Source organism: Aminobacter sp. GW821-FHT11F06, from assembly GCF_058808215.1.
In genome coordinates, this window is sequence record NZ_JBXARL010000002.1 from 226,357 (window position 1) to 280,894 (window position 54,538).

Here is a 54,538-nt window from a genome sequence, read left to right on the forward strand (position 1 = left end):
GGGTGCCAAGATCGAGCTTTGGGACAACCTCATGGCGTTGTTCAAGAAAAAACCAACGCCGGCGGAATAGCCGGACGGCTGAGACAAAAGGGAAAAGGCCTCGGAAACGGGGCCTTTTTCTTTTCACCACAGCTATGGGCGCTGAAACTTCTGCGGCGGCGGCCGCGTAACTTTGCGATGCCTCTCAAGCATCAGCCTGTGGGGCGGCGGCTGACCTCCCCGGTCAGAATTGAACCGTCTCGGCAAAGGCCGGGGTCCTGCATCCCGTGCGGGACCCCGGTTTGACATGCCGATCTGCGACGTCTTTTGAAAGACTTGGCCCCCACAATGCTCGGTCGAGCCCGATGTCATCGCGGCAGATCGCGCTATAGTCGTTTCATACGCATTAGGATGGACGACACGCCATGCAAGGACCGAACCCAGACATCAAGCACCCGATGCCGATGCACAAGCGCGTCGGTTTCCTCAAGCCACTCGTCGATGCCGAAAACATCGAGATCGGCGACTTCACCTATTATGACGACCCCGAGGGTCCGGACCTGTTTCAGCAGAAATGCGTGCTGCATCACTATCCCTTCATCGGCGACAAGCTGATCATCGGAAAGTTCTGTGCCATTGCCGAAGGCGCGCGCTTCATCATGAACGGTGCCAACCATGCCATGTCGGGCTTTTCGACCTATCCGTTCAACATTTTCGGCCATGGCTGGGACGAAGGCTTCGACGTCGCCACCTGGCACAAGGAGGTGCGCGGCGACACTGTGCTCGGCAATGATGTGTGGATCGGCATGGAAGCGGTGATCCTTCCAGGGGTCCGGATCGGCCATGGCGCCATCATTGCTGCGAAATCGGTTGTCAGCAGGCACGTACCGCCTTATGCGATCGTAGCCGGCAATCCTTCCGTCGTGGTCAAGAAGCGTTTCGACGACAAGACCATCGAACGGCTCCTGACGATTGCATGGTGGGATTGGCCGGTGGACAAGATCGGCCGCAACCTCAATGCCATTCGCGGCTCGGATATTTCTCTGCTGGAGGCAGCGGCTTGAACGATCAGATAACACCCACAGCGGCGGTCACTGCCGAGCTGTTCCTACGCCCGTGGATCTTCATCCGCGGCGTACCCTCAATGAAATTCCTGCCGCCCGAAGGGCCGCCAGAGATCGCCTTCGCCGGCCGTTCCAATGTCGGCAAGTCGTCGCTGATCAACTCGCTGGTTCGCCATGGCGGGCTGGCACGCACCTCGAACACGCCGGGGCGCACCCAGGAGCTCAACTATTTCGTGCCCGACGGCTATTCCGGCCAGGCCGGCGACATGCCGCCGATGGCACTGGTCGACATGCCGGGCTACGGCTACGCCAAAGCGCCCAAGGAACAGGTCGACGCCTGGACCAAGCTGGTGTTCGATTATCTGCGCGGCCGGGTGACGCTCAAGCGCGTCTACCTGCTGATCGATTCACGCCACGGCATCAAGAAAAACGACGAGGAGGTCCTGACCCTGCTCGACAAGGCCGCGATCTCCTATCAGATCGTCCTGACCAAGACCGACAAGATCAAGGCAGCCGGCGTGCAGCCGCTGATCGAAGACACGCTTTTGAAGATCAAGAAGCGCGCCGCTGCTTTCCCGACCGTGCTGGCAACCTCGTCGGAGAAGAACGAAGGCATCGAAGAGCTGCGCGAGGCGATCGCTTTGGTGGTCAACGGCGGTTAGGTTGTCGCTGGCTTGAAAGCCAGCGCCAGACCGTTGATGCAATGGCGCTTGCCGGTCGGCGGCGGGCCATCGTCGAAAATGTGCCCAAGATGGCCGCCACAGCGGCGGCAATGCACTTCTGTGCGGGTCATCAGCAGCGAGCTGTCCACCTTGGTGCCGACAGCATTGGGCAATGCTTCCCAGAAGCTCGGCCAGCCGGTGTGCGAATCGAACTTGGTGTCCGACGCGTAGAGGCCGAGATCGCAGCCGGCGCAGTAAAAGGTACCCTTGCGGTGTTCGTCGAGCAGCGCGCTCGATCCCGGCGGCTCGGTGTCTTCCTTGCGCAGGACGGCGAACGCGGCGGGCGAAAGAATGGCGCGCCACTGCGCGTCCGTCTTGGTGACCTCGAAGTTTTCGGCCAACGCCGGGGCTGATATGGTCAGCCGCCTGGAGAGCACCAAACCGGCAAGAACGGCGATCGCTGCACTGCCCAACAGAAATGAACGGCGGTCCATGGCATGTCTCCTATCCGACCATAGGCCGGTGTCGCATCACTGCAAAATCAACAGGCCTTGAGTGAAACGGACTGCGCCCCGCAAAGGCCGGAGGCCGTCGCGGAGCGCTGCCGATCGCGCGAACCTCAGGGAGCGACAGTGCGCGCAATCGCCCTGCCCCTCAGGCTTACATCTTGGGCAGCAGCACCTTGTCGATGACATGGATGACGCCATTCGACTGGGCGACATCGGCGACGGTGACATTGGCGACGGTGCCGTTTTCGTCTGTTACGGTGACCTTGCCGCCAGCGTCCTTCAGGGTCAGCGCGCAACCGCCTGCCGTCTCGACCTTGTGGGCGCCGCCATCGGCCTTGACCATCTTGGCGACGTCAGCTGCCATAGCCTTGGCAGCAACGACATGGCAGGTCAGGATCTTGGCCAGCTTGTCCTTGTTTTCTGGCTTCAGCAGCATTTCGACCGTGCCTTTGGGCAAGGCGGCAAAGGCTTCGTTGGTCGGTGCAAAGACAGTGAACGGCCCCTTGCCCTCAAGCGTCTTGACGAGCCCTGCTGCCTTGACCGCCGCGACGAGCGTGGTGTGGTCCTTCGAATTGACCGCATTCTCGACGATGTTCTTGTTGGCATACATCGCCGCACCGCCAACCATCGGATTTTCGGCATAAGCGAAGGTTGAGAGAGCGGAAAAAGCACCGGCGAGCAAAGCGAGAGAGATCTTGCGCATATCGTAACTCCTTGGGTTGTTTCCCGAGACGGAAAGGCACAAGCAGCTACGGATACCGGCACAAATAGTTTCACGATTTCATGAAAATATACTTATCAAACCCAACAACAATATGACGAAACCTTGCAGATACGAACGACGCATCGATAAAGTTTCGGTCATTTTTGGATTTAGGCGAAATTTTTGAGATCAAATTTCGCGAAGATCGCCGGCGGCGACCACAGGGCCAGTCGGCAGTCCGGTCGGTGAGCCGCCCGCAGGCTCAAGGCTGACGGCAAGCACGGCGCCGGCCGCAAGCTTGTCGCGCATCTCTTGCTTGACCGGCATCTTCATGGTGGTGCCGGCTGGGATGACGCCCATAGACACAGGTTGGGCGTTGCCCTCGATCATCCAGAGTTCGAAGTCCTTGCCCGAACCGCGTTCGCCCGCGACATGCGACAGGCCGATCTCGCCGGCGGCCGCGTCATACATGACCATGTACTTCACGTCGCTGCCGTCGGCGGCAAGCGAGGCCACCATGAACTCCTGCGGCGCCTGGGCGGGCGGATTGATGTAGGGAACGACGACATAAAGAGCGAGCGCTGCCACAGCGGCAGCGGCCAAGCCGCGCCAGAAGGCGAGGCTCGACCATGGGTTCATCCTCGATTGTGCCGCCGCATCGCGCAGCAGGCGGTGGTCGATGCCGCGCTTGACCGATACCGGTGCTTCTGCCTCAGCGTATGCGTCCGCCAGCGGGGCAAAATGCACCTCCCACCGGTCGACCATGCGCGCGAAGACCGGCTCCGCCGCCATGCGGGCGCTCACCTCGCGCCGCTCGTCGGCCGAAAGCACGCCCAGAACGTATTCGGCGGCGAGAATGTCGTCACCTCCAGGTTCCGGTCCGTTGTCTTCCGCCAGTGTCATCTTTCGAGGCATTCTCTGAGTTTCAGCAGGCTGCGGCGCAGCCATGTACGCATCGTGTTGAGCGGCACGCCGTGGCGCTCCGCGAGTTCGGCATAACTTTCGCCCTTGAGATAGGCACCGCGAACCGCGGCCGCCCGATCCTTCTCCAGTTCCTCGAGGCAATGATTGATGCGCCCGGCTTCGTCGCCGGCCACAGCAGCCGCCTCCGGCCCCGGTGCGGGATCGGCAATCTCAAGCGCCTCGTCGATGGCGAGGGGTGCCTGACGCCGTGCCCGGATACGGTCGATCGCATGATTGCGCGCGATTGCCACAAGCCACGAAATGGGGCTGAGATCAGAGGCTGCAAACCGATCCGCCTTCGTCCAGATCTTGACGAAGACCTCCTGCAGCGCTTCCTCGGCATCCGCCCTGTCATGCAATACACGCAGGCAGACGCCGAAAAGTTTCGAGCTCGTCTGCCGGTAGAGCAGATCGAAGGCCGCGCGGTCCTTCATCGAGGTCCGCACAATCAGCGTGGTGATGTCCTGCGGCGTCATCGTCGCCACGTTACGTTGCGAAAGGCGAATTGCAACTGCTGTTTAAATCGCGCTTGCCGCCTGGTACCGGCTTCCGTGGGATGAGTCACGGCGCCGCAGCCGCGCCAAGACCATCGAACCATTTGCCCCCTGCCCGGTTTCCAGCTAAGACCGCGCCGACCTTTTCCAGCTATCCGGGACCATGCCGATGACGACGAACGTCGCCGCCACCGCCGAAATGCAGGCCGCCCTGCTCTCTGCGGCCTTGCCCTTCATGCAGCGCTACGAAAACAAGACGGTGGTGGTGAAATATGGCGGCCACGCCATGGGCGACATCGCGCTCGGCCGCGCCTTTGCCCGCGACATCGCGCTTCTCAAGCAGTCGGGCGTCAACCCGATCGTCGTGCACGGCGGCGGGCCGCAGATCGGCGCCATGCTGGCCAGGATGGGCATCGAGTCGAAATTCGAAGGTGGCCTGCGCGTCACCGACCAGAAGACTGTCGAGATCGTCGAGATGGTGCTGGCCGGCTCGATCAACAAGGAGATCGTCGCCCTCATCAACGCCGAAGGCGAATGGGCGATCGGCCTGTGTGGCAAGGACGGCAACATGGTCTTCGCCGAAAAGGCCAAGAAGACAATGGTCGACCCCGACAGCAATATCGAAAAGGTGATCGATCTCGGCTTCGTCGGTGAACCCGTCGAAGTCGACCGTACGCTGCTCGACCTGCTTGCGCGTTCCGAGATGATCCCGGTCATCGCGCCAGTGGCGCCAGGCCGCGACGGCCACACCTACAACATCAACGCCGACACCTTCGCCGGTGCGATTGCCGGCGCGCTCGGCGCCTCGCGGCTGCTATTCCTCACAGACGTTCCCGGCGTGCTCGACAAGGACAAGAAGCTGATCGACGAGCTGACGGTCGCCGAAGCCAGGGCGCTGATCAAGGACGGCACCATTTCCGGCGGCATGATCCCCAAGGTCGAGACCTGCATCGAGGCGATCGAGCGCGGCGTCGAAGGCGTGGTCATCCTCAACGGCAAGACACCGCATTCGGTGCTGCTCGAACTGTTCACCGAACATGGTGCTGGCACGCTGATCGTTCCGTAAAAGGGAGAAGCCGGAATGCCCGTCATCTTTGTGACAAATCGTCGGCGCGAGATTGCCAATGCCTGGAATGAACACTTCGGTGAAAGCGACTAAGGTCTGGTTCGACGAGGACAGCATGTGGCTCGATCTGTCCGATGGCCGGACATTGAGCGTGCCGCTCGCGTGGTTTCCACGTCTGCTACGCGCCTCTGCGGAGCAACGTGAACGCGTAGCGATCAGTTCGCGCGGGCTTCATTGGGAAGACATCGACGAAGACATTTCAATCGAAGGCCTGCTCGCCGGGCGCCCAGACCAAACACGGCCCAAACCTAAGAACGAAGCAGCCTGAGGTCGAGAGACCGACCGCTACCCCCGCAAATGCCCAAGCGGCACGTGCCCTGGGCCTTTGATGTTCTGCAGCACCAGTTGGGTGTGCACGTCGCGCACGCCTGACAGCCGCATCAGCCGGTGCATGACGAAGGCGTTGAGATCGTCGACGCTGGGTACCATGACGTGCAGCAGGAAGTCGTAGTCGCCGGTCATCGTCCAGCACGCCGATACCTCGTCCATGCGCTGCACGGCGGCGATGAACTTTTCCGGCGAATCGTCGCTGTGGCTGACTAGCCTGACCTGGACAAAGACCTCAACCATCAACCCTACAGCGCGGCGGCCGATGCGTGCCGAAAACCCCTTAATGACGCCGGCCTCCTGAAGCGCTTCGAAGCGTCTGGCGCAAGGCGTGTTGGACAGGCCGATCTCGTGGGCGATCTCGGAAACCGGCTTGCGCCCGTCGCGCTGAAGGATCTCAAGCATCTTGATCTCAAACTCATCGAACTGAGGCATTTTTCCTCTCCGCACTGCTGTTCAAGGTGAACATACCTCAAAGCTGGCGTATGTACGCGAACAAAAGTGAATTCCGCTCCATGCGCAACGCTATGATTCCTCATCGAAAGCCTGTTTCTGGGGAGGATCAGACCATGGGCATCAGCGTTCAGGATTATGCACGGGAATGTGCGGCCCAAGGGCTGCGTGGCGACTACACTGTCTGCCGCCCGGATTTTACCGTCGAGCAGAAATACCACTACAGCGCAGCCGAACAGGACGTGTGGCGCACGCTGTGTGACCGCCAGACCAAGCTGACGAAGCGGCTGGCGCACCGCTCCTATCTCGATGGCATGTCCGCCCTCGATCTCGTCGACAAGATTCCTGATTTCCACGAAGTCAGCGAGAAGCTGCGCAAGCTCAGCGGCTGGGAGATCGTGGCGGTGCCCGGCCTGATCCCGGCGCAGCCATTCTTCGACCATCTGGCCAACCGCCGCTTCCCCGTCACCAACTGGCTGCGCACGCGCGACGAGCTCGACTACATCGTCGAGCCCGACATGTTCCATGATTTCTTCGGCCATGTGCCGGTGCTGAGCCAGCCGGTTTTCGGCGACTTCATGCAGATGTATGGCGAAAAGGCCGGCGATCTCATCGCGCTTGGCGGCGACGAGATGATCACCCGGCTCTACTGGTACACGGCCGAATACGGCCTGATGCAGGAGTCCGGCCAGCCGCTCAAGGCATTCGGCGCGGGGCTGATGTCGTCCTTCACCGAGCTGCAGTTCGCGGTCGAGAGCGCTGACGCCCATCAGGTGCCGTTCGACATCGAGACGGTGATGCGCACGACCTACGAGATCGACAAGTTCCAGCGCGCCTATTTCGTGCTGCCGTCGTTCGACGTGCTCAGAGACGCGTTCCAGAAAACCGATCTGGCCGGCATCATCAAGCGCTGGAAGGGCGAGCCGCCACGCGATCCGGCGACAATCTAGTTTCTTGGGCTAACCAACGGCGAGCAGCACCAGGATACCGCCGACGATCAGCACGCAACCGGCGATCTCAAGCCGGTTGATGCGCTCGCGGAAGAAGAACACCGACGACGCGAAGGTGAACAGCATCTCGATCTGGGCGAGCGACTTGACGATCGCCGCCTGCTGCAGCGTCATCGCCATGAACCAGCCAAAAGAGGCCGAGGCCCCTACGAGGCCGGTGAACAATGCTGGCCGCCAGGCCTTGGCGATGCGGGGCAGTTCGTCGCGTTCCTGCCACAGAATCCAGACCAGCATCAGCACCGTCTGGAAGACGATGACCACGGCGAGGGTAACAGCCGCCTGCATCATGAAATTCGGCCCGCCAAGCGCCAATGACGCGGCGCGGTAGGCCACCGCCGAGATGCCGAAGCAGGTGCCCGAGGCGAGCCCGATCAGCGCATTGCGGCTGAGCACCGAGGTGACCAGCGTGCGCGCGTTGAGAGCGGTGTGCGCGACCGAAATCAGCATCACGCCGAACACGCTGATGGCGATGGCGGCTATCGCGCCCGCTGTCGCCCGTTCGCCAAGGAAAAGCAGGCCGAAAAGTGCCGCTTGCGCTGGCTCGGTGCGCGAATAGGCGGTGCCGACGGCGAAGTTGCGGAACGAAAACAGATGGATCAGCAGGAACGTCGCGGCGATCTGGGCGATGCCACCGAGCACGGCCCAGGCGAAGAAGGTCGCGTTGAGCGACGGCAGGCCATAGCCGACAACAAAATGCAGCACGCCGACGAAGGCAAGCGCGAATGGAACACCGAAACCGAAGCGCACGAAGGTGGCACCAGTGGTGCCCATCACGCCCTTGAGGTGCTTTTGCACCACCGACCGCAGATTCTGCAGGAAGGCGGCTGCGATGGTGATGGGTATCCACAATGTCATGATGGTTCAGTGTCAGCTGGGAACGACCGGAGCGGCCGCACTTGCGCGTCTACAGCATCGCCTTGAAAATCGGAATCGATTTTCGGCAAAGGGTTCAAAAGCACAGCGCGTCTGATTGGACGCGCCGTGCTCAAGGCTACAGTTCACATTTCCACGGGAAGCGGCGAGGCCTGCCGGTTGTCGACGCTTTGGCCCCGGCTGCCATGCGGTGCCGCCGGCTTCAGGAAATACACCATCGCTGCGACGAGCGCGAATGCCGCGATCTCGTAGATGAGTGCGTAATCCATGCCGGCGACAAAAGCGGCGTGCGAAAGCTCGCCCGCCCGCAGGCGCCCGTCCAGGGTCGAAAAAAAGATCTGCCCTGTGATGGCAATGCCAAGGGCGGCGCCGATCTGCTGGAAGGATTGCACAGCCCCCGACCCCGAGCCGGCATCGCGCGGCGGCACAGTCGACAGAACGGTCTGGAACAGCGAGGAGATGGCTATGCCCATGCCGAAGCCGCAAATCAGCAACGGCAAGACAAAGTGCCAATGATCGACGGCATCGCCGATGCCAGTGACGACGAAACGCAGCGACACCATGCCGATGCCCATGACCAGCGCACCGCCAACGATCCGCCGATGCGGCCAGCGGCTGCCCAGCCGCCCCGAAATAAGCGAAGCGATCAGCACGCCGATGGGAAACGGCACCGTGGTCAGGCCGGACTGCAATGGCGTCAGCCCGAAGCCGGTCTGCAGGAAGACGGCCAGGATCAAGAAGAAGCCCGCGACGCCTGAAAAGAACGTCATGACCATCGCCGACCCAAGCAGGAAATTGCCGTTGGTCATCAGGGCGACCGGCAGCAACTGGCTCTGCGCCCGCTTCTCCCTTGCCTTTTGATGCAGGAAGAAGCTGACCATCGCGACGACGGAGAGGCCGATCATCGCAAAGGTCCACAGCGGCCAGCCATAGGCATGCCCCTCGATAAGGGGAAACACCAGCAGGAAAACCGCGGCGCTGGCGATCAGGATGCCGACCGGGTCCTGCGTCAACTCGGGCCGGCCAGGCATATCGGGAATGAGCGCTCGGCCGGCAATCACGGCCAGAATGCCAACCGGGATGTTGACCAGGAAAATCGGCCGCCAGTCGAGGCCAAACAGGTCCGCACTGATCAGCATGCCCCCGGCAAGGGGGCCAGCGACCGAGGCAAGGCCCGCCGTCAAACCAAACAGGGAGAAGGCGAAACCGCGCTCCTGCGGCGGAAAGATCACCTGGGTGATCGCCAGGACCTGCGGCATCATCATAGCGCCTGCCAATCCTTGCAGCACGCGCGCGACGATCAATGTCGTCATGGTCGGCGCAAGCCCGCACAACGCCGAAAACACCGTGAAACTCGCAACGCCGATCAAAAACAGGCGCTTGCGGCCGACCACGTCGCCGAGCCTGCCAAACGGCAGCAGGCCGAGCGCGAAGGCCAGGACATAGGCTGCCACGACCCATTCGATCTGGCTGCTTGTCGCACCGAGTCCAGACTGGAGGCGCGGCAGCGCAACGTTGACGATTGTCACGTCGATCAGGTTCATGAACCCGGCCAGCAGCAGGATCGCCATCGCAATCCAACGCTTTGGATTGGCCTCCTCGGGCGTTGACGGCGAGCTATGGGAAAAAGTCATTTCCAATTCCTTTGACTTCGGAAGCCGACCCGGGATCGCCGCCCCAGCGCGTCCACGAGGCCAGCCAAACGATCAATGCTGCCGTTTGCCTTTAAGATTGCATCAATGCGATGCAGACAAATGTCGTTCCGCACGGCCCGATTTCGACAGGCCTGGCAAAATGTTTCACCAGTCAGGCGGCATCACCCGAGGCAACACATTCGATTTAGAGCGAATCGTTCAGCTTTCTAACCCCGAACCTACATTTCGCGCAGACACGATCGAAGTGAACAGCGATTTTCGTGCAGGAACTGCGTCGTGGACCGCCGCACCGGCGATCGCATAGCAAGGAGACGGCGGCAAATGCCACCGTCCAGAACAAGCGATGTTACAGATTCGAGCGCCGTTACGCCGCTTCGGAAATGCCGGTGTCGAAAATGGCGCGGTTGCGACCACGGCGCTTGGCCTCATAGAGGCGCTTGTCGGCGGCGCGCATCAGTTCCGAAACATTGGCTTCCGACGCGCAGTTGGTGCCGCCAATGCTGACGGTCAGAGGCACCGCGCGCTCGTCATTGGGCTGGAAGCGCAGCCGCTCCACTTCGCTGCGGATACGCTCGGCCACAAGCTTGGCCTCCTCCTCCGAAGCGCCAACCAGGTAAGCGCCGAACTCCTCGCCGCCGATGCGGCCGAGAATGTCGCCGCTGCGCACGCCACGCGTGATCGCCGCAGCGATCTGCAGCAAGGCCTGGTCGCCGGTCAGGTGGCCGAAGCTGTCGTTGATCTGCTTGAAATGGTCGGCGTCGATGATCAGCAGCGCGCCGCGATCGTTCTTGCGCCTGGAGCCGTCGAGCGCGGCAAAGAAATTCTCGCGGTTGAGCATGCCGGTCATCTCGTCGCGGCTGGCCTTTTCCGAAAGACGGCGATGGGCAGCCGCCAGCTGGGCGTGGGCCCGCGTCAGATCGGCATAAGCCAGCTTCAACTTTTCACGCTGCCAGAAGGTGTGAAAAGAAAAAGGGAAGGCAATCAAGACAGGACATAGCACCGGCAATAGGTAGGCGGCGGTGTCGATCGTGCCGCCCAGGAGCGGAATGATCGCCAACACAAGTGCCATCGTGATCACTATGGACAAAAGTGTGACGAAACCGGATTTGAGAAAGACACTTTTCATTTCAACTCCCTGCCGGCAGTTGGAATGCCAGCATCATCTGAAGGTCATCTTTCACCGGTAGTTAAAATTTGACCAACCCCGCCGAATTTGGCCATTGTCCAGTGGCATGCTGGCCTCATGCGGCGGCTTCCAAAATTCTCGAACCGTGCCATAAGGGCGTCATGACCGATATTCCCGATCCCGCCCGCTTCGATCACGTCACCGACTGGGTCTTCGACCTCGACAACACGCTGTATCCGCACCATTCGAACCTGTTTTCGCAGATCGATGTGAAGATGACCGGCTATGTCGCGGAGCTTCTGACGCTGTCACGCGAAGACGCGCGCAAGCTGCAGAAAGAGCTTTATCTGGAATACGGCACGACGCTGAACGGGCTGATGCATCGCCACAACATCAACCCGGATGACTTTCTCGAGCATGTGCACGACATCGACTATTCCTGGCTGGTGCCGGATCCGGTCCTGGGCGCTGCCATCCGACAGCTGCCGGGCCGCAAGTTCATCTTCACCAATGGCAATCGCAGCCATGCCGAGCGCACCGCACGCCAGCTCGGCATCCTCGATCACTTCTCCGACATCTTCGATATCGTTGCCGCTGGCCTGACGCCCAAGCCGGCGCGCCAGCCCTATGAGACGTTTGCCGCCCTGCACAAGGTGACGGGTGCCAATGCTGTGATGTTCGAGGATCTTGCCCGCAACCTTTCGGTGCCGAAGGCACTCGGCATGACCACTGTGCTGATCGTGCCGCGCAACTTCGAGCCGACCTTCTCGGAGATCTGGGAAAGCGACCCGACCCACGAAGACGACGTCGACTTCGTCACCGACGATCTCGCCACCTTCCTCACCACACTTGTCGAGGCCAACGCCGCTTGAGTCGTTTCACCTCCGTTGAGGCACGGATCGATGCGGCTGCCCATGCCGTGCTCGACCGCCTGCCCGCAGGTGGTATTTACGGTGCGCTGGTCGAGTTCCTGGTGTTCGGGCTGAAACAGGCCTGGGCCTGCCTGTTCGGCGGCGCCATGCTGGCGCTGATCATGGCAACCAAGCTGTGGTGGCCGCAAGATGCCGGGCTCGCGCGCTACGACTTCCTGTTCCTCTCGGCCGTCGCCATCCAACTGGCGATGCTGGCGCTCAGGCTGGAAAAGCCCTCCGAAGCCAAGGTCATCCTGATCTTTCACGTCGTCGGCACCGCGATGGAAATATTCAAGACCTCGGCCGGATCGTGGATCTATCCAGAGGAAAACTTCTTCCGCATTGCCGGCGTGCCGCTGTTTTCGGGCTTCATGTATGCGGCGGTCGGTTCTTACCTTGCCCGGGTCAGCCGCATCTTCGACATGCGCTACACGCACTACCCACCGCTATGGGCGACGGGTCTTCTGTGTGCGGCGATCTACGTCAATTTTTTCGCCCATCATTTCACTGTCGACATCCGCTACGGGCTGTTTGCGGCCACAGCGCTGCTCTACCTCAGAACCGTGGTGCACTACCGCGTCTTCCGCTTTCGCCATCGCATGCCACTGCTGCTCGGTTTCCTGCTGGTGGCGCTGTTCATCTGGCTTGCCGAAAACATCGGCACCTGGTCGCGCGCCTGGATCTATCCCGGCCAGCATGACGGCTGGACGCCGGTTTCCATCCAGAAACTCGGCGCATGGTATCTGCTGATGATCATTTCCTTCGTGCTGGTAACGCTGGTCCACCGGCCACGGCCGATGGACAGCAAAGCCAGCTCAAAGGCTGTAGAACTTGCTGATGATGTCCCAGGCCTCGTCGGCGGTGTCGACAAAGTCGATGATGTCCTGGTCACCCGGCGAGATCGTGCCCTGGTCGGCGAGGAAGTCGAGGTCGATCGCCCGCTTCCAGAATGACTTGCCAAACAGGATCACCGGCACGCGCTCCATGCGCCCTGTCTGGATCAGCGTCAGCGTCTCGAAAAACTCGTCCATCGTGCCGAAGCCGCCGGGAAACACGGCGACAGCCTTGGCGCGCATGACGAAGTGCATCTTGCGGATGGCGAAGTAGTGGAAGTTGAAGCACAGCTCAGGCGTCACATAGGGGTTGGGCGCCTGCTCGTGCGGCAACACGATGTTGAGCCCGATCGAGGGCGCGCCGACATCGTCGGCACCGCGGTTGCCAGCCTCCATCACGCCCGGACCACCGCCGGTGACCACGACGAATTCACGGTAGTAGGACGCTGCCGAATGCTGCGAGCACAGGCGGGCAAACTTGCGCGCTTCGTCGTAATAGCGGCTGTTGCCCTCGAGGTTCTTGCGCTGCGTCTCGTTCTTGGCAGCCCACGCCTCGCCGCCGGGCTCGGGAATGCGCGCGCCGCCAAACAGGATGACCGTCGAGCGGATGCCGCGCTCGGCCAGCACCATCTCGGTCTTGAGCAGTTCGAGCTGCAACCGGACGGGGCGCAGGTCGCGCTGGGTCATGAAGTCCGAGTCGTTCCAGGCAAGCCTGTAGGTCGCAGCGCGCGTCTGCGGCGTGTCGGGCACGCTCTTTGAACGCTCCAGGTCCTCGTCGGAGTGCGGCAGCGGCGTCCAGCCAGCCTTTTCCATAGGATTCATTTTCTGCTCGACCCCAAATTACCGTTGACCGCGACATTACGCGGCGCCACCGCGATTGACCCCTTCATAAGGCTGAAATAGGGTCCGCGCGATTTTATGCCAGCTTAGAAGCCTTAAGCTTAACGGCTCGTAACGGAGATGTTTATGTCGAAGCCCGATCTCGCCAGCCTCGAAAAGACCATCGACAAGGCGTTCGAGGAACGCGACGGCATCTCGACGTCGACCCGCGGCGAAGTCCGCGAAGCCATCGAGGCGGCGCTCGACCTGCTGGACAAAGGCACGGCGCGTGTCGCCGAGCGTCAGGACGACGGCAAATGGCAGGTCAATCAGTGGCTCAAAAAGGCTGTCCTGCTGTCCTTCCGCCTCAACCCGATGGAGCTGATTTCCGGTGCGCCGGGCGGTGCTTCATGGTGGGACAAGGTGCCGTCCAAGTTCGACGGCTGGGGCGCCATGGACTATGAGAAGGCCGGTTTCCGCGCCGTGCCTTCGGCGATCGTGCGCAAGTCGGCCTATGTCGCCCCGGGCGTGGTTTTGATGCCGTCCTTCGTCAATGTCGGCGCCTATGTCGATTCGGGCACCATGGTCGACACCTGGGCCTCGGTCGGCTCCTGCGCCCAGATCGGCAAGAACGTTCACCTGTCCGGCGGCGTCGGCATCGGCGGCGTGCTTGAGCCGATGCAGGCCGGCCCGACGATCATCGAAGACAACTGCTTCATCGGCGCGCGTTCGGAAGTCGTCGAGGGCTGCATCGTCCGCGAGGGCTCGGTGCTCGGCATGGGCGTGTTCATCGGCCAGTCGACCAAGATCGTCGACCGCGCCACCGGCGAAGTTTTCTACGGCGAAGTTCCGGCCAATTCGGTGGTTGTCGCGGGCTCCTTGCCAGGCAAGCCGTTGCCCAATGGCGAGCCTGGCCCGAACCTCTACTGTGCCGTCATCGTCAAGCGTGTCGATGCCAAGACCCGATCCAAGACCTCGATCAACGAACTGCTCAGAGACTGATCTTTCGGCAGAATTTCTCTTGGGCATTTGAACAGATCGCTCGAATGCCCGGCCAAAACAGAACGGACCAGACCCACTTGCCTGACAAATCCCAGCTTTTCTGGTTGTTCTTCCGATTTTCGGGCCGCGTGAATCGCGCGGTCTATTTGCTCGGTTTCCTGTTCATGCTGGTGGCGATGTCATTCCCGCTCTACCAGTTCATGCGCGTTCACCCCGAAAGCGGGGCCGCGCAAATCTGGTCGATGCTGTTCGGCCTGACCTTCCTGGTGTTTTTGTGGGCTCATATCGCCTTCAGCGTCAAACGCCTGCATGACATCGACAAGCCCGGCCTTTATGCGGTCGCCTTGTTCATCCCGGTGATCTCGATCTTTGCCTTCATCGCGCTGTGCTTTTTCCCAGGCACGCCAGGCCCGAATCAGTTTGGATACGAGACCAACGCGCCGCGATAGCGGCTGACAGCCAACTATTCGAAGCCCGAACGGTTGGCTGTGACGTCAAAATCCGCAGCGATGCTTTACTGAGCCTGGAATCGGCGTGCGCTGGAACAACCGAACGTCGTGACAGGACCGGGCGATTCGATTATCGCTGTGGCCATGAAGCTGCCCACAGATCCCGCCGAGAACCTTGCCGCCCTCATCCGTTGCCCGTCGGTCACGCCCGCCGAAGGCGGCGCTCTCACCGCGCTGGAAGCCATGCTGAAGCCGTTGGGTTTCGCGGTCGACCGCCCGACCTTCTCCGAGGACGGCACGCCCGACATCGAAAATCTCTATGCCCGCCGCTCGGGCAATGGGCCGCATCTGATGTTCGCCGGCCATACCGACGTGGTGCCGGTAGGCGACGAGGTGGCGTGGACACATCCGCCCTTTTCGGCGGCAATCGCCAATGGCGAGATGTATGGGCGCGGTGCTGTCGACATGAAGGGCGGCATCGCCTGCTTCATTGCCGCAGTCGCCCGCCACGTCGAGGCGCATGGCGGACCCAAGGGATCGGTTTCGCTGCTGATCACCGGCGACGAGGAAGGCCCCTCGGTCAACGGCACGGTCAAGCTGCTCGAATGGGCCGCGTCGCGCGGTGAAAAGTGGGATGCCTCGCTGGTCGGCGAGCCAACCAATCCCGACGCGCTCGGCGACATGATCAAGATCGGCCGGCGCGGTTCGCTGTCGGCCACGATCACCGTCAATGGCCGCCAGGGCCACGTCGCCTATCCGCATCTGGCCGACAATCCGGTGCGCGGACTGATGACACTGGTCGATGCGCTGCTCAACCCGGTCTTCGACAAGGGCACCAAGGATTTCCAGCCGTCCAATCTCGAAGTCACCACATTCGATGTCGGCAATGCCGCGACCAACGTCATTGCGGCCAAGGCGACGGCGACCTTCAACATCCGCTACAACGATACCTGGACCGACGAGACGTTGCAGGCGGAGATCCACAACCGCCTGGACAAGGCGAGCGGGCGGAAGAAATACCGGGCGGGGCGCAAGGAGCCTATCGAGTACGAACTCGTCTGGCGCGACCGGCCAAGTCATGTCTTCCTGACCCGCAACGACAAGCTGATCGACGCGCTGGCAGGCTCCATCAAGACGGTCACCGGCCGCCAGCCGAAGCTTTCGACCACCGGCGGCACATCAGATGCGCGCTTCATCAAGGACTATTGTCCGGTCGTCGAATTCGGGCTGGTGGGCAAGACCATGCACATGGTCGACGAGCGCGTGCCGCTTGCCGAACTGGAAATGCTGACACAGGTCTACCAGCAGTTCCTCGCAGACTGGTTCGGGTGACGAAGAGCCCTCATGTTGGCTACCAATGACATCGAGCAATATCTGTCGGGTGCCTGGCGGCTGATGCTGGGCAAGGCCGATGGCCTGCGCCAGCTCGATCTCAGCGCCGACGGCTTTTGGAATTCGTTCTTCGCCATCGCGATCGCCGCACCGGCGCTGATCGTCGGCTGGGTCGGGGTATCAGACGAGGTCGCGCTACATACAGTCACATTCGCCGGACGCTTCGGCATCGTCGTGCGGCTGGCGCTGGTCGACCTCGGCGCCTGGATATTGCCGCTGATCGCCTTTGCGCTGGTGGCCCCGCGCGCCGGCGTAGGCGACCGCTTCGTCCACTATGTGGTTGCCAGCAACTGGGCGTCCGCGATCATCGCCTGGCTGATGTTGCCGACGGCACTTTCGCGCATGCTGTTTCCCGCGGCGCAGAGCTTCACGACACTGCTGTCGCTGGCGCTGTTTACCCTGTCGATGGTGTTCACCTGGCGCATGACCAATGCCACGATCGGCAAAGGCGCCGCCGTCGGATCGGCGGTCTTTACCGCCATGTTCATGATGTCGCTGCTGGTACTGTTTTCGCTGCAGGCGATGTTCGGGATTTACGTGCCTCAGTAGTCCACACCAGACAGGTAGAGCCCGTCGGGCGGCGCCACCTGGCCGCAGGCAGCGCGATTGCGCGCATCGAGTGCTGCCTTGAGGTCGTCAGCGCTCCAGCCGCCCTCCCCGACCCGCTTCAGGCTGCCGACCATCGAGCGAACCTGGTTGTGCAGGAAAGAGCGCGCCGAGGTCTGGACCTCGATCATCTCGCCCGTTCGCGTCACGTCGAGCCGGTCGAGCGTCCGCAGCGGGCTGTTGGCCTGGCACTGGGTCGAGCGGAAGGTGGTGAAATCGTGCCGGCCGAGCAGAAGCTTGGCGGCCTCGGCCATCGCCTCATGGTCGAGGCGCTTGGGCACCCACCAGACCTTGCCGCGCTCAAGGGCAGCGGGCGCCCGGCGGTTGAGGATACGGTAGATGTAGTGCCGCCCTGTGGCCGAGAAACGCGCGTCGAAATCGTCCGGCACCTGTTGTGCCGCAAGCACCGCCACGGTTTCGCCGGCGGCCTGCAGATGCGCGTTGACGGCATCGCGCACCTTGTCATTGGCCCACGCCTTGGTGAGATCGGCGTGAGCCACCTGGGCCGTCGCATGCACGCCAGCGTCGGTGCGGCCTGCACCGCGCAACGAGATCTCGTCGCCACTGAATTTGAAGATGGCCTGCTCGATGGCCGCCTGCACCGTGTGCAGGCCGGCTTGCCGCTGCCAACCGGCATAGGCGCGACCGTCATACTCGATATCCAGGCGATAGCGCGGCATGTGCTACTCCGGCCGCTTTACGCGGCCAGAGCCGTACCGAAGGCCGAAGCGTAGACCAGCTTGCCGGTCTCGGGCGCGTCACCCCAAGCAAGCGCTTGCAGGGCGTCGCACTGATAGTCGCTTTCAAACTTCGCGGCACGCTCGTGTGTGTAGCCGAAGCGGCCGTAATAAGCCGGATCGCCAAGCACCACGGCCAGCGTCTCGCCGGCATCCTTGAGCCGGATATGGGCCTCGCGGATCAGCGCACCACCGATGCCGGTACCATGGAAATCAGGCTCGACCGCCAGCGGTGCAAGTGCCACCGCCGCAACGGTGCTGCCGCCATTCTGGACGTAGAGGCGCGAAAACAGGATGTGGCCAACCACGTCGCCATCTTCCTCGGCGACCAGTTCGACGATCACATCGCCTTCGGCAACCAGCGCATCGACCAGACCGGCTTCGGCATGCTGGCCGAAGGCATGCTCTTCAACGAGGCGGATCGCCTCACGGTCGCGCGGCGTTGCCGCCCGAATCGACATCATGCTCATGACAACTTCATTCCTTTTTCGATCTTGGCACCGCGCAGGAATTCATCCGCGGTGACGGGTTTTCCTCCCGCCCTTTGTACCTCGACCAAGCCAACGGCACCTTCGCCGCAGGCAATCTCCAACCGGTCGCTGAGAACCGTTCCCGGTTCTCCTTGTCCAGCGACACGTTGCGAGCGCAAAACTTTGAGGCGCTCGGTTCGTCCGCCGATTTCGCACCAGGCGCCGGGAAACGGCGACAGGCCACGGATATTGTTGTCGACCGCCGTCGCCGGCAAGGTCCAATCGATCCGCGTCTCCGCTTTATCGATTTTTTTGGCGTAGGTCACGCCTTCGCTGGCCTGGGGCACTGTTTCCAGCCTGCCCGCTTCGAGTTCCGCTAAGGCCTCTACCATGAGCGAGGCACCCATCGCCATCAGACGATCGTGCAACTCGCCAGCTGTCATGTCGGGTCCAATCGCGACTTTTTCAAGTCGCGCCACCGGCCCGGTGTCCAATCCTTCTTCCATCCGCATGACCATCATGCCGGTTTCTGAATCACCTGCCATGATGGCGCGCTGGATGGGAGCTGCCCCGCGCCAGCGTGGCAGAAGCGAGGCATGACCGTTGTAGCAGCCGAGACGGGTGCCTTCGAGAATGGCCTTGGGAAGCAGCAACCCGTATGCGACGACAACAGCGACATCGGCCTTGAGGGCGGCAAACGCGGCCTGCTCGGTTTCGCCTTTCAGCGACAGCGGCGTGCGCACTTCGATGCCCAGCCGCTCAGCCTCGCGCTGCACCGGTGATGGCGTCAGCTCCAACCCACGGCGGCCAGCGGCGCGCGGCGGCTGGCTATAGACCGCAACGACCTCATGGCCGGCCTCGGCTATTGCACGCAGCGTTGGCACGGAAAAGTCCGGCGTGCCCATGAAGATGACGCGAAGTGGCATCTATGTCCTTGTTTTGGAATGGGCAGACGCAGCGTCCGCGCTTTGAACTGCACGCCGTTCGACCAACAGCCCTAGCTCGATCAGCCTGATGGCCTCGTGTTCGATGTCCCGACCATTAAGGCGAGCTAGCTCTTCGATTTTTCGAAGCAGGTCGTCGTCAACATTTTCAATCAACAGGTCATCCATCGCGGGCGTCTCTCTTTCGCGTGAAACGGAAGCCCGGATTGATCGCTACCCCACCATGCGGCTCGGCGGGCGGTCCTTGGCGAGCTTCTTGAACTTCTTCATCACCATGTCGCGCTTGAGCTTGGAGATGTAGTCGATGAACAGCACGCCGTTCAGATGGTCGATCTCGTGCTGCAGGCAGGTGGCGAGCAGGCCGTCGGCGTCGACTTCCTGGAGCTTGCCGTTTTCGTCGAGATACTTCACCCGCACCGTCGCCGGGCGCTCGACCTCGGCGTAGTAATCGGGGATCGACAGGCAGCCTTCTTCGTAGACAGCGCGATCATCGCCGCTCATCACGATCTCCGGATTGATGACGATGCGCGGCGCTGGCTCCTCGCCTTCCTTGGCCAGATCGATCACCAGCATCCGGATCGGCTCGCCGACCTGGATCGCGGCCAGGCCTATGCCCGGCGCATCGTACATGGTGTCGAGCATGTCGCGCGCGAACTTGCGCACGCCATCGTCGATACGTTCGACCGGCTTGGAATGCTCGCGCAGGAGCGGATCGGGAAGAAGGATGAGCGGCTTGATCGTCATGCGCTTCAACTAAGATGTCGGAATAAAACCGTCAACCGGTCTGGTGCGGCGATGTTCCCGCTTTGATCTGACCTTGTGGGGCGAATCGGCTATGGTGCCGGCCATGAGCGAGCTTTCCAGCATTCTGTCCGCCCCGATCGCGCAGCTTGGCGCGACAACCATCACGCTCGGCCAGGCACTCGGATTTGGCGCGTTGCTGTTCGTCGTCCTGCTCGCCGTGCTGATGATCGCCCTGTGGCGCTCAGCCAAGGCACGCGCGATTGCCGCCGCCGAGGCCGCCGGCCATGCCCGCGACGCTGAAGCCCGCATGGCCGGCATCCTGCGGGCCCAGGCCGAGATGCAGGGACGTCTCGGTACGGTCGCCGACATCTTCGGTGCGCGCCAGGCGGAACTTACCCAATCGCTCGGCCAGCGCCTCGACGCGATGACCGGCCGCATCGGCCAGACCATGGCCGAGCAGACCAAGTCGACGCATGACAGCCTGGCCAAGCTGCAGGAGCGGCTGGCCGTCATCGACACCGCCCAGGGCAACATCCAGTCGCTTGCCGGCCAGGTCGTGCAGTTGCAGGCGATCCTGTCCAACAAGCAGACGCGCGGTGCCTTCGGCCAATCACGCATGGAGGCGATCGTCGCCGACGGATTGCCGCCTGGCGCCTACGAATTCCAGGCAACGTTGTCGAACAACAATCGGCCGGACTGCTTGGTCAAGATGCCGAACGGTGCGCCGTCACTGGTGATCGACGCCAAGTTCCCGCTCGAGGCATGGAACGCCATCCGCTCGGCAGCCGACGTCGAAGGTGCGGCGGAAGCACAAAAATATGCCGCCCAGGCTTTTCGGCGCGACCTTGAGGTGCACATCAAGGCGATCTCGGAAAAATACCTGATCGCTGGCGAGACGCAGGACACCGCCTTCATGTTCGTGCCGTCCGAATCGATCTTCGCCGAGATCCATGAGAATTTCGAATCACTGGTGCACCGCGCCCACCGCGCCCGCATTGTCATCGTCTCGCCGTCGCTGTTGATGCTGTCGATCCAGGTCATCCAGGCTATCCTCAAGGATGCCCGCATGCGCGAACAGGCCCACCTGATCCAAGGCGAGGTGATTCGCCTGATGGAGGATGTGGGCCGCCTCGACGAGCGTGTGCGCAAGCTGCAGACCCATTTCGGCCAGGCCAGCAAGGATATCGACGATATCCTTGTGTCGTCGTCCAAGGTCACCAAGCGCGGCGAAAAGATCGAGGCGCTGGAGTTCGGCGCCTCGCACCCCAGCGAGACCGACGAGGCCGCGAAACCGCAAGCACCAAATGCCCGCGTCGCCGATTCCAAGACCGGCCAGCTCAGGCTGCGCGTGGTCGAGGAAAGCGAGTAGCAAAAAAGCGCGCGGGCCCGGTCCTGTCGGACAGATGGCCTATGAGACCTTCTCTGCGGTCTCCATGCCCTCGAATTCGGGCAGCCAATGCAGGGCGGAGCGATGCCAAACCTGCCGGCGCGGAACGAGTTGTTCACGCTGGTCTGATGTTCCGGCCCTGAGACCATAGACCTTGGGCCCATCGCCGACCGAGGTTGCGAACAAATGTGAGCCACATTCGCCGCAGAACCCTTGTGCGCGCTTGTTGCCGCTGTCGCCTGTCTTCACATAGATCTTGGGCGTGCCCGAGAATGCGATGTTTTCTTCAGGCACCTGCACGGTGACGCGAAACGCGGTGCCGGTCAGTTTCTGGCAGTCGGTGCAATGACACATCGCCGTCCTTTCTGGATCGACGTCAGCCTTGTAGGTGATTGCGCCGCAGTGGCAGCCGCCCTGAATCCTCATGTCGTTTCTCCCTAAGTCGTTTGCGCAGTGCTAGCGAAACCACTGCCGGTTGTCAGGGGCTAATGGATGCTACCCTGTTCGATCTTTTTCCGCCGTTCCCGCCAGCGTCCTGACGTCTGCGGCTTGACGAACACCACTGTCACCTCGGGGATCTCTGCCTTGAGCTTCGCCTCCAGCCGCTCGACGCAGGTTTCGATCTCGGCAGCTGAAATGTGATCGACGAAATCGAGGCTGAGGCCGGCAACGATCTGCTCGGGGCCCATATGCACAGTCAGCACGCCGTTGGCGTTCTCGACCGCCGGATCGGCCTGGGCGATCGCGAGGATCGTCGCTTGCACATCCGGCAAGGCCGGTTCGCCCATCAACAGCCCCTTGCTCTCGCGGGCGAGGAACACAGCCGTTGCGCCCAGAATCAGGCTGATGCCGATGGAAGCGGCGCCATCGAGCCAGGGCTGGTCGAAATATTGCGCGGCTGAAATGCCGGCGAGCGCAATCACCAGGCCAAGCAGTGCCGCGCTGTCTTCGAACAGCACGGTATAGACGCTTGGGTCCTTGCTGCGGCGAACCGCCTGAATGTAGCCGAGATTGCCCTTGGAGCGGCGGAATTCCTTAAGCGCGACCAGCCACGAACCACCCTCGAACACCATGCACAGGCCGAGCACCGCATAGTTGATGAGCGGGTTTTGGATCGGCTCGGGATCGAGCATGTGGATGATGCCTTCATAGAAGGCGACGCCTGCGCCGAGCGCGAAGACCAGGAGTGCAACGATAAAGCTCCAGAAATAGAGCTCGCGGCCATGGCCAAACGGATGCATCTGGTCAGCCGGCTGGGCCGCGCGATGGAGCCCGTAGAGCAGCAACAGCCCGTTGCCGGTGTCGACCAGCGAGTGCACGCCTTCTGACAGCATCGCCGAACTGCCGGTGAAGAATGCCGCAACGAACTTGGTTGCGGCGATGAGCAGATTGCCCGCTATCGCCGCGAAGATCACAGCCTTCGAACCGGAATGTGCTGCCATGTCTGCCTCGCGTTGTTGGACTGTAGCGAGGACATTGACGCACTCAAGCATTTTCGCCTCGACGGCAAACTCGCTGTCGACGCCCTCAATACCCCTCTTGCAAGCGCGGCAAGTTCGCGTTTCACTTCGCTTCTCAGCAGCGGGAGAATCGAATCATGGCCAAGGGTGCGATGAAAGCCGGGAAAGAAGCCCGGAAGCCTAAAAAGGATGCCAAGAAGCCAGCGCCTGCGCCGGCATTCAAGGCGCCTCCGGTGCAGGCGATCAAGATCAAGGACAAGTAGTCCTTGTTTTCGGCTTGACGCCAATCAGCCACGCCCGGCCTCGGCCGGGCGCATGGTTGAACTCTTCTTCGAAAAAACCTATTTGACCGGTGCAAGGACGACCTTGCACTCCCTCAAAAAACCCGGCCGGGACGACCCGCCATCCCACTGGAGCGTTCCATGGCTTGGACTTACCTGTTTTTCGCCGGCTTGTTCGAAATCGGCTGGGCCATAGGCCTGAAGTATACGGAAGGCTTTTCGAAGCTGACGCCGACCGTCCTCACCGTAGCCTCGATGATCATCAGCCTTGGCCTGCTGGGCCTGGCCCTGAAGTCGCTGCCCCTCGGCACTGCCTATGCCATCTGGACCGGCATCGGCACGGTCGGCACCGCGATGCTTGGCATCTGGCTTTTCGGCGAGCCCGCGACGGCGATTCGCCTCGCCTGCATCGGCCTGATCGTGTCGGGCATCGTTGGCCTCAAGCTCGTCGCCTGATCAACAGCCAACCTTAAATGGCCTGCCCGAAACGGGCGGGCCTCATCATCACCCCGTTTTGAACCTGCGCAAGGTATTGCCCGAGAATCGACTTCGATTTCGGGGCATGTATTGGACGCGCGAAAGCAGCCCGCGACCGGGGCTTGGCAATACCCCCGGTCGCGAACCGCTTAGCAATGAGAATTTGCGCAATCGACCTAGAGCGCCCTGCGTCCGAACGGACACACAAAGGACACTCCAACACTTTGCTTTTGCACATTTATGCGAACGCCCAAGTGTTTCCACCTGGCTGCACATGCGCCAGCCACTCAGCCGATGCGTCGGATATGTCGCGCGATCAGCCGAAGTTGGCTGAAGGCGGCATCCGCTTGCCACGCGACTTGCGCGCTGCGTAACGCGCGTCACGCTTGGCCTTGCGCTCGGCCTCGTCGGAAAGCACGCGGCTGATACGGTCGGCCTCTTCGGCCTCGCGTGCCTTGGCCTCTGCTTGCGCTGCCTCTTCGGCGGCCAGACGTTCAGCTTCGGCCTGGGCTTCGCGCTCGGCCCTTTCAACGGCTTCGCGAGCCAGGCGTTCCTGCCTCAGCTTTTCCTTTTCGGCTTCGCGGATGGCGCGAGCCTCAAGGATGGCCTTGCGTTCGGCCTGGCGTGCCAGAACTTCTGGATCGTCAGCTGCCGGGCGTGCCTTGTACTTTTCGAGGAGAGCCTTCTTTGCGTCATTAGCGGCATTACGCCGCTCGAAGACGTCTTTTTCCCTGTAGATTGCCAATTTGATTTCCCTGGAGTCACTTCTCGCCGTTTACATACGCGCGCGAAGGCAGAGTTCAAGCGCCAAAAAGGCATGTCTCCCATGAAATCGCCTGATGTTGCCGATGGGAAACGCTCTTTGGGCGCCAATCTCGATATGGATTGTTCACTAGACCGCATCTGGCGGCTTCGTGGAGCGATAGCTACGTGTAGCACGAATAATAGCGATAGGACCAGCGATCATGGAACTTGGCCTCTATACTTTTGCAGACGTTAGTCCTGAGCCGGGCCAAGGTGCCATCGGACCGCATCGGCGGCTGCGCAATCTCATCGAAGAAATCGAGCTGGCCGACCAGGTCGGACTCGATGTATTCGGCCTCGGGGAACATCACCGCCCCGATTATGCCGCCTCCGCACCTGTCGTTGCCCTTGCAGCCGCGGCCGAGCGCACCAAGCGAATCAGGCTGACAAGTGCCGTCACCGTGTTGTCGTCGGACGACCCGGTGCGCGTGTTCCAGCAGTTCGCGACGCTCGACCAGCTCTCCGGCGGCCGCGCCGAGATCATGGCCGGTCGCGGTTCGTTCATCGAATCGTTTCCGCTGTTTGGCTATAATCTCGAGGATTACGATGAGCTGTTCGCCGAAAAGCTCGATCTGCTGCTGGCGCTGCGCGACAGCGAGCGCGTGACCTGGTCGGGCACCCATCGCGCGCCGATCAATGACCGTGGCGTCTATCCCCGCCCTTATCAGGAGATGCTGCCGATCTGGATCGCCATCGGCGGCACGCCGCAATCGGCCGCACGAGCCGGCGTGCTCGGCCTGCCCTTGGCACTCGCCATCATTGGTGGCGAGCCAGCGCGATTCGCTCCCCTGTTCGACCTCTATCGCGAGGCGGCGCGGCGCGGCGGCCAGGACCCGGCCAAGCTTGCCACCAGCATCAATGTACATGGTTTCGTCGGCAAGACGACCGAACAGGCGGCCGACGATTTCTACGGGCCACAAGCCGAGGTGATGAACCGCATAGGCCGCGAGCGCGGCTGGGGCCCGACATCCAGGGCGCATTTCGACCAATCGCGCTCACCGCAAGGCGCGCTGTTTGTCGGCAACCCGGAAGTGGTGGCCGAAAAGATCGTGGCACAGCACAAGCTGTTCAAAAACGACCGCTTCATGCTGCAGATGGCGATCGGCATCATGCCGCACGACAAGATCATGAAAGCGATCGAGCTCTACGGCACCAAGGTCGCGCCACTAGTGCGCAAGGAACTGGGCATGGTCGCGCCGGCTGGCTGAGGTATTGGCGCGCCGTGCGTCCACTTGGACGTAAAGCGCTCCAAGTCTTTGAATCTGCGCATCGTGCTTTACGAAAGCCGTTCCCGGCTTTCGGGAGCACCGGCATCTGGACCAAACTAAATTGCCATGGCGGGTTTGTTCGCGCCAAAACCTCTTCCTATATCCGGCGGGTCCCAACCGCCGGAGCTGCCCCATGACCACCCTGTCCGTGCTCGATCTGTCACCGGTCACCGAAGGCAGCACTGCCGGCCAGTCGCTGCGGAACACGCTCGACCTCGCTCGCCACGCCGAGAGGCTGGGTTTCCACCGCTACTGGCTGGCCGAACACCACAACATGGCGGGCATCGCCAGTGCCGCGACCTCGGTGGTCATCGCCCATGTCGCGGCCGGCACCAGCACCATCCGCGTCGGTGCGGGCGGCATCATGTTGCCCAATCACGCGCCACTGGTGATCGCCGAGCAGTTCGGTACGCTGGCAGCGCTCCATCCGGGTCGCATCGATCTCGGCATCGGCCGCGCGCCCGGCACCGACATGCTGACCACGCGTGCGCTGCGCCGTAATCTCGAAGCCGGCGTCGACAATTTCCCGCAGGATGTGGTCGAGCTGATGGGCTATTTCGAGCCGGCGACACCGGAGCAGCGCATTCGCGCTGTGCCCGGCGAGGGCGAGCATGTCGAGGTCTGGGTGCTCGGCTCCAGCCTCTATGGCGCCCAGCTCGCGGCCATGCTTGGCCTGCCCTACGCATTCGCCTCGCATTTCGCTCCGGCCGAGCTCGACCATGCGCTCGAAATCTACCGCTCGCGCTTCCAGCCCTCGGAGCGTCTGGCAAAACCCTATGTCATGGCTGGCATCAATGTCGTTGCCGCCGACAGCGACGCGGAAGCAAAGCTTTTGTTCACCTCGGTGCAGCAGGCCTTCGTCAATCTGCGCAGCGGCCGACCCGGCAAGCTGCCAGCACCTGTCGAAGGCTACGAGCGCGAACTCGACCCCGTCGCACGCCAGATGCTGTCGCAGACGCTCGCCTGCGCGGTCGTCGGTTCGCCTGAAACGGTCAGGCGCGGCGTCGAAGCCTTTATCGCACGCACCGGTGCCGACGAGCTGATGGTGACGGCGCAGGTCTTCGATCACACCGCACGCAAGCGCTCATACGAGATTTTGGCGGAAGTGCACCAGGAGATGAAGGCGGTGGGGTAGCCCTCCCCTAGTGGGTGGATTGGCGCGCCGAGCGCCAATCCTGGACCGCTCTGTCTTAGTTGATGTTGCGGCATGGATTCCCGACACTCTCCGCTCGTTTCACTCGCTCACGAGGTCGGGAATGACGGATTGCAGGGAGGCTACCACCAATCTTCACCGTTGGCGATTTGCGTTAGCGGCAAGCATCAGTGAGTAGCTGGGACGACAAATGAGCCCGTCATTCCCGACCTCGTGAGCGAGTGAAACGAGCGGAGAGTGTCGGGAATCCATGCCGTGCCCCAGAGTGAAGTCAGCGACGGCCCAGAAACCGGTGCCATGCCGGAGCAACGGCCCGGCGCTCACGGTGCCTCGGCGAATGGGGAAACACTACCGCATCGCCTCGACCACCGACTTGTCCGGAAAGCACGTCGCGGCGCGGCCGTTCTTGGCCTGCCAGTCGCCGATCGAACGGCGGGTCTTGAAGCCGGGAAGGCCGTCGGCACCGCCGACATCGTAGCCGAGCTTTTCCAGTCCACGCTGCATGTCGGCGACGTCCGAACGGTAGAGCCCGTCGACCTTGCCCCAACCGCGGGCGAAACGCTTGTCGCCTGAAGCAATGCGGTCGGCGCCATGGCCGATGAACAGCGCGTAGACGTCGCTCTCGTTATATTCCTTGAGCACGTAGAAATTGGGCGTGACGATGAAGGCCGGGCCGTTGCGCCCCGCCGGCACCATCAGGAACCCTTCGCCACGGGTTTCGTTGGCCGGAAACGGCTTGCCGCCGACACGGGTGATGCCCATCGCCGCCCAATCGGCAATCTTCTTGCCTTTGTCAGGGCCTTCCAGCGCGCAGGTGACATTGTCGGGGACGGAAACCTCGAAACCCCACCCGCGCCCCTTCACCCAGCCATAATGGACGAGATAGTTGGCGATCGAAGCCAGCGTGTCGGGTGTCGAGTTCCAGATGTCGGCGCGGCCGTCGCCGTCGAAATCGACGGCATGCTGAAGAAACGACGTCGGCAGGAATTGCGGCTGGCCGAGCGCGCCGGCCCAGGACGAGCGCATGTCCTTGCGGCTGACCATGCCGCGCTCGACCATTTCGAGCCCGGCCAAAAGCTCCTTGCGGAACATGTCCTTGCGGGTCGCCAAAAACGCCTTGGTGCCCAGCACCTCGAAAGCATCATAAGGCATCTTGGCGGCGCCAAAACCGGATTCGCGGCCCCAGATGGCCAGCACCACACCGCCCGGCACACCGAACCGTTTTTCGATCGCGGCCAGGGTTTTGGCGTTCGCACTGGCGCGCGTGCGGCCACCTGCGGTGACAGCACCGAGGGTCTTTTCGGCAAAATAATTGCCCGGCGAGCCAAATTCGGCCTGATGCTGTTTCTTCGGCGTCTTGGGCTTTTCGCCCGGCAAAACGAGGTCGGGCAGCTTGAGATTGGGTGAAACGCCCTGAAAAGCCGCGTCGAAAGTGGCCTTGGAAATGCCCTTGGCCTTGGCTTCCGGCCACAGGTCCCTGGCGAGCCAGGCCTGGAACTGACCGTCGATCTTTGCTGCGGAGGCGGGGGCGGCGAATGCTGATGCAAGCGAGACAGCAAGCAGAATCGATTTGAAGAAAGGCGCTTTACGTTGCCCCCCTCTGTCCTGCCGGACATCTCCCCCACAAGGGGGGAGATTGGCAGCGGCTATGCTGCAGCTCTTCCACCAGCGAGCAAGATTGGCGAAGGCCGGCGTGAAGGCCAATCTCCCCCCTTGTGGGGGAGATGTCCGGCAGGACAAAGGGGGGCAACGTAGAGCGCTTTTCATCCACCCTCCCTGCCGGGCAATTGCGTCAAAAGACGGTCCGCGACTTGAGTGCGGCGGACAGCGTGCCCTCATCGAGATAGTCGAGCTCGCCGCCAACCGGCACGCCATGCGCGAGCCGCGTGATCTTGACGTCGAAGCCGGAGAGCTGGTCGGTGAGGTAGTGCGCCGTGGTCTGTCCCTCGACGGTGGCGTTGACGGCAAGGATGATCTCGCTGACACCGCCCTCGGCAATCCGCGTCACCAGCTGCTTGATGGTGAGCTGGTCCGGGCCGATGCCGTCGAGCGGCGACAGCGTGCCGCCCAGCACATGGAAACGCGCATTCATCGCCCCTGCACGCTCCAGCGCCCAAAGGTCGGACACGTCCTCGACCACGATAATGGTGGTCGCGTCGCGGCGCGGATCGGTGCAGATCATGCACGGGTCAGAGGTATCGACATTGCCGCAGGTCGAGCACACCCGCACCTTGTCGACCGCCTCTCCCATGGCGGCGGCCAGCGGCGCGAGCAGCTGTTCTTTCTTCTTGATGAGATGAAGTGCGGCACGGCGGGCCGAGCGCGGCCCAAGCCCCGGCACCTTGGCCAGGAGCTGAATCAGACGTTCGATCTCGGGACCGGCGATTCGCTTCGACATGGAAGCGATATAGAGCGAGTAGGGAATAGTGAGTAGCGAATAGTGAAGGGCCGACGTCGGCGGCCAAAGCCATCCACTCGTCTTCCCTCTTACGACGCCCTATTCGCTATCCCCTCTCACTCGCTCATTGGCCGGTCCTGGCTGGCGATCAGCGCGCCGATGGCATCGGCCTGCTTGGAACTCGCCTGGAACGACATGGCACTCGCCAGTGCCGCATCGGAACCAGCGGAGGCGACAGTTGTGGGCTTGGAATCGACCACGCCGGGCAGAGTGGGCTCGTCGGCGGACGCCACCATCGTTTCGGGCTCGGCAGCGGCAGGCAGGCGACGCCGGTCGCGTTTTTCGTAGAAGGCATTGCCGCCGGCAACGGTGGTGTAATGCATGTTCTTGTAAGGGAACTTCAGCCCCGCCGTGTGGAAGAACATGACATCGTCCTTCACCTTTGGATGGCGCTCGCCCTTGAGTACCGACTCGGCTGCGGCCTGGACATCGGGCAAAGCTGCCGAATCCATGCGCTTGGACAGCACGCCGGGCGCGAACTGGCCCTTCTGGCCGACCACGCCGCAGACCGTGTCAGCATATTCGCCCGATTTGAGCCGGTTCATGACGACGCTGCCGACGGCCACAAGGCCGTCGCGACTGGAGCGGTTGGATTCAAAGAACATCGCGCGCGCCAGGCACTCCTTGTCCTTCGCCGTATAGGCATAGGACCCCGTGCGGACCGAACTTGTGGTGACCCCGTCCGTCAACTTGCTGGTGGTGCAACCGGACATGATGAACGGGGATGCGACGACGCCGACCAGAATCGGCATCTTCCATCTCTCGGCGATCAAAAGCGTCCCTCTCTTTAAGCCCGCCACTTCCCCATAATGCTGGCTAGAATGAGCCAATTTCGGGCAAAATGATGGCCGAAGGGCTGAGAGAGACTGAGTGGGCCTGGGGGGAGTGGGCAATGTTGTGCCACTGATGGCCAATCTAGCCGAGCATCAAGCGCTGGGGGTAACGTGACAACGAGATTACGATCGCGCTGACGGTCAGTCGCTTCGCAACGTCGCCGCCTGCCCAAGCAACCAGCTGCGAAAGGCCAAAACTTCAGGGTCGTTCCTGCGCTCGTCCGACACCATAAGCTGATATTGCAGGTCGGAATTGATGGTTTCGGAAAAACATCGTTGCAGCCGACCGCCAAGGAGTTCATCCGCCACCAGCGACGTGCGCACAAGAGCGATGCCAGCACCCTGCTTGCAGGCGCCCAGCATCTCCGAAAATGTTGCGTAGCAAGGGCCGTCATCGAACTCGATCCCGACGGCCTCGCTGTCCGTGCCGGAGACCTGGCCGTACCATCGCCGCCAGTCGAGCGCTGTGTGTCTACTTCCCTCGTAGCGAAGCAACTGCGCCACGCGCAGCGCGCCCCTGGAGGGCAGCGTTTTCGCAACGGCAGGCGCACAAACGGCGAATTCTTCGTCAGACGTCAGCATTTCGGCGCCAGGCTGCTGCAGAACGCCGCCAAGCCAAATGGCTATGTCGACGTCATCGACAGCAAAACGGGTTCGGCGGTACTCGACGATTACGCTCAAATCGATATCTGGATGGCGGCCGCAGAAATCAGGGATCCTGGACGAAAGCCACTGGGTCGAGAACTCCGGCGTCGTCGAAATCCTGAGGCGTCCGCGAGCCGACAGACGGCGCGCACGTTCCAGCAGTTCGGCAAGACTGTCGATGCTGCGACCAAGCTCGGGCGCCAACTTCGCTCCCAGGCTGGTCAGCTCCACGCCTCGGCGATCCCGCACGAACAACCTGGCACCGAGCCACGACTCTAGCTGGGCGACGCTATGGCTGACGGCCGTTTGCGTCACGCACAGCGCCTCGGCCGCCTTGGTGAAGCTTTTCAGTTCCGCGACAGCGACGAACGCCCGCAATGTCTGGAACGGTGGAAAAGAGGGCGGCCTTTGCATAAGTTTTCCTCATGCAGTTGCTGACAAACTTTCATTTTCAATGGCCAGCAATCGAGCGCCAACATGTCATGCATGAACAACGCACTGGTCCATCTCATGAAGAGAATCTCTAACAGGGTCGTCGAGTCAATAGCCTGGACGCTTGGCAAGCGAACACGCAGCATCAAGCATCCGCCCGATTACCTCAGGCGCGATGTAGGCTTGAGCCAGGCCGAGCGGACCAGGCCATGGCAGGACTATCTCTAAAGGTTGGCGTTCAGAACGGCAGCTTCATGCCGGGCGGGATCGGCAGGCCGGCGGTCAGTGCCTTGGTCTTTTCCTGCATCGTCGCCTCGACCTTGGCCTTGGCGTCGTTGTGGGCGGCAACGATCAGGTCCTCGAGGATCTCGCCCTCGCCTTCTTTCAGCAGCGACGGGTCGATCTTCAGCGACTTCATTTCCGACTTGCCCGAAAGCGTGACGACAACCATGCCGCCGCCGGACTGGCCGGTGGCTTCGATCAGGGCGACCTCTTCCTGCATGGCCTGAAGCTTGGCCTGCATTTCCTTCGCCTTGCCCATCAGGCCCAGCAGATCTTTCATCGTCTTGTTCCTTTCGTCTCAGAACGGATCGTCATCGTCATTGTCCACGCCCGGATCGGGCGGCAACTCGATGTCTGTGTCGATATCGGGTGCATCTGGTGCCGTGGGAAGGCGCACGTCGATGATTTTCGCACCGGGAAAACGTGTCAGGATCGCAGCCACGGTTGGGTCGGCGCGCGCATCGGTCAGGGCGACCTCGCGCTTGTTGGCCTCGATTTCGGCAAGCGTTGGCCCGCCCTCCTCGCGCGACAGCGACACCATCCAGTGACGGCCGGTCCAGGCCTTCAGCTTGATCGTCAGGTCGTTGAGAAATGTCCGCGGCGCATCCGCGGTCAGGCTGACTTCGATATGGCCGGGCTCGATGCGGACCGGACGCACGACGCGCCGGATCAGCACCTTGAAGGCCATTTCGCGATTGGTTTCGGCAAGGCCAGCCAGATCGGCGATCGACCGCACCGGCACGGCGTCGACAACCGGTTCGGGGGCGGGCGTCGGCGCGACAAAGGCAGTCGGCGCGGGTGCGCTTTCCACCAGACGCATCGCCTGACCGCCGCCATTGCTGACCGGCATGCGAGCCTGGGCGACAGCTGAGGCAGCGGGGCCACCATTGCCGCCGCCAGCCGGCGCACCACCGTTGCGGGGAGCGCCAGATGGCTGCGACGGCGCGTCGCCCAGCGATTTCAGCGCCTCGTCGAGCGTCGGCAGGTCGGCGGCATGGGCGAGCCGGATCAGCACCATTTCGGCGGCACTGACCGGGCGGTTGGACGACTGCACCTCGGGAATGCCCTTGAGCAGCATCTGCCACGCGCGGGAAAGCACCCTGACGGAAAGAGACTGGGCGAATTCGACGCCGCGCTTGCGCTCGTCTTCCGAAAGCGAGGCGTCGTCGGCAGCCGACGGCACGAAGCGCAGGCGGGTCACCAGATGGGTGAATTCGGCAAGATCGTTGAGCACCGCCACCGGATCGGCACCGGTGTCGTACTGTTCACGCAGTTCGCCAAGAGCGGCGGCGATGTCGCCCTTCATGATGTTTTCGAACAGGTCGACGACACGGGCGCGGTCGGCGAGGCCGAGCATGGCGCGCACCGCTTCGGTCGTTACCTTGCCGCCGCCATGGGCGATGGCCTGGTCGAGGATCGACAGCGAATCGCGCGCCGAGCCTTCGGCGGCACGCGCGACCATGGCGAGCGCGTCGTCTTCGACCGATATGCCTTCCTGCGCCGAAATGTTGCGGAGATGGCCGACAAGCTTGCCGGCATCGATGCGGCGCAGGTCAAAGCGCTGGCAGCGCGACAGCACCGTGATCGGAACTTTTCGGATTTCGGTGGTGGCGAAGATGAATTTCACATGCGGAGGCGGCTCTTCAAGCGTCTTCAGCAGGCCGTTGAAAGCCTGCGTCGAGAGCATGTGCACCTCGTCGATGATGTAGACCTTGTAGCGCGCCGAAACGGGCGCATAGCGCACGCGATCGATGATGTCGCGGATGTCGTCGATGCCGGTGTGGGAGGCGGCGTCCATCTCGATGACGTCGACGTGGCGGCCTTCCATGATCGCCTGGCAATGCTCGCCGAGCACTGTGAGGTCGACCGAGGGGCGGTCGATGTCAGGTGTCTTGTAATTGAGAGCGCGGGCGAGAATGCGGGCGGTGGTGGTCTTGCCGACACCGCGAACGCCCGTCAGCATCCAGGCTTGGGCGATGCGGCCGGAGGAAAACGCGTTGGTCAGCGTCTGGACCATCGGCTCCTGGCCGACGAGTGCTGAAAAATCTGCAGGGCGGTATTTGCGCGCGAGAACGCGGTAGGCGCCGTCCTTGGTCTTTTCGGTCTGTCCGGCTTCGCTCATTCGCCCCCGTCGCCCGTTCGTATTGGCGCCCCTGCCTCGGCCGCAATGGGCCGATTCCGCGAAACGAGTTTCGCCCGCACGGCGCTACGCCGTCAATGACGCGGAGAAGGGCGAAGAGGCGGGAGGCTGGAACAATGACCCGTTCCGGGCTCGTTAGGGCTGCTTCCTTCCGGACCTGACCCGGTTGGCGAGTGGATCGTCCACCACCAACCTCCCAACCTCCATATCGGCAATTGCCGAACCAATTGCAAGAGCCAAGGATGAGGTGCCCCCAACCGTAATCAAATGCCCTGGGAATTGAGCGCCCAGAGATAGGCAAGCGTGGCGGCGCATCCCAGCCCGGTGCGCACCGCGTGCAGCGTCCCCCAACGCATGATCAATGTGCGGGATGCCGGGCCGCCTTCATCGTTGGGAATCGCCTCGATCTTTTTGTTGGTCGGCATGATGCCGAGCATCGTGTAGGGCCAGTTGGCGAGCATGAGGACCGCGCCGACAATCCAGCGCCAGTCCGCCGTCAGCCATGCCGCCAGCAGACCAAGCAAACCTGAGATGACAGCAAGGCTCGCCTGCATGGTGAAGCCGCGGGCATAGCTCGGCTTCCACTGCGCGAGCAGATTTTTGTCGTCGAGGCCAAGCCGTGCGGGCTGTTCGGCGAAATTGATGTAGAATGCGGCACCCGCAAAGGCGGCCGCGAAAACGAGTGCGATCTGACCGGCGAACATCTGCGCATCTCCGACAACGCCACAGCGTCCACCAACATATCGGCATCGCAGCACCACTTGTCACGCGTCTGGCCGGATATAGCTTATTCAATGATTCGCTTGCAGGCGCCGCAGGCAGGCTCTAGCCTTCGCCTGAACAAAGGAAACGCTAATGATGTCGGGCCTCAAGGCTGGGTTTGCGCTGGATTCGCGTCTCGACGCCGACAGCGAACCGGTGATGTGGCTTGGCCTTTGCGAATTGCGCGTCATGAACGACCGGCGCTGGCCGTGGCTGGTGCTGGTGCCGCAGCGGCCCGGCGTCGAGGAACTCCACGACCTGACCCCGCTCGACCAGGCGATGCTGACATTTGAGAGCAACATGGTCGCCCATGCACTGAAACGCACAACCGGCTGCGCCAAGATCAACAGCGGGGCGCTCGGCAACATCGTGCGCCAATTGCATTTCCATGTCGTCGCCCGCTCCGAGGGCGATCCCGGCTGGCCCGGCCCCGTCTGGGGCCATGGCGTTCGCGAGCCATATCGCCGCGACGATCTCCACCGGTTTGCCGAGCGCATCAAGACCGCTCTATAAAGCGGCCTCCAATCCAGACCGAGTTTCAGATGCCTTTCAGCCTGTTTAACGCACCGACGCGTGAAGCCAGCCATTTCCTTGGCTTCGCCGGAAACATCATCGACCGCCAGTCGGAAAAGCGCAAAGACGACTCCGCCAGGCTGGCACTGGTCGAACCCGACGCCCGACTGCTGCTGATCGCCTCGGGACGACTGGTCCTCGACTTTGCCGATGGCCCGGCCAACCCTTATTTCACGCTCGCGGCCGTGCAAGCGCTCGGCGCTCAAACCGCCGACGCGATCCTGCTCGGCCGAACCAACGGCAAAGCCACGCTCGCTGTGCCTGTTACCGCCGAGCCGGAAAGCCTGCCCGACCACCTGAAAGCCATCGACTTTCGCTCCATCCTTGCCCAAGGCCTGACCGAAAATGCCGAGCTCGGAGCACTGGCGCAAGGCGCCGCCCTTCTCGCCTGGCATGCCAACCATCGTTTCTGCGGCCGCTGCGGTGCGCCAACCGAGATGCGGGCCGGCGGCTACAAGCGCGTGTGCACGGCTTGCGGGGCCGAGCATTTTCCGCGTACCGACCCGGTTGCCATCATGGTGACGGTTTCGGGCGACAAATGCCTGATGGGGCGGGGCCGGCATTTCGCACCGGGCGTCTATTCGGCGCTGGCCGGCTTCATCGAACCGGGTGAAACGATCGAAGCAGCCGTGCGGCGCGAAACGCTGGAGGAATCAGGCATCCGGCTCGGCCGCGTCGTTTATCACTCGAGCCAGCCCTGGCCGTTCCCCTACTCGCTGATGATCGGCTGCTACGGCGAAGCGCTCAACGAAGACATCTCGGCCGATACCGACGAGCTGGAGGACTGCCGCTGGTTCACCCGCGCGGAGGTCCTGCAAATGCTCGACGGCACGCATCCCGGAGAACTCAAGGTGCCGCCGGGCCATGCCATCGCCCATCAGCTCATTCGCACCTGGGCGGAGAGCGACTGATCAATCGCCGTTGTTCTGCGTGCCGCGGAACTCGTTGGCCTCGTAGACGCCAAGGATGCGCACTTCGCGGGTGAAGAAGCGCAGTTCCTCCAGGGCGAGTGCCACCAGGCGGTCGTCGGGATGGCCTTCGATGTCGGAATAGAACTGGGTCGCGGTGAATTCGCCGCCGAGTTGATAGCTCTCCAGCTTGGTCATGTTGACGCCGTTGGTGGCGAAGCCGCCCATCGCCTTGTAAAGCGCTGCCGGCACGTTGCGGACGCGGAAGACGAAGGTCGTCATCATCTTGGTGTCGGGATTGGTGCGCTCGGCCCAGCTCTTGCCCTTCGACAAAACGACGAAGCGGGTGATGTTGTTTTCGGTGTCCTCGACATTTTCTTCAAGGATGTCGAGGCCGTAGAGCGACGACGCCAGACGCGGCGCGAGCGCAGCCATCGTCCGGTCCTTGACCTCTGCGACGAGCTTGGCGGCCCCAGCCGTGTCGCCCGCGACCACAGGCTTCCAGCTGTTCTTGCGGATGTATTTGCGGCACTGGCCCAGCGCGTGGATGTGGCTGTGCACGGTCTTGATCTCCGAGCGTTTCACGCCCGGCAGCACCATCAGCTGGAAATGGATCGGCAGGAAATACTCGCCGACGATGTGCAGCTTGGATTCAGGCAGCAGGTGATGGATGTCGGCGACGCGGCCGGCGATGGTGTTTTCGATCGGGATCATCGCGAGGGCCGCCTTGCCGGTCTCGACCGCATTAAATGCGTCCTCGAAGGTCGGGCACGGCAACGGCTCCATATCGGGATAGACGTTGCGGCAGGCGGTGTCGGAATTGGCACCCTGCTCGCCCTGGAAGGCAATCTTGTTGGTCGTGGTCGGCATGGCTGGCCTGTCTTTGTCTATTTCGAGAGAATTTCGCGAGCGCGTTCGAGGTCTTCGGGCGTGTCGACGCCCAGCGGCACCGAAGAAACAATTTCGGCGTCGATACGCATGCCGGCTTCAAGCGCGCGCAACTGTTCCAGCCGCTCGCGTTTTTCCAGCGGCGATGGCCCGAGCTTGACGAAGCGCTCAAGGGCTTCGCGGCGATAAGCATAAAGCCCGATGTGATGATAAAGTGGGCCTTCGCCCCAAGGTGCGGTCGCGCGGGTAAAATAGAGCGCCTTCAGCCGCTCCGCCGAAAGCGCTGAACCGACGATCTTGACGACGTTGGGGTTGGTCTTTTCTTCTTCACGCGTGATCTCGACGCCAAGCGTGGCGATGTCGACCGCAGCCTCGGTCAACGGCCGGAAGGCCGCGCGGATCAGGTCCGGATCGATGGTCGGCAGGTCGCCCTGGACATTGACCACCGTTTCGACCTCGCCCTTGGGATCGAGCTTGGTCAGCGCCTCGAAGATTCGATCCGAACCCGACTCATGGTCAGTGCGTGTCATCACCGCCTCGAAGCCATGCGCCCGCACGGCATCAGCCACCGCATCGGTGTCGGTCGCCACCACGACGCGGCCGAGCCCGCTTTCGAAAGCGCGGGCAGCGACATGGACGATCATCGGGCGGCCGGCGATATCGGCCAAAGGCTTGCCCGGCAAGCGCGTCGAGGCCATACGGGCGGGGATCAAGACAAGGGTGGACATGGCTGCGTGACTGTTTCTAAATGGCTTTGGAAAGTGTCAAAAGGTCTCACTGGAAGCGCCCTTATAGGTGTTGCAACCGGCAAGCAAAAGACCTAGTTTCCGCGCGATTTCACCCGGCCGGCCGGGCGATAGACGATACCGACGAACGGCAGCGGTCGCAGAGGATGGCGATTGGCCGGATAAGGGAGCCAGGGGCGTATGGACTCATTCGAAATGAACAAGGTACTTGGCGGTCTGCTGGGTACTGCCTTTGTGGTGTTCTCCATCTCGCTCGTGTCGGACGCGATCTTCGCATCGCCCGCCCCGGAAAAGCCAGGTTTCGCCATCCAGGCAGCTGAAGAAGGCGGCGAAGCTGCCGGCGGCGAAGCCGCACCTGCCGCGGTGCCGATCGCACAGCTGCTCGCCAGCGCCAATGCCGAAGCCGGTGCAGCCGTGTTCAAGAAGTGCACCGCCTGCCATTCCATCGAAAAGGGCGGCCCCAACAAGGTCGGTCCGGATCTCTGGGGCGTCGTCAACCGTCCGATGGTCTCACATGAAGGCTTCGCCTATTCCGGCGCGATGAAAGAATTCTCGCAGGGTGGCAAGGTCGTGTGGGATTTCGAGCACCTCAATCACTTCCTGACCTCGCCGAAGGGCTACATCAAGGGCACCGCGATGGGCTTCGCCGGCATCAAGAAGGATGACGAGCGTGCCAACCTGATCGCCTATCTGAATTCGCAGTCGGACAGCCCGGCACCATTGCCCACGGCAGATGCGGCTCCGGCTGCACAGCCCGCAGCGGCTCCCGCAGGTGCTGCTCCTGCTGCGGCTCCCGCCGTCGAAGGCGCTGCCCCTGCTGCTCCCGCAGGTGCTGTTCCGGCTGCCCCGGCAGAAGGTGCCGCGCCGGCTCCGGCCGCTCAGTAAGAAATTTCTAATTTTGGCATCATGAAAAAGCCGGGTTTAGCCCGGCTTTTTTGTTGTCTCACGCAAACATGCGACGACAATCGTCCAACGCATAGTTTCCATGCGCGGCGAATGAATTAGAGTGTCGCAAAACACCGGGGCCAAGGGGATTTTTCATGAAGGCTTGCCTGAACAGGATTTTTGCAGCCGCTGGCCTCGCCGCGGTTCTTCTGTCGGGCACCTGGCTGCCGGCAAGCGCGCAGGACGCCGGAGAATGGCACACGACCTCGTCGCTGATCGGCACCTCGAAATATGGCGAGGACTTCAAGCAGTACGACTACGTCAATCCGAACGCGCCAAAGGGCGGCATATTGAATTCGACGACGTTCGGCACTTTCGATAGCTTCAACCCATTCATCGTCAACGGCACGCCTGCGGCCGGCTTCACCTACTTCGGCGGCCTGCTCTACGACACGCTGATGCAGCAGGCGACCGACGAGTCGAGCACCAGCCATCCGCTGATCGCCGACGCCTACAAATATCCGGCCGATTACTCTTCAGCGACATATCGGATCGATGCCCGCGCAAAATGGCATGACGGCAAGCCCATCACAGCGGAAGACGTCGTCTGGTCGCTCAACACATTGAAGCAAATCAACCCGCTCTACGGCAAATATTTCGCCAATGTGACCGAGGCGGTCGCCATATCCGACCGCGAGGTCGAGTTCCGCTTCAACCAGAAGGGCAATCGCGAACTGCCCCACATCATCGGTGACCTTGCCGTGCTGCCGAAGCATTGGTGGGAGGGCACCGACGCTTCCGGCAAAAAGCGCGACATCAGCAAGGGCACGCTGGAACCGCCGCTCGGCTCGGGCGCCTACAAGATCGAGAGCTTCAAGCCAGGCGCCGAGATCGTCTGGGCGCGTGTGCCCGACTATTGGGCGGCTGATGTGGCGGTCAATGTGGGGCGCAACAATTTCGACAAGCGCCGCTACATCTATTTCATGGACCAGGACGCCGAATGGCAGGCCTTCACCAAGGGCGGGTTCGAAGACATCAGGCTTGAAAACCGCTCGCAGCGCTGGGCCACCGGTTACAATTTCCCAGCCTTCACGGCCGGCGATGTCATCAAGAAGGAATTCGACAAGACCTCTGGGGCACCGATGCAGGGTTTCGTGCTCAACACGCGTCGCCCGCAATTCCAGGATCGCCGCGTGCGCGAAGCACTTACCAAGGCTTTCGATTTCGAAAGCATGAACCGCACACTGTTTTACGATTCCTACGTGCGCACCGACAGCTACTTCAAAGGCGGCGACCTCGCATCCAGCGGCGTGCCGCAAGGCAAGGAGCTCGAAATTCTCGAAAAGTATCGCGACAAGCTGCCGCCCGAGCTGTTCACGACACCGTTCAAGCTCCCGGTCTACGACACGCCGCAGTCGTTCCGCGAAAACCTGCGCACGGCTTCGCAACTGTTCAAGGAAGCGGGCTGGGTGAATCGCGGCGGCAAACTTGTCAGCGAAAAAACAGGCGAGCAATTCAAGATCGAATTCCTCGGCAACGACCCTACCGACGAACGCGTCACCGCGCCTTTCATCGACAATCTGCGCAAGCTCGGCATCGACGCCACGCTCAGGATCGTCGACGTCAGCCAGTATGTGAGCCGCGTCAATCAGTTCGACTATGACGTGATGACCACCGTCATCGCCCAGACTCAGTCGCCCGGCAACGAGCAGCGCGATTTCTGGAGTTCGAAGGCCGCCGCTACGCCGGGGTCACGTAACTATGCCGGCATCAAGGACCCTGTGATCGACGAACTGATCGATGGCGTCATCTTCGCCGACAACCGCGAGGATCTCGTCGCCGCTACTCACGCACTCGATCGCGTGCTGCTCTGGAACTACTACATCGTTCCGCAGTGGCATCTGCCGAAGGTGCGAACGGCCTACTGGAACAAGTTTGGCATTCCGGAGAAGCAGCCGGCCTATCTCGGCGTAGACCCCGACTCCTGGTGGATCGACAAGGACAAGGAGGCAGCACTGGCCGCCAAATACAAGGGAGCCAATTGAGCCCGCGCCTGCCTCGCCGCGATTTCCTGTCGCTTGGTGCGGCGGCTGCCGTCGCACCTTTGCTGCCGGGGCGCGTCTTCGCCGCAAGCCCGACCGGCACCGGACTGCATGGCCTGTCGGCCTTCGGCGACCTCAAATACGGGCCCAACTTCCAGAATTTCGACTATGTGAATCTCGACGCGCCCAAGGGCGGAACTTTCAATTTTGCCCCGCCCTACTGGGTCTTCAACCAGAGCCCGCTCACCTTCAACACGCTCAACACCTTCGTCGCCCGCGGCGACGCGCCGCCACGCATGGAGCTTTGCTACGATTCGCTGATGGTGCGGGCGATCGACGAGCCCGATGCGATCTACGGTCTTCTGGCGCAGTCAGTGACCATTTCCGACGACCGCAACAGCTTCGATTTCGCGTTGCGGCCTGAGGCGCGTTTCAACGACGGCACGCCCTTCACCGCCGAAGATGCGGCATATGCCTTCAAGCTGTTCAAGAAGGACGGCCATCCCAGCCTGCTTCTGCCGCTCAACCACCTGACGGACGCCAAGGTGCTCGACGCTCACACGCTGCGAATCAGCTTCGACGGCAAGCAATCGGACCGCACGCTCCTCGACATCGCGACCTATCCAATCCCGGCGAAATCCTTCTTCGAGGCCAATCCCTTTGATGCCTCCCAAATGAAGGCGCCGCTGGGATCGGGTCCCTACAAGGTCGGCCGCGTCTCCCCCGGCCAAACGATCGAATATGAGCGGGTGGCCGACTATTGGGGCCGCGACCTGCCGGTCAATCGCGGTCTCTACAATTTCGACCGCATCCGCATCGAGTTCTACCAGGACAGGCAGGCCGCCTTCGAGGCATTCAAGAAAGGCGACATCGCCTATCGCCAGGAATTCGTCGCGCGCGTTTGGGCCGCTGGTTACGACTTTCCGGCTTTCACCGCCGGCAAGGTGGTCAAGCGCGAATTTCCAAGCGAAAAACGCCCGATAATGCAGGCGACCGCGCTCAATCAGCGGCGCGAGCGCTTTCGCGACCCGCGCGTGCGCCGGGCCGTTGCGCTGTGCCTCGACTTCGAATGGACCAACCGCAACCTGTTTTTTGGTGCTTACGAACGCTCGCAATCCACCTTCGAGAAGTCGCCATATCGCGCCGAGGGCCTGCCAACATCAGCCGAACTGGCGCTGCTCGAACCTTTCCGCGGCCGTATTCCCGACGAAGCCTTCGGCGAGGCAGCGCTGCAACCGCCATCAGACGGTTCGGGCCGCGACCGCAAACTGTTGGGGCAGGCCTCGAAACTGCTTTCGGATGCCGGCTGGGCGCGCAAGGATGGCAGTCTGCGCAATGCCAAGGGCGAGCCGCTGACGCTCGAAGTGCTGGTCGACGACGACGCCTTGGCACGCGTGTTTTCGCCCTGGATCGAGAACATGCGGGCGATCGGCATCGACGCCTCCGCGCGCATGGTCGACTCGACACAATACCAGGCGCGGCAAACCAGCTTCGACTTCGATGCGATCGCCATGGCCGTATCCTTTTCGGCAACACCCAGCCGCGACGAGATCGACGGGCTGTTTCATTCCCGCGCCGCCAACATGCAGGGCTCGACAAATCTTCCCGGCACCGCCGACCCGGCAATCGACGCGCTGGTCGACGCTGTGGGTGCGGCCAAGGATCGCGAAGCGCTGACAGTTGCCATGCGCGCGCTCGACCGGGCCTTGCGCGCCCGGCTAGACTGGATTCCAAATTGGTTTTCGGCGAATCACCGCGCCGCATTCTGGGACATGTTCGGTTATAAAGAGCCGAAACCGGATTTCGGCTTCCCCGTCGAGGCTATGTGGTGGTTCGACAAGGACAAGGCTGCACGTATTGGCAAGACCTGAGATTTCTGCCCCTGACTCTTTGCTCCGTCTGAGGAGCCTTGCCTGATGGGCGCCTATATCCTCCGTCGTATCCTTTTGATGATACCGACCCTGTTCGGTATCATGGCGATCTCGTTCGCCGTCGTCCAGTTCGCGCCCGGCGGCCCGGTCGAGCAGGTCATCGCCAAGCTGACCGGCCAGGGCGGCGACGCCGGTGATCGTCTCTCTGGCGGCAGCGGCGGTGATTTAGGCGGCGGCAACACGTTCGACGCGGCGGGCAGCGAAGGCTCGTCCAAATATCGCGGCGCGCAAGGTCTCGACCCCGAATTCATCGCCAAGCTCGAAAAGCAGTTCGGCTTCGACAAGCCACCGCTCGAGCGCTTCGGCATGATGTTGTGGAACTATGCCCGCTTCGATTTCGGCGACAGCTATTTCCGCGACATTTCGGTGCTCGACCTGATCATCTCGAAGATGCCGGTGTCGATCTCGCTCGGCATCTGGATCACGCTGTTGTCCTACCTCATCTCGATCCCGCTCGGCATCCGCAAGGCGGTCAAGGACGGCTCGACCTTCGACATCTGGACCAGCGGCGTCATCATCGTCGGCTACGCCATCCCGGCCTTCCTGTTCGCCATCCTCTTGATGGTGCTGTTTGCCGGCGGCTCGTTCTTCGACTGGTTCCCGCTGCGCGGCCTGACCTCGGAAAATTTCAGCGAGCTGTCGCTCGGCGGCAAGGTGCTCGACTATCTCTGGCACGTCACATTGCCGCTGGCCGCACTCGTGCTGTCGGCTTTCGCCACGACCACGCTTTTGACCAAGAATTCGTTCCTGGACGAGATCCGCAAGCAATATGTCGTGACTGCCCGCGCCAAGGGACTTTCGCAGCGCCAGGTGCTCTACGGCCACGTCTTCCGCAACGCCATGCTGATCGTCATCGCTGGCTTCCCCGGCGCCTTCATCTCGGCCTTCTTCACCGGCTCGCTTCTGATTGAAAACATCTTCTCGCTCGATGGCCTTGGCCTGCTCGGCTTCCGCTCGGTTCTCGACCGCGACTATCCGGTGGTCTTCGCCAATCTCTACATCTTCTCGCTGATGGGGCTGTTCGTCGGGCTGATCTCCGACCTCACCTACACCTGGATCGACCCACGCATCGATTTCGAGCGGAGGGACGTTTGATGTCGGCGACAGATAGGGTTGCCGCACCGGTCAAGCGGCCCTGGCTCTCGCCGATCAACAAGCGGCGCTGGCAAAGCTTTCGAGCCAATCGGCGCGGCTACTGGTCGCTGTGGCTGTTCCTCGTCCTGTTCGGCCTGTCACTATTTTCCGAGTTCATCGCCAATGACCGCCCGCTTCTGATCCGCTTCAAGGGCGAGTTTTTCTCGCCGATCATGCGGGATTATGGCGAAGAGACTTTCCTTGGCGATGAAGGGTTTTTGCCCATCACCGACTATCGCATGGCGGTGGTGCAGGAGGCGATAGCAGCCAATGGCTGGATGATCTGGCCGCCGATCCGCTATTCCTATCGCACCACCAACAACGAAATTCCCGAGGCTGCACCAGCAAAGCCATCCTGGATGTATGCCAAGGAGGTGCGCTGCCAGCGCTATCCCTTGGGCGTCAATGATCCCAACTGCACGGTCGGCAACTGGAACTGGCTCGGCACCGACGACCAGGCCCGCGACGTGCTGGCGCGTGTCATCTACGGCTTCCGCGTCTCGGTGCTGTTCGGCCTGATCCTGACTGTCGGCTCAGCTCTGATCGGCGTCTCGGCGGGTGCCATGCAAGGCTATTTCGGCGGCTGGACCGATCTTTTGTTCCAGCGTTTCATCGAAATCTGGTCGGCGATCCCGGTCCTTTATCTGCTCCTGATCATCGCCGCCGTGCTGCCGCCCGGCTTTTTCATCCTGCTTGGGCTGATGATGCTGTTTTCCTGGGTGGCGCTGGTCGGCGTCGTGCGCGCCGAGTTCCTGCGCGCCCGCAACTTCGAATATGTGAATGCGGCGCGCGCGCTCGGCGTGCCCAACCGCACCATCATCTTCCGCCACCTGTTGCCCAACGCCATGGTGGCGACGCTGACCTTCCTGCCCTTCATCCTCAACAGCTCGATCTCGACGCTGACCTCGCTCGACTTCCTCGGCTTCGGCCTGCCGCCCGGTTCGGCCTCGCTCGGCGAGTTGCTCAAGCAGGGCCAGCGCAACCTCAATGCGCCATGGCTTGGCCTGTCCGGTTTTGTGGTGATCTCGCTGATGCTGTCGCTGCTCATCTTCGTCGGCGAAGCCACCCGCGACGCCTTCGACCCAAGGAAGACGTTCAAGTGAGCTTGGATCTATGGTATAATTTCTTATGTTTTCTACCATGGAGACGAACATGGGCATGAACATCAAGAATGCGACCGTCGAGCGGCTGGCCAAGGAACTCGCCGCCGAGACCGGCGAGACGATGACGTCGGCGATTCAGTATGCGCTTGAGGAGCGGCTGGAACGGTTGCGACGCGATCGGGACCTTGCTGAGCGCAAGCGGCGCGTACGTGAAATCGTCAAAAGCTTCGGCCCGATACCAGAGGGCATGACCAGCGACCATTCCGATCTTTATGACGAAGACGGCTTGCCGATATGATTGTGGATGCGTCGGCAATCCTCGCAATCATCCTCGATGAGCCTGAAGGCGAGAAGTTCGAGGATTTCCTGATCGCGTCCAAAGCGCCCCCAGTGATGTCGCCTGTGAATTTTCTCGAAGCGGCCGCGCGCATTGATGGGCTGCGCTCTGACGACAAATCGAAAAAATTCGACAGCCTGCTAACTGCACTGAACATCGAAATTACGACTGTAACGCCAGACCAGGCCCGTCTCGCCCGCGAGGCCTACAAAGCCTTCGGTAAGGGCAACCACGCGGCGAAGCTCAACCTCGGCGACTGCTTTGCCTATGCGCTCGCCAAGGCGCGCCGGGAGCCGCTTCTTTTCAAAGGCGACGATTTTCGCATGACCGACATCGAGGCCGCCATTTGACCTCCCCCCTCCTTTCCGTCCAGGACCTGTCCGTTGCCTTCAGCCAGGGTGGTTTGACGACGACCGCTGTCGACCACATCTCCTTCGACATCGCCAAGGGCGAGACGGTGGCGCTGGTCGGCGAATCGGGATCCGGCAAATCGGTCTCGGCCCTTTCGGTTCTCAAGCTCCTGCCCTATCCGCCCGCAAGCCATCCCTCGGGGCGGATCATGTTCGGTGGGCAGGACCTGCTGGCCTTGGACGAAAACGCATTGCGCAAGGTGCGCGGCAACAAGATCACCATGATCTTCCAGGAGCCGATGACCTCGCTCAACCCGCTGCACACGATCGAGCGGCAGATCGTCGAGGTGCTGTCGCTGCACCAGGGCATGGGCGACAGGCAGGCACGTGCCCGCACGCTTGAACTGCTCGAAGAGGTCGGCATCCGCGAGCCCCAGAAGCGGCTCGACGCCTATCCGCACCAGCTCTCCGGCGGCCAGCGCCAACGCGTGATGATCGCGATGGCGCTTGCCAACGAGCCAGAACTGCTAATCGCCGACGAGCCGACAACAGCACTCGACGTGACCGTGCAGGCGCAGATCCTCGAGCTGCTTGCCAAGCTGAAGTCCCGCAAGGGCATGTCGATGCTGTTCATCACCCATGATCTCGGCATCGTCAGGCGCATCGCCGACCGCGTCTGCGTGATGACACGCGGGCAGATCGTCGAAACGGGACCGACGAAGGAGATCTTCGCCAACCCGCAGCACAGCTACACCCGCCATCTGCTTGCCGCCGAGCCGAAGGGCAAGCCGCCGGCAGCCAATGCCTCGGCCAAGACGGTGATGTCGGGCACAGACGTGAAGGTGTGGTTTCCGATCAAGCAGGGCTTCTTCCGCAAGACTGTCGACCATGTGAAGGCTGTCGACGGCATCGATATCGCCGTGCGCGCCGGCCAGACTGTAGGCGTGGTTGGCGAATCGGGTTCGGGCAAGACGACGCTGGGGCTCGCGCTCACCCGCATGATCTCGTCGCAGGGCCGGATCGACTTCGACGGTCGCGAGATCGACAAGCTGACCTTCAACGCCATGCGGCCGCTCAGGCGTGAAATGCAGATCGTGTTCCAGGACCCGTTCGGCTCGCTCAGCCCGCGCATGTCGATTGCCGACATCATCGAAGAAGGTCTCAAGATCCACGAGCCCGGGCTCAAGGCAGCCCAACGCGACGTTGCAGTCGTCGACGTGCTGCGCGAAGTCGGCCTCGATCCCGAGACACGCTTCCGATATCCGCACGAATTTTCCGGAGGCCAGCGCCAGCGTGTCGCCATTGCCCGCGCCATGGTCCTCAAACCGCGCTTCGTCATGCTCGACGAACCGACTTCTGCACTCGACATGAGCGTGCAGGCGCAGGTGGTTGACCTTTTGCGCAGCCTGCAGGCCAAGCACGACCTCGCTTATCTGTTCATCAGCCACGACCTCAAGGTGGTGCGGGCGCTTGCCAATGACGTCATCGTGATGCGCAACGGCAAGGTGGTCGAGGCGGGGACCTCCGAGCAGATTTTCGAGCGTCCGCAAACGGATTACACTCGGGCGCTGATCTCGGCGGCGTTCAAGATCGAAACGGCGCCGACCGGCGTGGTCAGCGAATAGCATCAAGGGCAGAGCATGGCGGGCAAGGGCAAGATTCTTCTTTCGATCACCGGTTTCAGTCCGCAGCGCTGGTATGAGCTTTTGTCGGCGGAACGCGAGGTCGTGCTCGAACCCGATGGTGCCGCCGATCCCTCGATCGAATATGCGGTGGTGTGGAAGCAAAAACCGGGCACGCTCGCCAAGCTGCCGAACCTCAAGGCGATCTTTTCCATCGGCGCCGGCGTCGACCACGTTTTTGCCGATCCCGGCCTGCCCGAGGTGCCGATCGTGCGGGTGGTCGCCGACAATCTGACCCAATACATGACCGAATATGTGCTGTGGCGGGTGCTCGACCATCATCGCCAGGGACAGCTTTACCGCAACCAACAGACAAAAAAGGCCTGGCATGAGCCGCAGCAGAGGCCTGCAGAAGACATTTCGGTCGGCATCATGGGCATGGGCAATCTCGGCCGCGCGGCAGCTGAGGTGCTCAAATCAGTCGGCTTCCGCATCAATGGCTGGAGCCGCAGGCCGCAAGAGGTCGCAGGCGTGACCACCTTCAGCGGCGATGCCGGGCTCGTTCCGTTCCTCAACGCCACCGACATACTGGTGGTGCTGCTGCCGCTGACGGAGGCGACCAAGGGCATCATCAACTACGGCCTGCTCAAGGAGTTGCGCCGGCGCAACGGGCTCGGCGGTGCTGTGCTGATCAATGCCGGGCGCGGCAGACTGCAGCGCGACGCCGACATTTTGCGCGCGCTCGACGACGGCACGCTGAAAGAGGCGAGCCTCGACGTATTCGAGGTCGAGCCCCTGCCCAAGACCAGCCCGATGTGGAATCACCCCAAGGTGTTCGTGACACCGCACGCCGCGGCGACCTCCGACCCGGCACATCTGGTGGCGCCGATGCTCAAGCAGATGGACGCGTTCGAACGCGGTGAAGCGCTGGAAAATGTCGTCGACCGCAACGCGGGGTATTGATTCGGTAGGCCTACGGCCGCCGGAACACCGTCGGGCCGCCATAGAGGTAGCCGATGCGGTCGATGGCTTCGCGCAACCCCTCGCGGGCAACGGTCATGGTGTGGCCGTTGGCGTGGATCATCATCTCGGCGTCGGTCATGATGGCGACATGGCCTTTCCAGAAGACGAGGTCGCCGCGCTGAAGCCTGGAGAAATCCGCGCCTGCGTCAACAAGGGTGCCAAGCGAGGCTTCCTGCATGTCGGAATCACGCAGGACATCGCGTCCGGCCATGCGCATCGACAGCTGGACCAGCCCCGAACAATCGATGCCGAAGGCACTGAAGCCACCCCAGAGATAGGGCGTGTCGATCAGCCGTTCCGCGACCGAAACGAAGTCGTCGGCCTTGGTTCCAAGCGGCGCCAGATGCTGGGTGACCAGCGCTTCGCCCGAGGCCAGCAACGCGTAGCGCGTGCCGCGCGTTTCGGCATAACCGGTGACGGCGACCTGCGAGCCCAGCGAGAGCGCCGCGCTGCGCGGAAACTTCATGTCAGGACCGGGATAGACAAAGCTGCGAAGGGCGGTGACGACATGTGTCGACTCAAGCTCGCGCGGAGCAAGGTCGCCCGCCGAGACATAACCGACGTAACCATCGCGCTCGGCCTGGAGCCAGGCGAAGCCTTCTGATTCCTCGAAGACCAGGACGTCGTCGCCATAGAGCAGTTGCGTGTTGACCCCGGCATCCGGGCGCGGCGCCTTGCGGACATCGGCGACGGGCACGGATATGCGCGCCGGGCGCCCGGTAACAAAGCGCTCGGCTGCGACTTCGCCCTTGAGGCGAGCGTCGGCAAGGTCGGGGCGGTAGGCGTGAAGGCGGCTGTCTCGGGCGGTCAAATCGGAAGCTCCATGGCTTTGGCAATGATAGCATCGCCCAGTCGCTCGACATAGAGCGCGCCTTCGACGGTGCGCCGGATCAGGACGTTGCGTTTGTCGAGTTCGTCGCGATGGCGCGACACCAGCTTGAGCGCGCCCATTGTGTCGAGCGCGCGGGTGATGACCGGCTTGGAGACGCCGAGCCGGGCGGCGAGCCCGCGCACCGTGTGCGGGGGCGGGTCGAGATAGATGGTGAGCAGGATCGCCATCTGGCGCAGCGTCAAATCGGGCGCGTCGTCACGCACCTCGGACAGGGCAAACTGCTGCAGCAGTCTCAGCGATTGGCTCGGACGCAATGCGATCGGCATGACGCCAGCATCCACGCTAATTGTTTCGGTTCCGTTTCATTCAAACGGGAATTTGCGGCGGTGGCAAGGCGAGAACCAAGACATGCTGTACGGTCATTCTGCACCGTTTCTGGTTTCCTTCGCGTTCCGGCATGGATTCCCGACACTCTCCGCTCGTTCCTCGCTCACGAGGTCGGGAATGACGGATCGCGGGGGCCGTCCCCGCCAATCTCCAACGTCGGCGATTGGCACAAGCGCACGAGAGGTCAGCACAGGCGCAAACGTTGGCGATTGGCGGAAACGATCAATGAAGCCCGTCATTCCCGACCTCGTGAGCGAGGAACGAGCGGAGAGTGTCGGGAATCCATGCCGGAACGCTAGAGAAACCACAAACGGCGCAGAACCGAGCCGGTCACGACCTAGCCGGCTCGTCTGCGACGTTACAGGGGTGTGGCCTCCCGTCCCTCGTGTAGCCGGCGATGGACGAGAGGCTTCACCGCAATCAGCCAAACCGTGCCGAAATCACCTTCTCCAGGGCGCGGATGGCCTGGGCCTCGCCGCCGGTCGGGCCGTGCGGGCGGTCGGTGGGGTTCCAGGCAAAGATGTCGAAATGCGCCCAGCTCGATGTCTTTTCGACAAAGCGCTTGAGGAACAGCGCAGCTGTGATCGAACCGGCGAAACCATCGGTGGTGACGTTGTTCATGTCGGCGATCTTCGAAGACAGCTTGGCGTCGTAAGGCTTCCACAGCGGCATGCGCCAGATCGGATCCTCGACCGCAACCGAGGCGGCGGACAGCTCGGCGGCAAGGGCCTCGTCGTCGGTGTAAAAGGGCGGTAGGTCGGGCCCGAGCGCGACGCGCGCGGCACCCGTCAACGTCGCCATGTCGACCAGCATTTCCGGCTGCTCCTCGTCGGCAAGGGCGAGCGCATCGGCGAGCACCAGCCGTCCCTCGGCATCGGTGTTGCCGATTTCGACTGATATGCCCTTGCGGCTTTGCAGCACGTCGCCGGGGCGGAAGGCATTGGCCGAGATCGAATTCTCCACCGCCGGGATGAGCACGCGCAGCCTGACATTGAGCTTGGCCGCCATGATCATCGAGGCGAGGCCAAGAACGTTGGCCGCACCGCCCATGTCCTTCTTCATCAAAAGCATGCTCGATGGCGGCTTGATGTCGAGACCGCCGGTGTCGAAACAGACCCCCTTGCCGACGAGCGTGACCTTGGGAGCATCGCTTTGGCCCCACGTCAGGTCGATCAGGCGCGGGGCATCGTCCGAAGCACGGCCGACGGCATGGATCATCGGGAAATTGTGCTTGAGCAGGTCGTCGCCGATGGTCACGCGGAGCTCGGCGCCATGGACGCTTGCAAGCTTCCTGACCGCTGCTTCAAGTGCCGATGGTCCCATGTCGTTCGTCGGCGTATTGACGAGGTCGCGGACCAGGAACACCGACTCGACGATGCGCTTCAGCCGCGCGGCATCGACGCCTGTGGGCACGGCAAGGCCGAGTTCCCTGCCCGGCTTCTTGCCGTAGCGGGTGAAAGTGTAGCCGCCGAGCGCGACACCAAGGGCGGCCAGTTCGGGATGCGCGGGCTGGGCGGCGAAATGCCAGGCGCCTTCCGGCAGGTTGCGGGCGAGCGCGCCGAAAGCGAGCCCGTTTTCATTTTGGCCGGTGCCGAACAGGGCGCCAGCAAGGCGGCCATTGGCACCGGGAATCGCCAGCACCTTGCCCGCCTCGCCGGCAAAGCTGTTGGCATTCGCCCAGGCGAGGATTTCGGGTGCAAGGCCTGCACTTTCGAGGCCGTCCTTGGCAACGAGGTGGATCGGCAGCGCGTCAGCGGACTTGGTGTCGAGCAGTTCGACCGGCATTTCGGCTTCCTTCGGTATCGGATGGCGCGGCGCTCCTGGCCCTCTTAACCATCCGTTAGGGTTAACAGATTATTTCTCCAAAGCGGGGAGATGGCCGGCGAACGGCCACGCGGACGAATGGAGACCTGCCTCCGATGTTGACCAATCGCTCGATGAACGCAACGGGAAAACGCCTTGCGAGAGCGGCTTTCGTGGCACTGCTGACGGCCAGCGTCGCTGGCTGTGGTACCTCCAAGATGACCACCGGCTCGATCGGGCGCGGCCAGTCGGTCGACACGATGTCGACGGGTTCGCTCCAAAGCTCCGCCGACAAGATCGGCCGCACCTATGCCAGCGACCCCAACAACAAGCCGGTGGCGCTGCAGTACGCCTCGGTGTTGCAGATGAAGGGCCAGACCGACCAGTCGCTGGCGGTGATGCGCAAGCTTGCCATCGGCTATCCCAAAGATCGCGACGTGCTCGCCGCCTATGGCAAGGCGCTTGCCGCCTCGGGCGAGTTGCAGCCGGCACTTGATGCCGTGCGCCGCGCCCAGACGCCTGAATATCCCGACTGGAAGCTGGTTTCGGCAGAAGCCGCGATCCTCGACCAGCTCGGCCAGACACAGGATGCGCGCGGCCTCTATCGCCAGGCACTCGACCTTAAGCCGAACGAGCCGACGGTGCTGTCCAATCTCGGCATGTCCTATGTGCTCGAAGGCGATCTGAAATCCGCCGAGACCTATCTGCGCTCGGCAGCTTCCCAGCCCGGCGCTGACAGCCGTGTACGCCAGAACCTGGCGCTGGCGGTCGGCTTGCAGGGCCGCTTCGACGAGGCCGAACAGATCGCCAGCCAGGAGCTCTCGCCCGAGCAGGCACAGGCCAATGTCAGCTATCTCAGAGGCATGCTGTCCCAGCAGAATGCCTGGAACCAGATCAAGGCGACGGACAAGAAGAAGACCAACTGACCTGCCGAGGCGCATAAAGGCCAAAGCCGCGTCGAACGACGCGGCTTATTTGTTGATGCGGGGGATCAGTTCCTATTCGCTGCTCGACTGCTGCTTGTCGCCGAAGATGCCGCGCTGGCTGATCTGCATGCCGGCAGGGCCGAGGATGACGGCAAACAGCACCGGCAGGAAAAACAGGATCATCGGCACTGTAAGCTTTGGAGGAAGTGCGGCCGCCTTCTTCTCCGCTGCGTTCATGCGCATGTCGCGGCTTTCGGCAGCCAGAACACGCAACGCATGGGCTACAGGGGTGCCGTAGCGTTCAGCCTGGATCAACGCCTGCGTGACCGACTTGACCGATTCGAGACCGGTGCGGGAAGCCAGGTTCTCATAGGCCTGGCGACGCTCGGTGAGGTAGGAAAGCTCGGCATTGGTGAGCACGAATTCTTCGGCGAGATCTACCGACTGCGCCCCGATCTCGTCGGCGACCTTGCGCAAAGCGGCCTCGACCGACATGCCTGACTCAACGCAGATCAGCATCAGATCGAGCGCATCCGGCCAGGCCGCCTGGATCGACTGCTTGCGCTTGGTGGCGCGGTTGTTGACGTAGAGCACCGGTGCGTAGAATCCTGCATAGGCCAATACGATGCAGGCGAAAATCTTGAAGAAGAAGGGTTTTTCCGCAAACCCGCCAAGCACGAAGACGTAAATCATGCCGAGTGCCAGGCCGACAAAAGGCAACACCAGGCGAAAAAACAGAAAGCGGGTCAGTGGGTTCTGGCCGCGAAAGCCGGCGACTTTGAGCTTGTTGAGCGTGCCTTCGTCGACCAGAGCCCGTCGCAGATCGAGCCGTTCGACGATGTTGCGCATGCCGATCGACTGCTGTTCGCGCAAGCCCTTGTGGCGGCGGTCGGCCTCGGCGGCAAGGCGGATGCGCTGCTTGGCGCGCAACTCGTCGCGCTCCAGCGCCACCGCCTTCATGCGCCCCTTGAGCGGGTTGCGGGCCAGTGAGGGCAAAACGGTGAAAACAGTGGCAAAGACCGCGATGGCAACGAGCAGCGCGATGAGAAAGGACGGATCGGTGAGCGATTTGACGACTTGGTCTGTCACGGTCCTAAACCTCGAAATTTATCATCTTGCGCATCACGAAGATGCCGATCGCCATCCAGATGCCTGAGACACCGAGGATAAGGTGCCCGGTGCTCGTGGTGAACAGCGGCATGATGTAGTTCGGGCTCGAGAGATAGACGAGCAAGGCAACGATGACCGGCAGAGAACCGATGATCCAGGCCGAGGCCTTCGCCTCCATCGACAGCGCCTGAACCTTGGCCTTCATCTTCTTGCGGTCGCGCAGCACCCGGGAAAGATTGCCAAGAGCTTCCGAGAGATTACCACCGGCCTGGCTCTGGATCTGGATGACAATGCCGAAGAACCCGGCTTCGGGGCACGGCATGGTCTCGGTCATGCGCAAGGCTGCTTCTGGAATGGAGACGCCGACCTGCTGGGCTTCGACCAGACGACGGAATTCGCCGCGAACCGGCTCGGGCGATTCAGAGGCGATGAGCCGGATGCCGTCATTGAGCGGCAGACCCGATTTCACGGCGCGCACGATGATGTCGAGCGCATTGGGAAATTCCGCGAGGAACTGCTTGACGCGACGGCCGCGGCGGAAAGAGACGAACCATCTGGGCAGGCCGATGCTGCCGGCAAGCAGCGCACCGGGCAGCAGGATCAACGGGGCGCCGGCTATGAACACAACGGCCGTGACGACCAACCCGCATATGGCCGAATAGACGTAGAAGCGCTGCACCGTCACCAGCATGCCGGCCTGGCGGATCTGGACGCGCAGCGGCGGCTTCTTGATGTTGCGATCCTTGGCCTTCTGCTTTTCTTCGAGTTCGTTGAGCGTATCCTGGACGGATTTGCGCCGCTTGGCGACTTCGGCGACCCGGTCGCGGGATGCCTTCACCACGGATTTGTCGGAATCGGTCTGCCTGACCGACGCAAGCCGACGATCGCTGTTGGTCTGGCTCTCGATGCGGTTGAACAAGAAGGCGTAGGCGACCGCGCCGGCGCTGAGACCAGCAAGGGCGATGAAGATCAGCATCATGGGGTCGAGGCCGAACATGGCGCGTCAGATCCTCGTTTCTTGCATGTCAGTCGGCGCTCTTTTCCATGGCTTCCAGCGCGGTTGCGAGCCGCGCTTCCTCGCCATAATAGCGGGCGCGGTCCCAGAAATGCGGGCGTCCAATGCCGGTGGAAACATGCTGGCCGATCAGCCGGCCGTTCTGGTCCTCGCCCTTGATGTTATAGAGCACCAGGTCCTGGGTGATGATGACGTCGCCTTCCATGCCAATCACCTCGGTGATGTGGGTGATGCGGCGCGAACCGTCGCGCAAACGCGCGGCCTGGATGATGATGTCGACGGAACCAACGACGATTTCACGCACAGTCTTCTGCGGGAGCGAATAACCGCCCATGGCGATCATCGCCTCGACACGGTTGAGACATTCGCGCGGACTGTTGGAGTGGATGGTGCCCATCGAGCCGTCATGGCCGGTGTTCATCGCTTGCAGCAGATCGAAAACCTCAGGTCCGCGCACTTCGCCGACGATGATCCGCTCGGGGCGCATACGCAGGCAGTTCTTGACGAGGTCGCGCATGGTGACCTCGCCCTCGCCTTCCAGGTTAGCGGGCCGCGTTTCCAGGCGGACGACATGCGGCTGCTGCAGTTGCAGTTCGGCCGAATCCTCGCAGGTGATGATACGCTCGTCGCGGTCGATATAGTTGGTCAGGCAGTTGAGCAGCGTCGTCTTACCCGAGCCCGTGCCACCTG

At 62.1% G+C, this 54,538-nt stretch carries 59 protein-coding genes, 1 other RNA gene and 2 pseudogenes (2 of these 62 running past the window's edge); 29 read left to right on the plus strand and 33 right to left on the minus strand.

What is annotated here, in order from left to right; translation table 11 throughout:
• The 3 genes from yidC to yihA all read left to right on the plus strand — a co-directional run.
• On the plus strand, positions 1 to 70 hold the 3' end of the coding sequence (gene yidC, locus AC1RTB_RS05490; RefSeq protein ID WP_492875467.1) for a membrane protein insertase YidC. Its footprint begins 1,751 nt before the window's first position; 70 of the gene's 1,821 nt are visible here — the last part of the coding sequence; its start codon lies beyond the left edge, outside the window; it ends in the stop codon at positions 68 to 70.
• Between the two features lie 334 nt (positions 71 to 404).
• On the plus strand, positions 405 to 1,043 hold the full coding sequence (locus AC1RTB_RS05495) for a CatB-related O-acetyltransferase (RefSeq protein ID WP_492875469.1): 639 nt from the start codon (positions 405 to 407) through the stop codon (positions 1,041 to 1,043).
• A complete protein-coding gene (gene yihA / locus AC1RTB_RS05500) occupies positions 1,040 to 1,705 on the plus strand; it encodes a ribosome biogenesis GTP-binding protein YihA/YsxC (RefSeq protein WP_476804393.1) in 666 nt (221 codons plus the stop codon). The genes AC1RTB_RS05495 and yihA overlap by 4 nt, the downstream gene beginning before the upstream one ends.
• Here yihA and msrB read toward each other — a convergent pair.
• From msrB to AC1RTB_RS05520, 4 genes are all read right to left on the minus strand, one after another.
• Positions 1,702 to 2,199 (minus strand): peptide-methionine (R)-S-oxide reductase MsrB, encoded by a 498-nt coding sequence (msrB, locus tag AC1RTB_RS05505; RefSeq protein ID WP_492875471.1) that lies wholly within the window; start codon positions 2,197 to 2,199, stop codon positions 1,702 to 1,704. The genes yihA and msrB overlap by 4 nt on opposite strands.
• A 166-nt stretch (positions 2,200 to 2,365) precedes the next feature.
• Positions 2,366 to 2,917, minus strand: coding sequence for a fasciclin domain-containing protein (locus tag AC1RTB_RS05510; protein WP_492875473.1), 552 nt, complete (start codon positions 2,915 to 2,917; stop codon positions 2,366 to 2,368).
• 189 nt (positions 2,918 to 3,106) lie between these two features.
• A complete protein-coding gene (locus tag AC1RTB_RS05515; RefSeq protein ID WP_492875475.1) occupies positions 3,107 to 3,820 on the minus strand; it encodes an anti-sigma factor in 714 nt (237 codons plus the stop codon).
• Positions 3,817 to 4,356, minus strand: coding sequence for a sigma-70 family RNA polymerase sigma factor (locus tag AC1RTB_RS05520; RefSeq protein WP_492876334.1), 540 nt, complete (start codon positions 4,354 to 4,356; stop codon positions 3,817 to 3,819). Before AC1RTB_RS05520 ends, AC1RTB_RS05515 begins: the two co-directional genes overlap by 4 nt.
• Before the next feature lie 181 nt (positions 4,357 to 4,537).
• On the opposite strand from AC1RTB_RS05520, the gene argB reads away from it, so the two are divergent.
• A complete protein-coding gene (argB, locus tag AC1RTB_RS05525) occupies positions 4,538 to 5,440 on the plus strand; it encodes an acetylglutamate kinase (RefSeq protein WP_492875477.1) in 903 nt (300 codons plus the stop codon).
• A 58-nt stretch (positions 5,441 to 5,498) separates the two neighbouring features.
• Positions 5,499 to 5,768, plus strand: a complete 270-nt coding sequence (locus AC1RTB_RS05530; protein WP_492875478.1) for a DUF2442 domain-containing protein — start codon at positions 5,499 to 5,501, stop codon at positions 5,766 to 5,768.
• 17 nt (positions 5,769 to 5,785) lie between these two features.
• Here AC1RTB_RS05530 and AC1RTB_RS05535 read toward each other — a convergent pair whose 3' ends face one another.
• Complete coding sequence (locus AC1RTB_RS05535; RefSeq protein ID WP_492875480.1) at positions 5,786 to 6,262, minus strand: Lrp/AsnC family transcriptional regulator; 477 nt, start codon at positions 6,260 to 6,262, stop codon at positions 5,786 to 5,788.
• Between the two features lie 134 nt (positions 6,263 to 6,396).
• On the opposite strand from AC1RTB_RS05535, the gene phhA reads away from it, so the two are divergent.
• Positions 6,397 to 7,230 (plus strand): phenylalanine 4-monooxygenase, encoded by an 834-nt coding sequence (gene phhA / locus AC1RTB_RS05540; RefSeq protein WP_492875481.1) that lies wholly within the window; start codon positions 6,397 to 6,399, stop codon positions 7,228 to 7,230.
• Positions 7,231 to 7,239: 9 nt separating this feature from the next.
• Here phhA and AC1RTB_RS05545 read toward each other — a convergent pair whose 3' ends face one another.
• The 3 genes from AC1RTB_RS05545 to AC1RTB_RS05555 form a co-directional block, all read right to left on the minus strand.
• Entirely contained in the window at positions 7,240 to 8,145 is a 906-nt protein-coding gene (locus tag AC1RTB_RS05545) for an EamA family transporter (RefSeq protein ID WP_492875482.1), read from the minus strand.
• 143 nt (positions 8,146 to 8,288) lie between these two features.
• The gene (locus tag AC1RTB_RS05550; RefSeq protein ID WP_492875483.1) at positions 8,289 to 9,797 is read right to left on the minus strand and encodes an MFS transporter; all 1,509 of its coding nucleotides are present in this window, start codon (positions 9,795 to 9,797) and stop codon (positions 8,289 to 8,291) included.
• Between the two features lie 385 nt (positions 9,798 to 10,182).
• The gene (locus AC1RTB_RS05555; protein ID WP_492875484.1) at positions 10,183 to 10,944 is read right to left on the minus strand and encodes a GGDEF domain-containing protein; all 762 of its coding nucleotides are present in this window, start codon (positions 10,942 to 10,944) and stop codon (positions 10,183 to 10,185) included.
• A gap of 161 nt (positions 10,945 to 11,105) precedes the next feature.
• Here AC1RTB_RS05555 and AC1RTB_RS05560 point away from each other — a divergent pair, with 161 nt between their 5' ends.
• Positions 11,106 to 11,816, plus strand: coding sequence for a pyrimidine 5'-nucleotidase (locus AC1RTB_RS05560; RefSeq protein ID WP_492875485.1), 711 nt, complete (start codon positions 11,106 to 11,108; stop codon positions 11,814 to 11,816).
• Positions 11,813 to 12,670, plus strand: a pseudogene (locus AC1RTB_RS05565) (DUF817 domain-containing protein); the annotation flags it as partial. The gene AC1RTB_RS05560 and the pseudogene AC1RTB_RS05565, both read left to right, overlap by 4 nt.
• Here AC1RTB_RS05565 and AC1RTB_RS05570 read toward each other — a convergent pair.
• Positions 12,671 to 13,510 carry an LOG family protein gene (locus tag AC1RTB_RS05570; RefSeq protein ID WP_492875487.1) on the minus strand — a complete coding sequence of 280 codons (840 nt, stop codon included), beginning with the start codon at positions 13,508 to 13,510 and terminating at the stop codon, positions 12,671 to 12,673.
• A 144-nt stretch (positions 13,511 to 13,654) separates the two neighbouring features.
• On the opposite strand from AC1RTB_RS05570, the gene dapD reads away from it, so the two are divergent.
• From dapD to AC1RTB_RS05590, 4 genes are all read left to right on the plus strand, one after another.
• Positions 13,655 to 14,509, plus strand: a complete 855-nt coding sequence (dapD, locus tag AC1RTB_RS05575) for a 2,3,4,5-tetrahydropyridine-2,6-dicarboxylate N-succinyltransferase (RefSeq protein WP_492875489.1) — start codon at positions 13,655 to 13,657, stop codon at positions 14,507 to 14,509.
• Positions 14,510 to 14,586: 77 nt separating this feature from the next.
• Positions 14,587 to 14,958, plus strand: coding sequence for a DUF805 domain-containing protein (locus AC1RTB_RS05580; protein WP_492875491.1), 372 nt, complete (start codon positions 14,587 to 14,589; stop codon positions 14,956 to 14,958).
• Between the two features lie 144 nt (positions 14,959 to 15,102).
• Complete coding sequence (gene dapE, locus AC1RTB_RS05585; protein ID WP_492875493.1) at positions 15,103 to 16,290, plus strand: succinyl-diaminopimelate desuccinylase; 1,188 nt, start codon at positions 15,103 to 15,105, stop codon at positions 16,288 to 16,290.
• Positions 16,291 to 16,302: 12 nt separating this feature from the next.
• Positions 16,303 to 16,899, plus strand: coding sequence for a transporter (locus AC1RTB_RS05590; RefSeq protein ID WP_492875495.1), 597 nt, complete (start codon positions 16,303 to 16,305; stop codon positions 16,897 to 16,899).
• Here the strand turns inward: AC1RTB_RS05590 and truA are convergent.
• The 5 genes from truA to def are packed head-to-tail and all read right to left on the minus strand — an operon-like array spanning position 16,893 to position 19,851.
• Positions 16,893 to 17,636 carry a tRNA pseudouridine(38-40) synthase TruA gene (truA, locus tag AC1RTB_RS05595; protein WP_492875497.1) on the minus strand — a complete coding sequence of 248 codons (744 nt, stop codon included), beginning with the start codon at positions 17,634 to 17,636 and terminating at the stop codon, positions 16,893 to 16,895. The two genes, AC1RTB_RS05590 and truA, sit on opposite strands and share 7 nt — an antisense overlap.
• A 17-nt stretch (positions 17,637 to 17,653) precedes the next feature.
• Entirely contained in the window at positions 17,654 to 18,163 is a 510-nt protein-coding gene (locus AC1RTB_RS05600) for a GNAT family N-acetyltransferase (RefSeq protein ID WP_492875499.1), read from the minus strand.
• Positions 18,160 to 19,089, minus strand: coding sequence for a methionyl-tRNA formyltransferase (gene fmt / locus AC1RTB_RS05605; protein WP_492875501.1), 930 nt, complete (start codon positions 19,087 to 19,089; stop codon positions 18,160 to 18,162). The genes AC1RTB_RS05600 and fmt overlap by 4 nt, the downstream gene beginning before the upstream one ends.
• Complete coding sequence (locus AC1RTB_RS05610) at positions 19,090 to 19,275, minus strand: hypothetical protein (protein ID WP_492875503.1); 186 nt, start codon at positions 19,273 to 19,275, stop codon at positions 19,090 to 19,092.
• Positions 19,276 to 19,320: 45 nt separating this feature from the next.
• A complete protein-coding gene (gene def / locus AC1RTB_RS05615) occupies positions 19,321 to 19,851 on the minus strand; it encodes a peptide deformylase (protein ID WP_492875505.1) in 531 nt (176 codons plus the stop codon).
• Between the two features lie 103 nt (positions 19,852 to 19,954).
• Here def and AC1RTB_RS05620 point away from each other — a divergent pair, with 103 nt between their 5' ends.
• On the plus strand, positions 19,955 to 21,220 hold the full coding sequence (locus AC1RTB_RS05620; RefSeq protein ID WP_492875507.1) for a DNA recombination protein RmuC: 1,266 nt from the start codon (positions 19,955 to 19,957) through the stop codon (positions 21,218 to 21,220).
• Between the two features lie 39 nt (positions 21,221 to 21,259).
• On the opposite strand, the gene AC1RTB_RS05625 is transcribed toward AC1RTB_RS05620, so the two are convergent.
• Both AC1RTB_RS05625 and AC1RTB_RS05630 read right to left on the minus strand, forming a co-directional pair.
• Positions 21,260 to 21,664, minus strand: a complete 405-nt coding sequence (locus AC1RTB_RS05625; protein ID WP_492875509.1) for a GFA family protein — start codon at positions 21,662 to 21,664, stop codon at positions 21,260 to 21,262.
• Positions 21,665 to 21,723: 59 nt separating this feature from the next.
• Complete coding sequence (locus tag AC1RTB_RS05630; protein WP_492875511.1) at positions 21,724 to 22,680, minus strand: cation diffusion facilitator family transporter; 957 nt, start codon at positions 22,678 to 22,680, stop codon at positions 21,724 to 21,726.
• Positions 22,681 to 22,835: 155 nt separating this feature from the next.
• Between AC1RTB_RS05630 and AC1RTB_RS05635 the strand changes: the two genes are divergently transcribed.
• Complete coding sequence (locus AC1RTB_RS05635; RefSeq protein WP_492875513.1) at positions 22,836 to 22,961, plus strand: hypothetical protein; 126 nt, start codon at positions 22,836 to 22,838, stop codon at positions 22,959 to 22,961.
• 159 nt (positions 22,962 to 23,120) lie between these two features.
• The gene (gene sugE, locus AC1RTB_RS05640; protein ID WP_492875515.1) at positions 23,121 to 23,435 is read left to right on the plus strand and encodes a quaternary ammonium compound efflux SMR transporter SugE; all 315 of its coding nucleotides are present in this window, start codon (positions 23,121 to 23,123) and stop codon (positions 23,433 to 23,435) included.
• 337 nt (positions 23,436 to 23,772) lie between these two features.
• On the opposite strand, the gene AC1RTB_RS05645 is transcribed toward sugE, so the two are convergent.
• A complete protein-coding gene (locus AC1RTB_RS05645; protein WP_476783345.1) occupies positions 23,773 to 24,201 on the minus strand; it encodes a DUF6481 family protein in 429 nt (142 codons plus the stop codon).
• Positions 24,202 to 24,421: 220 nt separating this feature from the next.
• Between AC1RTB_RS05645 and AC1RTB_RS05650 the strand changes: the two genes are divergently transcribed.
• Together AC1RTB_RS05650 and AC1RTB_RS05655 are read left to right on the plus strand one after the other, a co-directional pair.
• Complete coding sequence (locus tag AC1RTB_RS05650) at positions 24,422 to 25,468, plus strand: LLM class flavin-dependent oxidoreductase (protein WP_492875518.1); 1,047 nt, start codon at positions 24,422 to 24,424, stop codon at positions 25,466 to 25,468.
• 193 nt (positions 25,469 to 25,661) lie between these two features.
• Positions 25,662 to 26,663: an LLM class flavin-dependent oxidoreductase gene (locus AC1RTB_RS05655; protein ID WP_492875520.1), complete on the plus strand. Its 1,002-nt coding sequence runs from the start codon at positions 25,662 to 25,664 to the stop codon at positions 26,661 to 26,663.
• 366 nt (positions 26,664 to 27,029) lie between these two features.
• On the opposite strand, the gene AC1RTB_RS05660 is transcribed toward AC1RTB_RS05655, so the two are convergent.
• The 8 genes and pseudogenes from AC1RTB_RS05660 to AC1RTB_RS05695 all read right to left on the minus strand — a co-directional run bounded on the left by AC1RTB_RS05660 (position 27,030) and on the right by AC1RTB_RS05695 (position 34,175).
• Positions 27,030 to 28,385, minus strand: coding sequence for a lytic murein transglycosylase (locus AC1RTB_RS05660; RefSeq protein WP_492875522.1), 1,356 nt, complete (start codon positions 28,383 to 28,385; stop codon positions 27,030 to 27,032).
• 88 nt (positions 28,386 to 28,473) lie between these two features.
• Positions 28,474 to 29,079, minus strand: coding sequence for a recombination mediator RecR (recR, locus tag AC1RTB_RS05665; protein WP_492875524.1), 606 nt, complete (start codon positions 29,077 to 29,079; stop codon positions 28,474 to 28,476).
• A gap of 257 nt (positions 29,080 to 29,336) precedes the next feature.
• A pseudogene (locus AC1RTB_RS05670) lies at positions 29,337 to 29,939 on the minus strand (cell wall hydrolase); the annotation flags it as partial.
• Positions 29,940 to 30,113: 174 nt separating this feature from the next.
• A complete protein-coding gene (locus AC1RTB_RS05675; protein ID WP_492875526.1) occupies positions 30,114 to 31,031 on the minus strand; it encodes a LysR family transcriptional regulator in 918 nt (305 codons plus the stop codon).
• A 256-nt stretch (positions 31,032 to 31,287) separates the two neighbouring features.
• Complete coding sequence (locus tag AC1RTB_RS05680; RefSeq protein ID WP_492875528.1) at positions 31,288 to 31,611, minus strand: YbaB/EbfC family nucleoid-associated protein; 324 nt, start codon at positions 31,609 to 31,611, stop codon at positions 31,288 to 31,290.
• Between the two features lie 18 nt (positions 31,612 to 31,629).
• A complete protein-coding gene (locus AC1RTB_RS05685; protein ID WP_492875530.1) occupies positions 31,630 to 33,453 on the minus strand; it encodes a DNA polymerase III subunit gamma/tau in 1,824 nt (607 codons plus the stop codon).
• 118 nt (positions 33,454 to 33,571) lie between these two features.
• An RNA gene (gene ffs / locus AC1RTB_RS05690) (signal recognition particle sRNA small type) lies at positions 33,572 to 33,668 on the minus strand.
• Between the two features lie 66 nt (positions 33,669 to 33,734).
• Positions 33,735 to 34,175: an anthrone oxygenase family protein gene (locus AC1RTB_RS05695; RefSeq protein ID WP_492875532.1), complete on the minus strand. Its 441-nt coding sequence runs from the start codon at positions 34,173 to 34,175 to the stop codon at positions 33,735 to 33,737.
• A gap of 151 nt (positions 34,176 to 34,326) precedes the next feature.
• On the opposite strand from AC1RTB_RS05695, the gene AC1RTB_RS05700 reads away from it, so the two are divergent.
• A complete protein-coding gene (locus AC1RTB_RS05700; RefSeq protein WP_492875534.1) occupies positions 34,327 to 34,746 on the plus strand; it encodes an HIT domain-containing protein in 420 nt (139 codons plus the stop codon).
• A 29-nt stretch (positions 34,747 to 34,775) separates the two neighbouring features.
• A complete protein-coding gene (gene nudC, locus AC1RTB_RS05705; RefSeq protein WP_492875536.1) occupies positions 34,776 to 35,717 on the plus strand; it encodes an NAD(+) diphosphatase in 942 nt (313 codons plus the stop codon).
• Here the strand turns inward: nudC and AC1RTB_RS05710 are convergent, their stop codons facing one another.
• Positions 35,718 to 36,584: a prephenate dehydratase gene (locus AC1RTB_RS05710; RefSeq protein ID WP_492875538.1), complete on the minus strand. Its 867-nt coding sequence runs from the start codon at positions 36,582 to 36,584 to the stop codon at positions 35,718 to 35,720.
• 17 nt (positions 36,585 to 36,601) lie between these two features.
• On the minus strand, positions 36,602 to 37,330 hold the full coding sequence (locus tag AC1RTB_RS05715; RefSeq protein WP_492875540.1) for a 3-deoxy-manno-octulosonate cytidylyltransferase: 729 nt from the start codon (positions 37,328 to 37,330) through the stop codon (positions 36,602 to 36,604).
• Between the two features lie 198 nt (positions 37,331 to 37,528).
• Here AC1RTB_RS05715 and AC1RTB_RS05720 point away from each other — a divergent pair, with 198 nt between their 5' ends.
• The 9 genes from AC1RTB_RS05720 to AC1RTB_RS05760 all read left to right on the plus strand — a co-directional run bounded on the left by AC1RTB_RS05720 (position 37,529) and on the right by AC1RTB_RS05760 (position 47,715).
• A complete protein-coding gene (locus tag AC1RTB_RS05720) occupies positions 37,529 to 38,233 on the plus strand; it encodes a c-type cytochrome (RefSeq protein ID WP_492875541.1) in 705 nt (234 codons plus the stop codon).
• A 155-nt stretch (positions 38,234 to 38,388) separates the two neighbouring features.
• Complete coding sequence (locus tag AC1RTB_RS05725; protein ID WP_492875543.1) at positions 38,389 to 40,278, plus strand: extracellular solute-binding protein; 1,890 nt, start codon at positions 38,389 to 38,391, stop codon at positions 40,276 to 40,278.
• Entirely contained in the window at positions 40,275 to 42,146 is a 1,872-nt protein-coding gene (locus AC1RTB_RS05730) for an extracellular solute-binding protein (RefSeq protein ID WP_492875545.1), read from the plus strand. The genes AC1RTB_RS05725 and AC1RTB_RS05730 overlap by 4 nt, the downstream gene beginning before the upstream one ends.
• A 45-nt stretch (positions 42,147 to 42,191) precedes the next feature.
• Positions 42,192 to 43,301, plus strand: coding sequence for a microcin C ABC transporter permease YejB (locus AC1RTB_RS05735; RefSeq protein ID WP_492875547.1), 1,110 nt, complete (start codon positions 42,192 to 42,194; stop codon positions 43,299 to 43,301).
• Entirely contained in the window at positions 43,301 to 44,443 is a 1,143-nt protein-coding gene (locus AC1RTB_RS05740; protein WP_492875549.1) for an ABC transporter permease, read from the plus strand. Before AC1RTB_RS05735 ends, AC1RTB_RS05740 begins: the two co-directional genes overlap by 1 nt.
• Before the next feature lie 55 nt (positions 44,444 to 44,498).
• A complete protein-coding gene (locus AC1RTB_RS05745; RefSeq protein ID WP_492875551.1) occupies positions 44,499 to 44,741 on the plus strand; it encodes a type II toxin-antitoxin system VapB family antitoxin in 243 nt (80 codons plus the stop codon).
• Positions 44,738 to 45,130, plus strand: a complete 393-nt coding sequence (locus AC1RTB_RS05750; RefSeq protein WP_492875553.1) for a type II toxin-antitoxin system VapC family toxin — start codon at positions 44,738 to 44,740, stop codon at positions 45,128 to 45,130. The genes AC1RTB_RS05745 and AC1RTB_RS05750 overlap by 4 nt, the downstream gene beginning before the upstream one ends.
• The gene (locus tag AC1RTB_RS05755; protein WP_492875555.1) at positions 45,127 to 46,755 is read left to right on the plus strand and encodes an ABC transporter ATP-binding protein; all 1,629 of its coding nucleotides are present in this window, start codon (positions 45,127 to 45,129) and stop codon (positions 46,753 to 46,755) included. The genes AC1RTB_RS05750 and AC1RTB_RS05755 overlap by 4 nt, the downstream gene beginning before the upstream one ends.
• A 15-nt stretch (positions 46,756 to 46,770) precedes the next feature.
• Positions 46,771 to 47,715 carry a 2-hydroxyacid dehydrogenase gene (locus AC1RTB_RS05760; RefSeq protein ID WP_492875557.1) on the plus strand — a complete coding sequence of 315 codons (945 nt, stop codon included), beginning with the start codon at positions 46,771 to 46,773 and terminating at the stop codon, positions 47,713 to 47,715.
• Between the two features lie 10 nt (positions 47,716 to 47,725).
• Here the strand turns inward: AC1RTB_RS05760 and AC1RTB_RS05765 are convergent, their stop codons facing one another.
• The 3 genes from AC1RTB_RS05765 to AC1RTB_RS05775 all read right to left on the minus strand — a co-directional run bounded on the left by AC1RTB_RS05765 (position 47,726) and on the right by AC1RTB_RS05775 (position 50,779).
• Complete coding sequence (locus AC1RTB_RS05765) at positions 47,726 to 48,586, minus strand: C40 family peptidase (RefSeq protein WP_492875559.1); 861 nt, start codon at positions 48,584 to 48,586, stop codon at positions 47,726 to 47,728.
• Positions 48,583 to 48,933, minus strand: coding sequence for a MarR family winged helix-turn-helix transcriptional regulator (locus AC1RTB_RS05770; protein WP_378944995.1), 351 nt, complete (start codon positions 48,931 to 48,933; stop codon positions 48,583 to 48,585). Before AC1RTB_RS05770 ends, AC1RTB_RS05765 begins: the two co-directional genes overlap by 4 nt.
• A gap of 481 nt (positions 48,934 to 49,414) precedes the next feature.
• Entirely contained in the window at positions 49,415 to 50,779 is a 1,365-nt protein-coding gene (locus AC1RTB_RS05775; RefSeq protein WP_492875561.1) for a leucyl aminopeptidase family protein, read from the minus strand.
• Positions 50,780 to 50,913: 134 nt separating this feature from the next.
• On the opposite strand from AC1RTB_RS05775, the gene AC1RTB_RS05780 reads away from it, so the two are divergent.
• Positions 50,914 to 51,723, plus strand: coding sequence for a tetratricopeptide repeat protein (locus tag AC1RTB_RS05780; RefSeq protein WP_492875563.1), 810 nt, complete (start codon positions 50,914 to 50,916; stop codon positions 51,721 to 51,723).
• A 72-nt stretch (positions 51,724 to 51,795) separates the two neighbouring features.
• Here AC1RTB_RS05780 and AC1RTB_RS05785 read toward each other — a convergent pair whose 3' ends face one another.
• The 3 genes in view from AC1RTB_RS05785 to AC1RTB_RS05795 are tightly spaced (at most 28 nt apart) and all read right to left on the minus strand, a layout consistent with a single transcriptional unit that may run on beyond the window.
• Complete coding sequence (locus AC1RTB_RS05785; RefSeq protein ID WP_492875565.1) at positions 51,796 to 52,812, minus strand: type II secretion system F family protein; 1,017 nt, start codon at positions 52,810 to 52,812, stop codon at positions 51,796 to 51,798.
• A 4-nt stretch (positions 52,813 to 52,816) separates the two neighbouring features.
• Positions 52,817 to 53,830: a type II secretion system F family protein gene (locus tag AC1RTB_RS05790; RefSeq protein ID WP_492875567.1), complete on the minus strand. Its 1,014-nt coding sequence runs from the start codon at positions 53,828 to 53,830 to the stop codon at positions 52,817 to 52,819.
• Between the two features lie 28 nt (positions 53,831 to 53,858).
• On the minus strand, positions 53,859 to 54,538 hold the final stretch of the coding sequence (locus tag AC1RTB_RS05795) for a TadA family conjugal transfer-associated ATPase (protein WP_492875569.1). The gene runs 817 nt beyond the window's last position; only the last 680 of its 1,497 coding nucleotides appear in the window; the start codon falls outside the window, past its right edge; its stop codon occupies positions 53,859 to 53,861.

Excerpts from the sequence above, each read along its gene's own strand:
- AC1RTB_RS05680 (WP_492875528.1), bottom strand. The coding sequence starts at position 31,611 with ATGAAAGATCTGCTGGGCCTGATGGGCAAGGCGAAGGAAATGCAGGCC.
- AC1RTB_RS05530 (WP_492875478.1), top strand. The coding sequence starts at position 5,499 with ATGCCTGGAATGAACACTTCGGTGAAAGCGACTAAGGTCTGGTTCGAC.
- AC1RTB_RS05550 (WP_492875483.1), bottom strand. The coding sequence starts at position 9,797 with ATGACTTTTTCCCATAGCTCGCCGTCAACGCCCGAGGAGGCCAATCCA.
- AC1RTB_RS05625 (WP_492875509.1), bottom strand. The coding sequence starts at position 21,664 with ATGAGGATTCAGGGCGGCTGCCACTGCGGCGCAATCACCTACAAGGCT.
- phhA (WP_492875481.1), top strand. The coding sequence starts at position 6,397 with ATGGGCATCAGCGTTCAGGATTATGCACGGGAATGTGCGGCCCAAGGG.
- AC1RTB_RS05780 (WP_492875563.1), top strand. The coding sequence starts at position 50,914 with ATGTTGACCAATCGCTCGATGAACGCAACGGGAAAACGCCTTGCGAGA.
- AC1RTB_RS05620 (WP_492875507.1), top strand. The coding sequence starts at position 19,955 with ATGAGCGAGCTTTCCAGCATTCTGTCCGCCCCGATCGCGCAGCTTGGC.
- AC1RTB_RS05740 (WP_492875549.1), top strand. The coding sequence starts at position 43,301 with ATGTCGGCGACAGATAGGGTTGCCGCACCGGTCAAGCGGCCCTGGCTC.
- AC1RTB_RS05515 (WP_492875475.1), bottom strand. The coding sequence starts at position 3,820 with ATGACACTGGCGGAAGACAACGGACCGGAACCTGGAGGTGACGACATT.
- sugE (WP_492875515.1), top strand. The coding sequence starts at position 23,121 with ATGGCTTGGACTTACCTGTTTTTCGCCGGCTTGTTCGAAATCGGCTGG.
- AC1RTB_RS05600 (WP_492875499.1), bottom strand. The coding sequence starts at position 18,163 with ATGAGCATGATGTCGATTCGGGCGGCAACGCCGCGCGACCGTGAGGCG.
- nudC (WP_492875536.1), top strand. The coding sequence starts at position 34,776 with ATGCCTTTCAGCCTGTTTAACGCACCGACGCGTGAAGCCAGCCATTTC.
- AC1RTB_RS05720 (WP_492875541.1), top strand. The coding sequence starts at position 37,529 with ATGGACTCATTCGAAATGAACAAGGTACTTGGCGGTCTGCTGGGTACT.
- AC1RTB_RS05725 (WP_492875543.1), top strand. The coding sequence starts at position 38,389 with ATGAAGGCTTGCCTGAACAGGATTTTTGCAGCCGCTGGCCTCGCCGCG.
- truA (WP_492875497.1), bottom strand. The coding sequence starts at position 17,636 with ATGCCGCGCTATCGCCTGGATATCGAGTATGACGGTCGCGCCTATGCC.
- AC1RTB_RS05700 (WP_492875534.1), top strand. The coding sequence starts at position 34,327 with ATGATGTCGGGCCTCAAGGCTGGGTTTGCGCTGGATTCGCGTCTCGAC.
- AC1RTB_RS05675 (WP_492875526.1), bottom strand. The coding sequence starts at position 31,031 with ATGCAAAGGCCGCCCTCTTTTCCACCGTTCCAGACATTGCGGGCGTTC.
- AC1RTB_RS05520 (WP_492876334.1), bottom strand. The coding sequence starts at position 4,356 with ATGACGCCGCAGGACATCACCACGCTGATTGTGCGGACCTCGATGAAG.
- def (WP_492875505.1), bottom strand. The coding sequence starts at position 19,851 with ATGACGATCAAGCCGCTCATCCTTCTTCCCGATCCGCTCCTGCGCGAG.
- AC1RTB_RS05655 (WP_492875520.1), top strand. The coding sequence starts at position 25,662 with ATGACCACCCTGTCCGTGCTCGATCTGTCACCGGTCACCGAAGGCAGC.
- AC1RTB_RS05610 (WP_492875503.1), bottom strand. The coding sequence starts at position 19,275 with ATGGATGACCTGTTGATTGAAAATGTTGACGACGACCTGCTTCGAAAA.
- AC1RTB_RS05545 (WP_492875482.1), bottom strand. The coding sequence starts at position 8,145 with ATGACATTGTGGATACCCATCACCATCGCAGCCGCCTTCCTGCAGAAT.
- AC1RTB_RS05685 (WP_492875530.1), bottom strand. The coding sequence starts at position 33,453 with ATGAGCGAAGCCGGACAGACCGAAAAGACCAAGGACGGCGCCTACCGC.
- dapE (WP_492875493.1), top strand. The coding sequence starts at position 15,103 with ATGAAGCTGCCCACAGATCCCGCCGAGAACCTTGCCGCCCTCATCCGT.
- AC1RTB_RS05535 (WP_492875480.1), bottom strand. The coding sequence starts at position 6,262 with ATGCCTCAGTTCGATGAGTTTGAGATCAAGATGCTTGAGATCCTTCAG.
- recR (WP_492875524.1), bottom strand. The coding sequence starts at position 29,079 with ATGTCGAAGCGAATCGCCGGTCCCGAGATCGAACGTCTGATTCAGCTC.
- fmt (WP_492875501.1), bottom strand. The coding sequence starts at position 19,089 with ATGCCACTTCGCGTCATCTTCATGGGCACGCCGGACTTTTCCGTGCCA.
- AC1RTB_RS05745 (WP_492875551.1), top strand. The coding sequence starts at position 44,499 with ATGAACATCAAGAATGCGACCGTCGAGCGGCTGGCCAAGGAACTCGCC.
- argB (WP_492875477.1), top strand. The coding sequence starts at position 4,538 with ATGCCGATGACGACGAACGTCGCCGCCACCGCCGAAATGCAGGCCGCC.
- AC1RTB_RS05790 (WP_492875567.1), bottom strand. The coding sequence starts at position 53,830 with ATGTTCGGCCTCGACCCCATGATGCTGATCTTCATCGCCCTTGCTGGT.
- msrB (WP_492875471.1), bottom strand. The coding sequence starts at position 2,199 with ATGGACCGCCGTTCATTTCTGTTGGGCAGTGCAGCGATCGCCGTTCTT.
- AC1RTB_RS05590 (WP_492875495.1), top strand. The coding sequence starts at position 16,303 with ATGTTGGCTACCAATGACATCGAGCAATATCTGTCGGGTGCCTGGCGG.
- AC1RTB_RS05710 (WP_492875538.1), bottom strand. The coding sequence starts at position 36,584 with ATGCCGACCACGACCAACAAGATTGCCTTCCAGGGCGAGCAGGGTGCC.
- AC1RTB_RS05560 (WP_492875485.1), top strand. The coding sequence starts at position 11,106 with ATGACCGATATTCCCGATCCCGCCCGCTTCGATCACGTCACCGACTGG.
- AC1RTB_RS05510 (WP_492875473.1), bottom strand. The coding sequence starts at position 2,917 with ATGCGCAAGATCTCTCTCGCTTTGCTCGCCGGTGCTTTTTCCGCTCTC.
- AC1RTB_RS05570 (WP_492875487.1), bottom strand. The coding sequence starts at position 13,510 with ATGAATCCTATGGAAAAGGCTGGCTGGACGCCGCTGCCGCACTCCGAC.
- AC1RTB_RS05650 (WP_492875518.1), top strand. The coding sequence starts at position 24,422 with ATGGAACTTGGCCTCTATACTTTTGCAGACGTTAGTCCTGAGCCGGGC.
- AC1RTB_RS05695 (WP_492875532.1), bottom strand. The coding sequence starts at position 34,175 with ATGTTCGCCGGTCAGATCGCACTCGTTTTCGCGGCCGCCTTTGCGGGT.
- AC1RTB_RS05635 (WP_492875513.1), top strand. The coding sequence starts at position 22,836 with ATGGCCAAGGGTGCGATGAAAGCCGGGAAAGAAGCCCGGAAGCCTAAA.
- AC1RTB_RS05715 (WP_492875540.1), bottom strand. The coding sequence starts at position 37,330 with ATGTCCACCCTTGTCTTGATCCCCGCCCGTATGGCCTCGACGCGCTTG.
- AC1RTB_RS05555 (WP_492875484.1), bottom strand. The coding sequence starts at position 10,944 with ATGAAAAGTGTCTTTCTCAAATCCGGTTTCGTCACACTTTTGTCCATA.
- AC1RTB_RS05630 (WP_492875511.1), bottom strand. The coding sequence starts at position 22,680 with ATGGCAGCACATTCCGGTTCGAAGGCTGTGATCTTCGCGGCGATAGCG.
- AC1RTB_RS05750 (WP_492875553.1), top strand. The coding sequence starts at position 44,738 with ATGATTGTGGATGCGTCGGCAATCCTCGCAATCATCCTCGATGAGCCT.
- AC1RTB_RS05735 (WP_492875547.1), top strand. The coding sequence starts at position 42,192 with ATGGGCGCCTATATCCTCCGTCGTATCCTTTTGATGATACCGACCCTG.
- AC1RTB_RS05760 (WP_492875557.1), top strand. The coding sequence starts at position 46,771 with ATGGCGGGCAAGGGCAAGATTCTTCTTTCGATCACCGGTTTCAGTCCG.
- AC1RTB_RS05770 (WP_378944995.1), bottom strand. The coding sequence starts at position 48,933 with ATGCCGATCGCATTGCGTCCGAGCCAATCGCTGAGACTGCTGCAGCAG.
- AC1RTB_RS05775 (WP_492875561.1), bottom strand. The coding sequence starts at position 50,779 with ATGCCGGTCGAACTGCTCGACACCAAGTCCGCTGACGCGCTGCCGATC.
- dapD (WP_492875489.1), top strand. The coding sequence starts at position 13,655 with ATGTCGAAGCCCGATCTCGCCAGCCTCGAAAAGACCATCGACAAGGCG.
- AC1RTB_RS05495 (WP_492875469.1), top strand. The coding sequence starts at position 405 with ATGCAAGGACCGAACCCAGACATCAAGCACCCGATGCCGATGCACAAG.